General features: G+C 37.7%; 45 protein-coding genes (2 of these 45 cut by a window edge). 10 read left to right on the top strand and 35 right to left on the bottom strand.

Going from position 1 to position 57,671, the window contains the following annotated elements:
- From GVN22_RS02215 to GVN22_RS02200, 4 genes are all read right to left on the bottom strand, one after another.
- Window positions 1-845, bottom strand: the 5' portion of a protein-coding gene (locus GVN22_RS02215) for a PQQ-binding-like beta-propeller repeat protein (protein ID WP_166549442.1). The gene continues 1,057 nt to the left of window position 1, outside the view; 845 of the gene's 1,902 nt are visible here — the first part of the coding sequence; it begins with the start codon at window positions 843-845; its stop codon lies beyond the left edge, outside the window.
- Window positions 846-1,002: 157 nt separating this feature from the next.
- Window positions 1,003-1,482, bottom strand: a complete 480-nt coding sequence (locus GVN22_RS02210; RefSeq protein ID WP_166549441.1) for a DUF4199 domain-containing protein — start codon at window positions 1,480-1,482, stop codon at window positions 1,003-1,005.
- A gap of 289 nt (window positions 1,483-1,771) precedes the next feature.
- Window positions 1,772-2,656 (bottom strand): pirin family protein, encoded by an 885-nt coding sequence (locus GVN22_RS02205; protein WP_166549440.1) that lies wholly within the window; start codon window positions 2,654-2,656, stop codon window positions 1,772-1,774.
- Between the two features lie 89 nt (window positions 2,657-2,745).
- Entirely contained in the window at window positions 2,746-4,458 is a 1,713-nt protein-coding gene (locus GVN22_RS02200; protein WP_166549439.1) for a cellulase family glycosylhydrolase, read from the bottom strand.
- Between the two features lie 399 nt (window positions 4,459-4,857).
- On the opposite strand from GVN22_RS02200, the gene GVN22_RS02195 reads away from it, so the two are divergent.
- Window positions 4,858-7,749: a triple tyrosine motif-containing protein gene (locus GVN22_RS02195; RefSeq protein ID WP_166549438.1), complete on the top strand. Its 2,892-nt coding sequence runs from the start codon at window positions 4,858-4,860 to the stop codon at window positions 7,747-7,749.
- Window positions 7,750-7,923: 174 nt separating this feature from the next.
- On the opposite strand, the gene GVN22_RS02190 is transcribed toward GVN22_RS02195, so the two are convergent.
- The 11 genes from GVN22_RS02190 to groES all read right to left on the bottom strand — a co-directional run bounded on the left by GVN22_RS02190 (window position 7,924) and on the right by groES (window position 21,040).
- Window positions 7,924-8,796 (bottom strand): glycoside hydrolase family 16 protein, encoded by an 873-nt coding sequence (locus tag GVN22_RS02190; protein ID WP_166549437.1) that lies wholly within the window; start codon window positions 8,794-8,796, stop codon window positions 7,924-7,926.
- 339 nt (window positions 8,797-9,135) lie between these two features.
- The gene (locus GVN22_RS02185) at window positions 9,136-10,665 is read right to left on the bottom strand and encodes a RagB/SusD family nutrient uptake outer membrane protein (RefSeq protein WP_166549436.1); all 1,530 of its coding nucleotides are present in this window, start codon (window positions 10,663-10,665) and stop codon (window positions 9,136-9,138) included.
- Window positions 10,666-10,966: 301 nt separating this feature from the next.
- Window positions 10,967-14,080 (bottom strand): TonB-dependent receptor, encoded by a 3,114-nt coding sequence (locus GVN22_RS02180; RefSeq protein WP_166549435.1) that lies wholly within the window; start codon window positions 14,078-14,080, stop codon window positions 10,967-10,969.
- Window positions 14,081-14,392: 312 nt separating this feature from the next.
- Window positions 14,393-14,845, bottom strand: a complete 453-nt coding sequence (locus GVN22_RS02175; protein ID WP_166549434.1) for an SRPBCC domain-containing protein — start codon at window positions 14,843-14,845, stop codon at window positions 14,393-14,395.
- Window positions 14,846-15,232: 387 nt separating this feature from the next.
- Window positions 15,233-15,505, bottom strand: coding sequence for a hypothetical protein (locus GVN22_RS02170; protein ID WP_205690756.1), 273 nt, complete (start codon window positions 15,503-15,505; stop codon window positions 15,233-15,235).
- A 65-nt stretch (window positions 15,506-15,570) separates the two neighbouring features.
- Window positions 15,571-16,314 carry a helix-turn-helix domain-containing protein gene (locus GVN22_RS02165; protein WP_166549433.1) on the bottom strand — a complete coding sequence of 248 codons (744 nt, stop codon included), beginning with the start codon at window positions 16,312-16,314 and terminating at the stop codon, window positions 15,571-15,573.
- A 137-nt stretch (window positions 16,315-16,451) separates the two neighbouring features.
- Complete coding sequence (locus tag GVN22_RS02160; RefSeq protein WP_166549432.1) at window positions 16,452-17,162, bottom strand: hypothetical protein; 711 nt, start codon at window positions 17,160-17,162, stop codon at window positions 16,452-16,454.
- A 264-nt stretch (window positions 17,163-17,426) separates the two neighbouring features.
- Window positions 17,427-17,840: a hypothetical protein gene (locus GVN22_RS02155; RefSeq protein ID WP_166549431.1), complete on the bottom strand. Its 414-nt coding sequence runs from the start codon at window positions 17,838-17,840 to the stop codon at window positions 17,427-17,429.
- Between the two features lie 121 nt (window positions 17,841-17,961).
- Entirely contained in the window at window positions 17,962-18,711 is a 750-nt protein-coding gene (locus GVN22_RS02150; protein ID WP_166549430.1) for an FRG domain-containing protein, read from the bottom strand.
- A gap of 267 nt (window positions 18,712-18,978) precedes the next feature.
- Window positions 18,979-20,604, bottom strand: coding sequence for a chaperonin GroEL (gene groL, locus GVN22_RS02145; RefSeq protein WP_095164020.1), 1,626 nt, complete (start codon window positions 20,602-20,604; stop codon window positions 18,979-18,981).
- 157 nt (window positions 20,605-20,761) lie between these two features.
- Window positions 20,762-21,040 (bottom strand): co-chaperone GroES, encoded by a 279-nt coding sequence (gene groES, locus GVN22_RS02140; RefSeq protein WP_095164021.1) that lies wholly within the window; start codon window positions 21,038-21,040, stop codon window positions 20,762-20,764.
- A 145-nt stretch (window positions 21,041-21,185) separates the two neighbouring features.
- On the opposite strand from groES, the gene GVN22_RS02135 reads away from it, so the two are divergent.
- Together GVN22_RS02135 and GVN22_RS02130 are read left to right on the top strand one after the other, a co-directional pair.
- Window positions 21,186-21,404 (top strand): hypothetical protein, encoded by a 219-nt coding sequence (locus GVN22_RS02135; RefSeq protein ID WP_166549429.1) that lies wholly within the window; start codon window positions 21,186-21,188, stop codon window positions 21,402-21,404.
- Window positions 21,405-21,599: 195 nt separating this feature from the next.
- A complete protein-coding gene (locus tag GVN22_RS02130) occupies window positions 21,600-22,316 on the top strand; it encodes a hypothetical protein (protein WP_166549428.1) in 717 nt (238 codons plus the stop codon).
- A 223-nt stretch (window positions 22,317-22,539) separates the two neighbouring features.
- Here the strand turns inward: GVN22_RS02130 and secG are convergent, their stop codons facing one another.
- The 5 genes from secG to miaB all read right to left on the bottom strand — a co-directional run bounded on the left by secG (window position 22,540) and on the right by miaB (window position 27,507).
- Window positions 22,540-22,899 (bottom strand): preprotein translocase subunit SecG, encoded by a 360-nt coding sequence (gene secG, locus GVN22_RS02125; protein ID WP_095164023.1) that lies wholly within the window; start codon window positions 22,897-22,899, stop codon window positions 22,540-22,542.
- Window positions 22,900-23,089: 190 nt separating this feature from the next.
- Complete coding sequence (locus tag GVN22_RS02120) at window positions 23,090-23,776, bottom strand: hypothetical protein (RefSeq protein ID WP_166549427.1); 687 nt, start codon at window positions 23,774-23,776, stop codon at window positions 23,090-23,092.
- 260 nt (window positions 23,777-24,036) lie between these two features.
- Window positions 24,037-24,558, bottom strand: a complete 522-nt coding sequence (locus GVN22_RS02115) for an LptE family protein (protein ID WP_166549426.1) — start codon at window positions 24,556-24,558, stop codon at window positions 24,037-24,039.
- A complete protein-coding gene (locus GVN22_RS02110; protein ID WP_166549425.1) occupies window positions 24,539-25,912 on the bottom strand; it encodes a sigma 54-interacting transcriptional regulator in 1,374 nt (457 codons plus the stop codon). The genes GVN22_RS02115 and GVN22_RS02110 overlap by 20 nt, the downstream gene beginning before the upstream one ends.
- A 176-nt stretch (window positions 25,913-26,088) precedes the next feature.
- Window positions 26,089-27,507 (bottom strand): tRNA (N6-isopentenyl adenosine(37)-C2)-methylthiotransferase MiaB, encoded by a 1,419-nt coding sequence (gene miaB / locus GVN22_RS02105; protein ID WP_166549424.1) that lies wholly within the window; start codon window positions 27,505-27,507, stop codon window positions 26,089-26,091.
- A gap of 556 nt (window positions 27,508-28,063) precedes the next feature.
- On the opposite strand from miaB, the gene GVN22_RS02100 reads away from it, so the two are divergent.
- On the top strand, window positions 28,064-29,971 hold the full coding sequence (locus GVN22_RS02100; protein ID WP_166549423.1) for an AAA domain-containing protein: 1,908 nt from the start codon (window positions 28,064-28,066) through the stop codon (window positions 29,969-29,971).
- Between the two features lie 197 nt (window positions 29,972-30,168).
- On the opposite strand, the gene GVN22_RS02095 is transcribed toward GVN22_RS02100, so the two are convergent.
- The 10 genes from GVN22_RS02095 to GVN22_RS02050 form a co-directional block, all read right to left on the bottom strand.
- The gene (locus tag GVN22_RS02095) at window positions 30,169-30,597 is read right to left on the bottom strand and encodes a hypothetical protein (RefSeq protein ID WP_166549422.1); all 429 of its coding nucleotides are present in this window, start codon (window positions 30,595-30,597) and stop codon (window positions 30,169-30,171) included.
- 22 nt (window positions 30,598-30,619) lie between these two features.
- On the bottom strand, window positions 30,620-31,048 hold the full coding sequence (locus GVN22_RS02090) for a hypothetical protein (RefSeq protein ID WP_166549421.1): 429 nt from the start codon (window positions 31,046-31,048) through the stop codon (window positions 30,620-30,622).
- Between the two features lie 203 nt (window positions 31,049-31,251).
- Window positions 31,252-32,670 (bottom strand): DUF2231 domain-containing protein, encoded by a 1,419-nt coding sequence (locus GVN22_RS02085; protein ID WP_166549420.1) that lies wholly within the window; start codon window positions 32,668-32,670, stop codon window positions 31,252-31,254.
- Window positions 32,622-33,731, bottom strand: coding sequence for a 6-bladed beta-propeller (locus GVN22_RS02080; RefSeq protein ID WP_166549419.1), 1,110 nt, complete (start codon window positions 33,729-33,731; stop codon window positions 32,622-32,624). The genes GVN22_RS02085 and GVN22_RS02080 overlap by 49 nt, the downstream gene beginning before the upstream one ends.
- 26 nt (window positions 33,732-33,757) lie before the next feature.
- Window positions 33,758-35,116, bottom strand: a complete 1,359-nt coding sequence (locus tag GVN22_RS02075) for a DUF1501 domain-containing protein (protein WP_370520392.1) — start codon at window positions 35,114-35,116, stop codon at window positions 33,758-33,760.
- 282 nt (window positions 35,117-35,398) lie between these two features.
- Window positions 35,399-38,617 carry a DUF1553 domain-containing protein gene (locus GVN22_RS02070; RefSeq protein WP_166549417.1) on the bottom strand — a complete coding sequence of 1,073 codons (3,219 nt, stop codon included), beginning with the start codon at window positions 38,615-38,617 and terminating at the stop codon, window positions 35,399-35,401.
- A gap of 301 nt (window positions 38,618-38,918) precedes the next feature.
- Window positions 38,919-41,489: a phosphatidylglycerol lysyltransferase domain-containing protein gene (locus GVN22_RS02065; protein ID WP_166549416.1), complete on the bottom strand. Its 2,571-nt coding sequence runs from the start codon at window positions 41,487-41,489 to the stop codon at window positions 38,919-38,921.
- A gap of 92 nt (window positions 41,490-41,581) precedes the next feature.
- The gene (locus tag GVN22_RS02060) at window positions 41,582-43,021 is read right to left on the bottom strand and encodes an AcvB/VirJ family lysyl-phosphatidylglycerol hydrolase (protein ID WP_240915545.1); all 1,440 of its coding nucleotides are present in this window, start codon (window positions 43,019-43,021) and stop codon (window positions 41,582-41,584) included.
- Between the two features lie 487 nt (window positions 43,022-43,508).
- The gene (locus tag GVN22_RS02055) at window positions 43,509-43,997 is read right to left on the bottom strand and encodes a PH domain-containing protein (RefSeq protein WP_166549415.1); all 489 of its coding nucleotides are present in this window, start codon (window positions 43,995-43,997) and stop codon (window positions 43,509-43,511) included.
- 224 nt (window positions 43,998-44,221) lie between these two features.
- Window positions 44,222-46,657, bottom strand: coding sequence for a BamA/TamA family outer membrane protein (locus GVN22_RS02050; RefSeq protein ID WP_166549414.1), 2,436 nt, complete (start codon window positions 46,655-46,657; stop codon window positions 44,222-44,224).
- Between the two features lie 102 nt (window positions 46,658-46,759).
- On the opposite strand from GVN22_RS02050, the gene GVN22_RS02045 reads away from it, so the two are divergent.
- Window positions 46,760-47,497, top strand: a complete 738-nt coding sequence (locus GVN22_RS02045; RefSeq protein WP_166549413.1) for an RNA methyltransferase — start codon at window positions 46,760-46,762, stop codon at window positions 47,495-47,497.
- 57 nt (window positions 47,498-47,554) lie between these two features.
- Here GVN22_RS02045 and GVN22_RS02040 read toward each other — a convergent pair whose 3' ends face one another.
- Window positions 47,555-48,430 carry an aldo/keto reductase family oxidoreductase gene (locus GVN22_RS02040; RefSeq protein WP_166549412.1) on the bottom strand — a complete coding sequence of 292 codons (876 nt, stop codon included), beginning with the start codon at window positions 48,428-48,430 and terminating at the stop codon, window positions 47,555-47,557.
- 327 nt (window positions 48,431-48,757) lie between these two features.
- Window positions 48,758-49,798, bottom strand: a complete 1,041-nt coding sequence (locus tag GVN22_RS02035; protein ID WP_166549411.1) for a DNA/RNA non-specific endonuclease — start codon at window positions 49,796-49,798, stop codon at window positions 48,758-48,760.
- 240 nt (window positions 49,799-50,038) lie between these two features.
- Here GVN22_RS02035 and GVN22_RS02030 point away from each other — a divergent pair, with 240 nt between their 5' ends.
- The gene (locus tag GVN22_RS02030; protein ID WP_166549410.1) at window positions 50,039-51,265 is read left to right on the top strand and encodes an NAD(P)/FAD-dependent oxidoreductase; all 1,227 of its coding nucleotides are present in this window, start codon (window positions 50,039-50,041) and stop codon (window positions 51,263-51,265) included.
- Window positions 51,266-51,498: 233 nt separating this feature from the next.
- On the opposite strand, the gene GVN22_RS27710 is transcribed toward GVN22_RS02030, so the two are convergent.
- The 3 genes from GVN22_RS27710 to GVN22_RS02015 all read right to left on the bottom strand — a co-directional run bounded on the left by GVN22_RS27710 (window position 51,499) and on the right by GVN22_RS02015 (window position 53,807).
- A complete protein-coding gene (locus GVN22_RS27710) occupies window positions 51,499-52,767 on the bottom strand; it encodes a hypothetical protein (protein ID WP_205690755.1) in 1,269 nt (422 codons plus the stop codon).
- A 117-nt stretch (window positions 52,768-52,884) separates the two neighbouring features.
- Entirely contained in the window at window positions 52,885-53,262 is a 378-nt protein-coding gene (locus GVN22_RS02020; protein WP_166549409.1) for a hypothetical protein, read from the bottom strand.
- A 215-nt stretch (window positions 53,263-53,477) separates the two neighbouring features.
- Entirely contained in the window at window positions 53,478-53,807 is a 330-nt protein-coding gene (locus GVN22_RS02015) for a tetratricopeptide repeat protein (RefSeq protein WP_166549408.1), read from the bottom strand.
- A 182-nt stretch (window positions 53,808-53,989) separates the two neighbouring features.
- Between GVN22_RS02015 and GVN22_RS02010 the strand changes: the two genes are divergently transcribed.
- From GVN22_RS02010 to GVN22_RS01995, 4 genes are all read left to right on the top strand, one after another.
- Window positions 53,990-54,724, top strand: a complete 735-nt coding sequence (locus tag GVN22_RS02010; RefSeq protein ID WP_166549407.1) for an electron transfer flavoprotein subunit beta/FixA family protein — start codon at window positions 53,990-53,992, stop codon at window positions 54,722-54,724.
- A 155-nt stretch (window positions 54,725-54,879) separates the two neighbouring features.
- On the top strand, window positions 54,880-55,845 hold the full coding sequence (locus GVN22_RS02005; RefSeq protein WP_166549406.1) for an electron transfer flavoprotein subunit alpha/FixB family protein: 966 nt from the start codon (window positions 54,880-54,882) through the stop codon (window positions 55,843-55,845).
- A gap of 530 nt (window positions 55,846-56,375) precedes the next feature.
- Window positions 56,376-56,966 (top strand): bifunctional nuclease family protein, encoded by a 591-nt coding sequence (locus tag GVN22_RS02000; RefSeq protein WP_166549405.1) that lies wholly within the window; start codon window positions 56,376-56,378, stop codon window positions 56,964-56,966.
- A 169-nt stretch (window positions 56,967-57,135) separates the two neighbouring features.
- Window positions 57,136-57,671 carry the 5' portion of an ABC transporter permease gene (locus GVN22_RS01995; RefSeq protein ID WP_166549404.1) on the top strand. Its footprint extends 349 nt past the window's final position, so the window shows 536 of its 885 coding nt (coding positions 1-536); its start codon is at window positions 57,136-57,138; the stop codon falls past the right edge of the window.

Raw genomic sequence — 57,671 nt, 5'->3', positions numbered from 1 at the left:
TCGAGATATACAACTCTTTTAGTTTTGATTGACTCAGACCAGATACTTTTACCATTTTCTGTATTCAATACATTCAAATACTGTTTGGTCGACATCAATCCTTTACTATTTACGACTACGAGATTTTTATCGTTTTGCGTAGGAAAGAATTTAGTGTATTCTTCTTCCGCTGTCCAGTTTAGCTTACCTGAAGATTTGTCGAAAGAGTACAATTTGCCATAAAGCAAGTAGTAAATCGTATTTCCGTTGATTTTCGCAATATTGGTATTAGCAGATTCTTTTAATGAGAAGCTAAGCAATGATTTAGCTTTACTGACAGTGGTATTCCATTTTAGTCCTCCTGTTTGCATATCCAACAGGGCAATTGCCATATTTTCTCCAATTTTTAACGTAAGTAAGTATTCGTTACTTTCTGGAATAAAATCTGATTGAAATACCCAGAATGATTCTTTTGAAGAATTATATACGAGCTTTCCTGTTTCGGTATTAATAATTAAGTACTTTGAGTTGATATAAGCTTCTACATACGGGCTGTTGGGTACACTAGATAGGTCTCTTTTTTGTTTAAAGATTGTTCCAAAATCTGGGTCAGTTAAGATGTCAGTTGCGGAGGCTACTCCAAAGTCTTCTTTAGTTAATGTCCAAGCAATTTTTTTGGTGTCAGGATTGATACCTTTAATGGTTGAACCTTCTTTGAAAACTAAAACACCAGTAATTTCATTTTGAACAAGGTCTTGAATTTTGTTGTCTGTGGTGATGACTTCGTCGTAAGAGCGTTGAGCTATTAATGGTTGGGTTCCTGCAAGTAGAATGCTACAGGCAATTGTAAGAATTTTTTTTTTCATTATGTGTAAACGTTATATGTGAAGTATATTTAGTTTACACTCAATTAATTAGCAATTAGGTATATTAAAGATCGCTTATTTTTTGAAATGTAGAACTAAATACTGGTGCAAAATAGATTTTTTTTAAACAAAAATCCAAAAAAATAGTGTTATAAAATTATTTCGTCCCCTTCACAAAAAAACCTACAATAGCAGTCGTAATCATCCCCATGATAGGTGCACCAATAATACTTTGAACCATATAATTTTTCTCATTAAATTGATTGAGCGCTTCTTCTTTGGTCATCATATTGTGAGAAATTACATATCTAAGAGCATTCGGAAAAAACTCTGGTGTAATAATGTGGGTCGTAAGCCACTGTGTAAGTGGTGCTAATAATGTAACCACCAAAGTGATGTAAAATCCACTCAAGAGCGCTTGCTTGTAGGTCATATTGCCTCCCAAGTCTTTAAAACGTTTTTCTCTTAGGGCAAATACGTAAAGCGTTATGGCAGGAATAGCGATGAAGTTGGTATAAATCGGATGCTTGTCGATATAGACATCGTGCAAACCAGCAACTTTTTCGAGTACCATCCACAGGAGGGTCATTATCGAAAAATAAATGCCCCATTTGATTTCGGTAGAGATAGCTTTCATATCGAGATTTAGTTTTATTTCTCTTTAAGTTAAACTAAAATATGAAAGAATTCAAGCGATTGCGGATTTGGGATTGCTGATTTTGGATTTTAAGTTATAAACAACAGGAAAGATTAAATTAATAGTATATCTGAGGGGTAATTTTACTGTAATCTTTTGATTATGAGAGTATTCAAATAACAAGTATACGATTAACTAATAACGTCTTCTTATTTTTCAAACAGTTTGTAAACTGAAACAAAAGCTAGTCCGAGACTAAGGCTCGAACTAGCCAATTCGTAATAAAATCTTAAGAAACTTTTCCAATCACAGGTAAAGGGACAAAACCCGTTTCGCCTTCGATTTTGGGGAATAGTTGGTCTTGCCAACGTTGTTTCGCCTCTTCTAGCATTTCTTTATCGCTTGCTACAAAGTTCCAAAACATAAATCTTTCCTCTGGAAATGGCTCTCCTCCAAAGATATAGATGGTTGTATTTTCGCCGATAGTAAATTCACAAAGTGAAGCATCTTTGGCTACTAAGATTCTTTTGGGCTCATAAACATCTCCATCACTTTCTACACTTCCTTCCAAAATATACATGGCTGCTTCGCCAAAAAGAGAACTACCGATTTTGACCGTCTTTTTAGCTGTAGATTTGATTTCTAGTAAAAAAAGAGGACTATATACTGGCACAGGAGATTGATGCCCTAAGGCTTCGCCCGCAATGAGTTTGTATTGTACGCCATCTTCTTCCCATGCCGGTAAAGTATCGGCTTCGGCGTGGAAAAAACTAGGCTCCATTGTTTCCAGATGTTTCGGTAACGCAACCCAGATTTGTAAACCATGTAAAAATTTAGGAGAATGTCTTAAATGGTCTGGCGTACGTTCGGAGTGAACGATTCCTTTACCTGCGGTCATCCAGTTGACAGCCCCTGGTTGAATTTCCATCTGTGTTCCTAGACTATCTCGGTGCATAATACTGCCTTCAAAAAGATAGGTGAGGGTCGACAGCCCAATATGAGGATGTGGACCAACATCGAAGTTTTCATAGTCTTGGAGCTGCGTTGGCCCCATGTGGTCGATAAAAGTAAACGGACCTACCATTCGCTTGGTACGAAATGGAAGCAATCGACCTACCCAGAAGTTTCCAACTTCGTGAGGTCTTTCTTCGATAATATGGCTTAGATTTGACATATACAAAGATAAGTTTTTGCCTTATTTTACAAAAAATAAGCCAGTCCAAAAATGAACTGGCTCGACATTGAACGAAGGGGTATTAAGTATTAATTGAGTTGGATAGTTCTAAATAAAATATTTCCTTTCACAAATTTGATTCGAAGCTGCTGGGTACCTTTATTTAACGGGATATTACCAGCTTTCACCCATTTCCAATTTTTGTCATTGCCTGTAGGTTTGATTTTTGTAGTAGACAACAATTGATCATTGCTCCATATTTCTATTTGACCTTCGGCTTCTTTTGAGGCTACTTCGAGATTTATTTGATATTTTTTGGCTTTTTCTACCTCAATCGTATAGCCCAACCATTCATCATTTTCAATCGAAAAGACCTGATATTGCCCATCTTCTAATTGAATGTCTACACCATCGTTGCGATATACTTTTCCACGATTTCCTTGTGTATTGACGCCTGGGGTATAGTGATAACTTGCGGTATCTTTATCATAATACCCAATTCGTTGCCCTCCTAAGTCAAAATCAACCGCAGGAATCGTAACCGATGAGCCGATGCGATGTGTTTTGAAAGCCAAAGCTTTTTGCTCTTTTACTTGTCTAAACATCGCATCAATCACGTCGGCGTGGGGTCGGTTATTAGGAAGTTGAATGAGTGAAATAAGTTCGTCTAAAGAGGTTTGTGCTTCTTCCTTGCTAGGCTTAGGACCCTTGTTGTTCCAGTAGTCCAAAAGCTTTTGGTAAGAAGGCGTGATTTTGATTTCCCAAGGGTTATTAATACCCATTTTTTTGGACTGCCACCATGCCCAACCAATATCATGCGATTCGACCAAACGGATGGCTTCAGTAAACCAATTGTTAGAATTTTCACCTGATTCGCCTAACCAAAGAGGTACATTGTATTCGTCTCTGAGATTCAAGAAGTTTTGAATAGCGGCTTTGGTATTAAAATTTCCGTATTTATGAAAACTCAAAACCATGTTGTTATCCCAAGTAGGTAATAATCCACGATAATTATTTCCAAAACCATTACCTTCAATAATGATGATATGATTGTTGTCTACCTCACGGATGGCTTTCGTAATTTCTATCATCAGGTTTCTCAAAGGAAGGTTGAGTTTCTCTTCTGTACCTCTAAAATCCTTTGGATCTTGAAAGCCCCAATTGGGCTCATTGATAATGTCATAGCCTCCAATCCAAGGCTCGTTGGCGTATCTTTCTGCTAGCTTTTTCCAAAGTGCAATTACTTTTAATTGATTATCGCGACTGTCCCACAATGAAGGCAAACTAGGATTACGATCAGAAATAGCTAAGTCATTCCCTTGTCCGCCTGGAGCTGCATGCAAATCTAAAATCAAATACATTTTATTGGCTTTGCACCAAGCCAATAAGCTATCAGTCATGGCAAAGCCTTTTTCTAACCATGTATTTTTGCCTGCAATAGGTTCTTTTTCTACCGAAAGGGTATATAAATCATAGTGCATGGGCAGCCTGATAGAATTGAATCCCCATGCTGCCATTGAATCAATATCGGCTTTCTGTGTATGTTTTTCGAGCCATTGCTGATAAAATTTATCGGTAGCATCTTGTCCAACCAAGTCCTGAATTCGGGCTTTGATTTGGTATTGCTGACCAATATTTCCAACTTTAAACATATAGCCTTCTTGCAACATCCAGCCGCCTAGCCCCATGCCTCGCAAGATAACCTTGTTCCCGTTTGAATCGGTGATAATCTTTCCTTTTGCTTTCAAAAATCCCTGAGCCTGAGCGATTACCGAGATAATCGCTAGGGCAAGGGTTAACATACTTTTTTTCACTGTTACGTTCTGAAGGGTTAATAAATCCTATTGTTTTGGGTCTAGCCATGAATTTAAATCCCAATCTCCAACTAGAATTAACGCAAGAAGACCCAAATCATTAGGATAATGGATTTATAGTTTTTAAAGAAATTGGATATATAAAAAATTAGCAAAACTTATTTTCAAGATTTTAAATAGGAAGAAAGGTTAAAACTAACACAGATATATTTTAGGAATAGGTAGCGTAGTAATTGTTTGTCAAAAGTAGAAATACTCTATCAGGATTAATAAAATTACGCCCCTACATTACCCCAACATTAGGACAATAAGGATAGAAAACTATAATATTTCGGACTTTTTACTTGATATTTGTCTTAAAATATACACATCGCCTGTAATTGTTTTATGAACCGACTAATCCTATCAATCATATTACTTCTTTCCATATCTATCTCATTTGGGCAAAATACCATTGGTTTGCCAGAGATAAATAACTATACTAAAAATCAATATCTAGCTGGAACGCAAAACTGGGGTATTCAACAAGATGCTGCTGGACGGATGTATTTTGCTAATAATGAAGGTCTTTTGACTTTTGATGGTAACTATTGGCGAAAGTATCATTTGCCTTCCAAAACCAAAGTCCGTTCGTTGGCAATTGCGCCCGATGGCAAGGTCTACGTGGGTGGAGAGAATGAAATTGGCTATTTCAGTCCGAGCGAAAATGGGGTATTGGCGTATCATTCCCTAAAGCAACTCTTACCTGAAAAAGACCAAGCTTTTTATGATGTTTGGAATGTCTGTGTGTGGAAAGAATCGGTGTTTTTTCGTTCTAGTAGTCGTATTTTTGAATATAAAGCCAATAAAGTTTCGGTATATAGACCCTCGTCACATTGGCGCTTTTTGGGCAAAAGTTCCGATAAGTTAATTGCACAAGATTTTGATAAAGGATTATTGTATTTCGAAAATGGACAATGGATACCTTTTAATACAAATTTGCAATTGTTGGGCAAACAGCTTGTTACCGCCATTGTGCCTATTTCAAAGGAATTATCATTGATTTCGACTTTTGAGAATGGACTGTATTGGTTAAATACGCAGCGCGTTCAAGCATTTGTTACATCATTTATTACCGAAATTAGCAAATATCGTATCTATCACGCTGTTCAAATAAATGCTACTCAGATAGCGCTCTCGACGAGCCTGAATGGTTGTTATATCATCGATATTCACGGAAATTTTATTCAACACTTTTCAAAAACTGAAGGGCTAAATAACAATAATATTCTCAGTAGCTTTTTGGATAAACAAAAAAATCTTTGGTTGGGATTAGACAACGGAATTGCCTTTGTGGCGACTAACAATGCTATCAAAAGTATCTCGATTATGCAAGATGCAGATGCTGGAGGATACGCCTCAGCATTGTATCAAGGGAATCTGTATTTAGGAACGGCTAATGGTTTGTATGTAGCGCCCGTTAACGGACAGGGCGATTTGAGTTATGAGAAAAATGCCTTTCGAAAAGTCCCTAATTCGACTGGACAAGTATGGAATTTACAAGTCATTAATCGTCAGCTCTTGATGGGGCATCATGAGGGAGCATATATAGTAAATGCAAAAAGTGCTCAAAAAATAGATGATAATGGAGGTTATTGGACTTTTGTGCCTCTTTCTAGTTTAGAGCCTAGTGCTCGATTGGTCGCAGGAAATTACAATGGTCTGAAGTTTTGGAATTATAAAAATGGACAATTTTCGGTAGATAAAAGGGTAGATAATTTTCATATATCTTCTCGTTTTGTCTGTATTGATCCCAATAATGACAAAGCTATTTGGACAACCCATCCTTATAAGGGGGTGTTTAGGGTTTTGATAAAAGATTCTTTACGAACCGAAGTGAAGTTATATGGAGCGAAAGAAGGCTTGGCACTTTCGGAAAATAATAGTTTTGTGTATCGTCTTAAAAACAGAGTGATTATTGCTTCTGAAAACGGCATTTTTGAATATAATATTCATACCGATAAATTTGTCCCGTGCTCTTTATTGATGCCTTATTTTAAAGGAATGAAAATGTATTATCTGAAAGAAGACCAAGACGGCAATGTCTGGTTTATCGCAGATAATAGAATTGGGGTCCTGGACTTCTCTAGCCATAAGCCACAAGTGATCTATCTGCCAGAATTGAATAATCGCCTAGTTTCGGGTTTTGAGTTTATCAATCCCATGAATCTAGAAAATGTTATCGTAGGAGGGGAGAAAGGCTTTTTTCATATCAATTACAAAGCGTATCGACAAAAGCTGAGTAAGGTAAATGTGCTGATTAGCGAAATTAGTGCTTCGGGGAAAATAGATAGTGTCTTTTTCGGTGGAATCAAAAGTATGGAGAAGGCAAAAAATACCGAGATAGATAGCGATTTTGACCGATTAACGTTCGAATATTCCTCTACACTTTTTCATCAACTCCAAACAGTAGAATATGCTTGTCAGTTAGAAGGTTTTGATGCTACATGGTCGGCATGGACCAAAAAGACAAGTAAAGAATACACCCAATTACCAGCGGGAACCTATTTATTTAAGGTAAAAGCACGAAATAATTTGGGGCAAGAATCAGACATTGCCTCTTATCAAATCATCATTTTACCACCTTGGTATTTGACTATTTGGGCTTATATTTTCTATCTTTTGTTGCTGTCAGTTGTCTTTTGGAGATTGTTTCGTTGGCAACAACAGAAATTTATTGACCAGCAAGTCTCGTTTCAAAAAGAGCAAAAGCAATTGATGTATATGCACCAATTGGAGTTAGATAAAAATGAGAAAGAGATTGTCAGTCTGAAAAATGAAAAATTAGAAGCTGAAATCATTCATAAAAATGCTGAACTAGCATCCTCAGCGATGTATTTAGTCCAAAAAGCAGAGTTACTGACCAAGCTCAAACAAGATTTGGGTAAAATGTATAAGTCAGGCAATGTGGAGGAAATCAAGGAGGATATAAAACGTATGATGAAAACTGTTGATGATGAGAATACGGTCGAGACAGATTGGAACCAGTTTTCGATGCATTTTGATAGTGTTCACAGTAATTTTTTGATGGTTATCAAAGAAAGATTTCCCAATCTAAGTCCAAGTGAATTAAAGCTTTGTGCTTATTTGAGAATGAATCTTTCTACCAAAGAAATCGCCCAGCTCATGAATATCTCTGCTAGAAGTGTGGAAGTAAGCAGGTATCGTTTGCGCAAAAAATTACAACTCCCTTCGGAGGTCAATTTCTTTAGCTATTTCCTGAGTATTTACGAAGAATAGGTTACGATTGTAGATGTGGGATGGTTGATTTCGGATTTAAAAACCGTAGAGACGTTGCATGCAACGTCTCCAAACAAATCCTCAAATCGAAAAAAGGTTAGACCTATAACGTTACCTACAAATCGTATCAGATATTTCTTCGAGAAGCCGTTGCATGCAACGGCTCTACCTAGGTTATTTGTCAATCATCTTGTAAACACGTACATAATCAATATCCATTTGGCAAGGGAATATGGAATTGTCTACGCCTTTGGCACCGCCCCAATCACCTCCGACAGCAAGATTCAATAAAATGTGGAATCTTTTATCGAAAGGCCATTCGGCATAACTTTTGTTTTCATTCACAAATTCAAAAATCTTCTCATTGTCGATATACCCTCTAATAGCATAAGGAGTCCAATCTACCCGATACAAATGATAATCGGTGATAGCAGTGGGGATGGTTTTAACGGCTGTTTTTTGCGTATTGATTTTGAAATAATAAGCCAAAGAGTGAGTAGTAATATGAATGACATTAGGGTCATAACCTACGTGCTCCATAATATCAATTTCGCCAGAATTTGGCCAACCACCATACGCCCAATCAGTAGGGAGCATCCAAATAGCAGGCCATGTGCCTAAACCTTTCGGAAGCTTCGCTTTAATTTCGAAACGACCATAAAGGAAGTCTCCTTTTTGTCGAGATACCAATCTGGTCGAGGTATAATCTTTACCTCCCAATGATTCTTTTCTGGCAATGATACTGAGTTTACCATCTTTTACCAAGGCATTGTTGGTGCTGTTGGTATAATACTGAAGCTCGTTGTTACCCCATCCAGTACCACCAATATCATAGTCCCAGAGCTTTGGATTGGGTGCTCCCGCATAGTCAAATTCATCTGCCCAAGTAGGAGTTGTTTCAAAGTCCCAAGCTTTATCAACCAATGGCGGAATCGTTACTACAACAGGAGATGGTGTGGGTTTGGGTTGCCCTGAGCACGCATAGAGGGTGCTTATACCCAAGAAGCATAGAGCACCAATGGCTTTATGAAGAACTCTTTTTTTCATAGAAAAAGGGGTTATAATTTGATAATTTGAAAATTTGGAGACTTGAAGATGAGAAGAAAAAAAGCTAGTCCCGCGCTAGAGAGTACTAATGTAATAAATGTCTAGTTCAAGACTTTGTCTTGGACTTATTTTTTTATATAGTTTAAAACTGAAACAAAAGCTAGTCCGAGACTAAGTCTCGGACTAGGAGGTACTAATGCAATATATGCCTAGTTCAAGACTTTGTCTTGGACTTATTTTTTATACAGTTTATAAACTGAAACAAAAGCTAGTCCGAGACTAAGTCTCGAACTAGGGTGTAATTTCTTTTGTATTTTAAGCCAATGTTTATCAATTAATCTACTTTGTACCTCCCCATTCTTTGCTTTGTTGGATTTTGGTATTATCCATTTCTAACAAAGGAATAGGTAAAATCTCATGTTTCCCAGCTTGGAAACCACGACTACCCAATACTTGAGGTGCAATTTTCCAACGAACTAAGTCAAACCAACGGTGACCTTCACCAGCCAATTCCAAACGACGTTCTTTGATGATATTGTCAAGCGTAGCAGCTATATTACCAGTTGTACTTTTGTAGGCACGGTTACGAACGGCATTCAATAGCGTAGCAGCACGTTTTAAATCACCTCCACCTCTAATCAAGGCTTCAGCTTCGAGTAAATACGTATCTGCCAATCGAATTTCGTACATATTTTGTGGGAAATTCAACTCCATATTTCCTGCACCTGTCCATTTGAAAGAGTTACGACCTGCAAATTTTTCCAAGAAATAACCAGTATTCATATAACCTTTTTCATAACCAGCAATACCGTTTTTCTCCAAACTATCCAAGTTAGCAATTGTCGAATTTAAACGTGGGTCGTAGTGCATGGCATTAAATAAATCTGGGGTAACCACCAAAAAGCTCCAACCTGAAACATAGTCAGGAGCATCAGATTTTAATGAACGATAGCCACGTGGTCCTACCAAAATATTCAACAAGTTTCCTTCTGTACAAGCCACGCAGTTCCAGTTTCCTGCTGAAGTATTGGTGTAGGCAATCTCAAAAATTGATTCGCTATTGTATTTGTTGGTCACTTTCCATAAGTCAGAAAAGTTATTGAGTAACTTATACCCATATTGATTTGAACCACCAGGAGTTCCGTTAACTAGGGCAAATTCTGAAGCAGCATCAGTAAATTTCTCTTGTTGTAAATACACTTTACCCAAAAGAGCGTGAGCTGCACCTTGCGTAGCACGTCCGCCTTCAGTAGCCACAGGAATAGTAGCAGGAAGGTCTGTCAATGCCTCTTTCAAGTCTTTTTCAATCTGCGCATATACTTCTGTAGGAGCAGCCTGCATAACATTGTACATCTGGCTAGCCTCTACAGGTTTTGTAAATAGTGGAATATTTTTGAAAAGACGTACTAAATCAAAATAGAAATAAGCTCTCAAAAACTTCCCTTCAGCTGTATAGCGCTTCTTCAAGGTTTCGTCCATTGGAACACCAGGGAGCTTGGTAAGGATCGTATTGGCACGAAAGATACCCGAAAATCCTTTTCTCCATAATTCTCCCTGTGGACCACGGTCAGGAGTTAAAGTATAGTTAGAGATTACTTGAAAGTCTGAAATATCATTTGGTCCGCCACCACCAGCATAGTGGTCGTCAGAAGCAGCATTCATAGCACCCACTTTAGTGACATAACCACCTCCTTGCCAACCAACTACATCGTATGCTGCCACTAATCCGTTGAACGCTTCGGTTTGGTTACGGTAATAGTTGGCTTCGAGGTTGGTTCCTTTGGGAGTTACCTCCAAAAATTCAGTGGTACAAGCCGATAACAACTGGCTACCAATGAGTAATGTTGCGATATATTTTTTTATTGACATTTTGTTGAATTTTGAATTGTTAAGTACTAAGTATTAATGCAAAATAGAATTGCATTAATACGCTTTAAGCTGTAAGCATTAGGCAAAAGAGCTTAAATTATTTCATGAGAAATTCTTTTCAACTTTTAGCCTACAGCATAAAGCCTAGAGCTTAATGCAGGTAAAATTATTTTTATTTTACCCACTAACTTAAGTAGAAGGAAAGGTTATGTTAATGATATATCTGCCATGTAAATTTATGTTATCATATTGATTATGAATAAATTATAATAGCTGATATACTTTTAACTGATAACCTCTGTTAAAATCCTAAATTTAAACCTACCATCCATGAGCGTGCTTGTGGATAGATACCACGGTCGATACTCATAACACCACCACCGATTTCAGGATCATAGCCACTGTATTTAGTGATTGTCAAGAGGTTTTGACTCATCACATACAATCTTGCCTTGCTCAAGCCCATTTTGCTTGAAATAGCTTGTGGTAAAGTATAACCCAATTGAAGTGTTTTGATGCGGAAATAATCACCATCTTCAAGGTAGAAATTAGAAGGGTTACCAAAGTTCTTATTAGGGTCGCCATTTACGACTCTTGGCATGCTATTAGTAGAACCCTCGCCTGTCCAGCGTTCTAAGATTTTGGTTGACCAGTTGGCATTTGCAATGTCCAAACGACGCAAACCTTGGAAGATTTTGTTACCACCTGCACCTTGTCCAAACAATACAAAGTCAAAGTTTTTGTAGCCTAAATTAACCGTAAAACCATACGTTACTGTTGGCATTGGGTTGCCTAAGAATACACGGTCTTTTTCGGTAATGACACCATCACCATCTGTATCTTGCCATTTAAAATCGCCTGGTTTGGCATTTGGCTGAATCTTTTTACCATCTTTGGCATAAGCTTCAACTTCTCCTTGATTTTGGAAAACCCCCAATGTCTGGAAACCAAAGAATGAGTTGATTGGCTGACCAATTGCTGTACGAGTAATAGGATATGTACTTGCTTGGAATGACTGACCGCCTGACAAATAGGCAATTCCGTTTCCAAGGTTTGTAACTTCGTTTTTGATAAATGAAGCGTTACCATTTACGGAGAAGTTGATCTGACCGATTTTTTTACGATAACCTAATTCAATTTCAAAACCTGTATTTTGCATATCTGCTACGTTGGCTGCTGGGTTTGAAATAGCCCCAACATAACTTGGGATACGTGGGTTTTGAAGAATGTTTTTCGTTGTTTTCTGGAAAAACTCTAAAGTCAAAGATAGATTATTGAACAAAGTTGCATCGATACCAATGTTCGCTTGACTCGTTTGTTCCCATTTCAAATCTGGGTTGGCAGGCGCGTTTGGACTATAACCGATAATATAGCTTCCTGAGTTACCAATAGCGTAATTACGACCACTTCCGATCGTAGATAAGAAAGCAAAATCACCAATAGCATCGTTTCCTACAACACCATATCCACCACGAACTTTCATAAAGTTGACAAAGGTATTTGTTGGGAAAAAGGCCTCACGAGAGGTAACCCAACCTACTGAAACAGAAGGGAAAATACCATATTTGTTGTTAGCGCCAAAGCGTGAAGAACCATCGCGACGAACTAAACCTTGAATCAAATATTTTTCGTCAAAACTATAATTCAAACGGGCAAACAATGAAGATACGTTGTGTAACTGACCTTCGCCTGAATCAGAAGAACGTTGGTCATTTGGTACTTTGAAGTTCATCGACGCATCGTTGAAATTATCTACTGGAACATTATAGAATGTCACGCTAGTAGAATAAGTTCTATTTTCTGAATAAGCACCTTGACCCAACAACACGCTCATATTATGTTTTTGAATATCACGTGTATAAGAAACAGTGTTTTCTAAGTTCCAGTCAAAGCGAGAGTTTAAACCACGGTTATACGAAGTTTGCGACGTGATGTTTGAAGAGTTTAACCAAGAAATAGGCGTAAAGCTTTCATTGCCATAATACGCTACCTTTGAGCCAACAGTTGAGCGAATTTTTAATCCTTGAATAGGACTAATTTCTAAATAAGCATTACCAACAATGTTATCACTCCATCCGTAATTGCCCAAACGTGTAGAGATATACGCCAATGGGTTAATCATTTCTTGTCCTACAGCCGTCGAAATTCCATAAGGAAAGCCATTGGCATCACGACGAATGCCTGTATTTGTGTACGGTGGGGCATTGTAAATAGCAGGGTCTGTTACCACAGCAGCAGTAATAGGGTCGAGGTTGATAGCTGAACTTAAAGGACCTCCAAATTCAGAGTTTGTATTTCCCAAACCAACAGATTTGTCATGTGCATAGCCTAAGTTCTGACCAAAAGTTACATATTTTGAAATTTTGTGAGTGCTATTCAAACGGATATTGGCACGTGTGTATTTCGAAATATCTGTAGCTACAATACCTTCTTGGTCAAGGTAGCCAAAAGAAGCATAGTAAGTCGAACGCTCACTACCTCCACTCAAACTAAGCTCATGATTTTGACGACGAGCACTATTATTAAAAATCAATGCTTGCCAGTCTGTACCCGTACCATACGATTGAGGATTAGCATATACAGGTTGTGCACCAGCATTTACGGCAGACTCATTGCGGATTGTCGCATATTGCGTAGCATTCAGTAAATTGAGTTTTTTAGCAGGTGACGAAATACCATAAAAACCATTGTAGCTCACTTGTAACTTACCCGCTTTTCCTTTTTTCGTAGTAACCAAAATTACCCCAGCGGCAGCCCTAGCACCATAAATAGCCTGTGAAGCAGCATCTTTTAATACTTCAATCGATTCGATGTCTGATTGATTCAAATAACCAATACCACCATTGTCGATTACCACTCCATCTACTACCCAAAGAGGGTCGTTGTTATTGAGTGTTGTTACACCACGCACACGTACTGTTGCCCCAGAACCTGGCTGACCAGAACTAGAAGCAATTGTTAAACCCGAAGTACGACCTTGTAATGCTTCCTCCACACGGTTGATAGGCATAGTCTGTAAGTCAGAAGCCTTTACCGACGAGATAGCACCCGTTACCACACTTTTCTTTTGAGCGCCATAACCTACTACAACTACCTCATCGAGCTTGTTGATGGCTTCTTCCATCACAAAATTGATGACAGTAGTAGTAGCTTTGACACTCACACTTTGAGCTGATGCGCCCAAATAGTTGGCTACCAAAATAGCTCCTTGGTTTGCCGAAATACTGTAGCGTCCCAACGAGTCGGTAATTGTAGCCTTCGCTGTTCCCATAATAGATACACTGGCGCCAATCAATGGTTCTCCAGAGTTTTTAGAGGTAACTTTACCAGTAACTCTAATACCTTGAGCTAGGAGTGTATTCACGCTACCCAAGAGTAAAAGAATACTAAAAATTAGTAGATGTTTTTTGTGCATTTTGCAAAAGCATTTTGGAGTATAATGAAAAAGAATTGGATTAATCCGATAATGATAGGCTTATCGAACTGCTTTTCGCTTTTGCAAAAGTAGGAGGAAGAACTTCAAATAGTCCAATTAGGTGTTACTACATTACCACTACAAAACCTTTCATTTTGCTCTAAAAGGCATTTTTTGCCCCAACATTACCCCAACATGGTAAGTTAAAGTACAAAAAAGATTCATTTATAATAGAAAAACTTGTATTAAAAAGAGTGGAGGAAAATACAAAGTAAGGAGGAAGGAAAGGATGTATTTAAGCGTATTCAAATATCAGATTTCTGCTTGGTATTTTGCGATGGCAAGAGGAAGTTTTTGGGAGAGTAAGCGTTGCCAACTCTTTTGTAAAATAGCATACGGAATCAGGTTTTTAAAACCAATAAATCCTTCTTGTTTGAGTTTCAATAATGTTTGATTAGTGGATTGAGTTTGCAGAGTCCAAGTGATGGTGGTTGCGAGTTGGTGTTGTTCATGGGCGAGTATTCCCTGCCAAGTGTAGCTTATTTCGGAATACTGTTTTAGTTTGAGAATTTGGCAGGAGATCAACCCATCAAAACCAAGTTTTACCCGTGATTTAGTTTTAAATTGAAATGCCCTTCCTTTTTCAGGCATAATGTTGTTGGGCATGAGCCATTCGGACAAAAGACTTGGATTGGTCAAGAAGCTCCAGACGGTTTCAGGTGTTGCCGCCAATTGCGTTTCGATGGTGATAGTTTTGTTTATCATATCAAGGTGGATGCAATAAGTTAAAGGTAGTATGTGACATTTCCTCTAATATGAGAAATTATTCTATTCATGAATAATAATCCCCCTAGTTTTTAATGAATAAATTGATAAATGGTAAGATTTTAGCCCTAAAATTCCGCAATAAACTATTTTATTGGTTGTTGGTAGATTTCAATTTGGAAGGGGGGAGGAGGGTATGATAGAGGATAAAAGAGATTTTGGTATTGAAAAAAGAAGCGACAATGTAAAAAATGAGTCATCCCAAATTTTTGGGAAATAATAAAAAATGTCTCTTCAACCTTTTCCGAATAGGGTGCGACTTAAGTCGCACCCTATTCGGTTTTCTGTTAGACTTATGAAATAAGGTAAATAACCCAAAGCCTAAAATTAAAATTGCTTATCTACCCCTAGGTATTCAATTTTTGACATGTAAGGAAAGTAAGGCAGTATCTCTATCATTTCCTTACATTTAGCTTCGTCTATATCTTTAAATATAAGAACTGCCTCTTTTTTGGTTACAGAAATATAAAAACTTTCCAAAATACCTTCGGTCTTCCAAAGATTAACATATTCCATTTCCTTTTTAGGAAGTTCAGGCGTTGATTTGATGGTGTCGATTCCACTATCTGAAAGTGCGATGGATACAATGATTCTGTACATATTCTGGATTTTTAAAAAGTTATGACTTAGCTGAGTTACTAAACAAAATATTTTATGCCATAAAATTAGACAGTCTCAACCGCTAAAAATTGTATCAAATCACTTTTTTGCTTCAGTTTGGAAGGTGCAATACCAAACAATTGGTACATATATTTAGTCATTTGCGAAGAGTCGTAGAACCCACTTTCCAAAGCAATCGTTGTCAGATTTTTGTCTTTCTCAGTTAAAATCAAAAAAATGGCATTTCTCAATCTAGTCCACAAAAGGTATTTGCTGATACTGCTACCGATTTGTTGTTTGAACAAAGTGGCTAATCGAGAAGGAGACAAAAAAACATGATTGGCAACATCCTGAGTCGAGATATTTTCTACTTTAAAATGTTCATGAATAAACGCGATGGAGTCCTCGATTCTGATATCCAAAGGCTGAATCAATGAATTTTGACTACTATAATTAAGCAAGCTGTCTAATGAAAAAGCACCTTCCTGAATACCTAAAAAATGTTGTAATTCTGTTTTAGCATAGAAGACAAAAGCATTTTTATCACCTAATTGTTCCTCAATAAGCTTCCCCAAAATGGAATATGGTTCTATATTTAGAATAACCACATTGCTCTCGTTACACACACAAGCATGCGCAACTTGAGGTTTGATGATAAACCCAAAAATATCTCGATATTGCTGATTCTCAAGCGTAGTGGAGAAGGGATTATCCTCCGTGAATACGATTTGAAACGCCGCATGCCTATGTATTTCAACATTCGACTTTTTAGCTTTTAGCGCTAGTAGTAGTGGGTTGTGATTAAGCATTTTTGGGTGGGAGAGAAAGAACGATAAACGAATAGTGAAACTAATTAGAAAAAGAGTCGTCCCTGTCCTACTATATTCACAACAATTTTAAGGTAAAAAGAGATGAAACAGAGTTAAATACTATGCAGTAATGTATCTTATCGTTTTCGTTGGTTATTCCTATAAATTCCGTTTTTAAACTGGAATAAATTTTTATATTTTCTAATATGTTTCTTACCAATTTCACAATTATTATTTAAACCGTATTCTTCTGTTGTTACGCTTTCTATAATATTAAAGTGATTATTTACTTTATGTTTATCTATGATTAAAAAACTCGTTCTTAATTGTTCCTGAGTATTTTCACAATCTGTACTTCGATTTGAAATAAATTGTCTTGTTGCTAATTTTAGAAGGTTATTGAAGGAATTATTTACTTCCTCAAAAATATAAATCTCTTCAAATTCTCCATAATCTACACTCGAATTATTCGCCGAAAATATACGAATCCCAAAAGATTTAACATTTTCTTGTAGGAAGTAAGGAGTCGAATCAATCCACAGTTTTTTTATAGACACTGCATCGGAAGTCAACATATTTTTAAATCTTGATTTAGAAACTATTTGATTTGTGGTAGTATCAAATTTTACAAGGTATAAGTCTGCAACCCAGTAACTATCTTTAACGTTTTCCACTAGAACTGGAATAACATAAATTTTTTTCGATTGTAAAAGCTTCTTTGAATTGACAAATTCAAAAACTACGCTATCTTTTTCAATGTTAAGTTCATGTAGTATATTGTTAAGCTGTCCAACCGAAATAGAAATATTCCCAAATACAATTATCAAAATTAATACTATTGTTTTCATCTTCTAGGCATTTATTTACTTTACAAAATAGGCTTTTTAAACTTATTTTTTCCTTCTAAACATTCACGAATTTGTTGTTCTAATATGAACGTTACTTTTCTACATATACATAAAAGCTAATATTTTACCTTCTATTCTTAATCTTTATGGTGCTGTAATTGATATATTTGAAAAGCTTCACCTGTCATTTACCTGGATGATTTAAAATAAAAGATGTATGACACTTTTACTGATTGATGTTACGATTTTCTGTGTCTGAATAATTCACTCATCAATTTCTATTTTTGTAAGTTCAAATAAATCACCACAATTTGATTCATTCAAGCTAGGTGCCACTCTAATATCTCCGCTAAAAATTACTTTCAAATTACTTCTTTTGAAACACTTGGGTAAATTTATTGGTGTGAGACTATTTAAGCCATTGGGTTTTAAACAAAAAGTCGAATCATCCTCTTGCGTTATTACACCTTTGATATTTTCTAATCGTTCTTTGAACTTCATGGTAAGTGTATCACGACTATCATTACATTTTTTCCAACCATATTTCCCAATAATTTCACAATATGTCCAGTCTACCTTTTCGAGTACAATGTTTTCACAACCATATTCGTGGTCAATATTTTTACATGATGAGATGTAAAACGAGAAAAACAACAATATTTTGAATAGGCGTCTCATAATTCTCAAGTTTACGGCTTAATGTTACCCCAATCCATAATCAAAAGTTAAATCGAAAAACTAAAAATAAACATTTATTAGTTAGCCCACCGTAACACAAAACCTGTGTAAGTAGCAGTTTTTAGTGTGGTGTATGACAATCGCCAATAGCAAATCGAATTTTTATGTCGCCCGAAAAGCCGTCAAGGTCTGGATAAATACCACCTTTTCTAACACCTAAAAAATATAATGCTCGTTGAATTTGTTTCGCCACGTCTTTTGAAAAAACCAACTTGTCAATCCACCTTGGACCACCTTCAAAACCAATCTGAAACTCTTGTCTAGGGTCATGATGGATAGTAAACATTCCACCTTGTCCCGAAATCCTGTTTGTAACTACTGGTGCATATACGATTTTATGTCCTGATGTTTGAAATGGGTCATGCGGTGGATTATATGCGTCAAGATAGTTGCAGTCATGAAGAACATATATAGCACCACCATTTTCAGGAAGTTCTCCAATTGTCCTGTCATGCTTTAATTCTGGCTCTGTTGCAAAAAAAGCTGCCACTAATGGGCTGTACGTCCAATCTAAAAGTCTTGTCGGAAGCCCATGATGTTGTGCTAATGCCAACCAAATCCAGTCGTTTTGAGGAATTTTAGAAAGCTCTCCATACGAACGGTGGCGAAACAGACTAAGCATATGCCGTTCATGGTCAACTAAGTCGCTCAAACTTACACCATAATAATCTGTTAATCGTCCAACTGATGGAATAAGTTTGTGATGAACTTGGTCTTTTACACCTCTGAAAACTACGTGTCCACAACAATATTTTTTGTCTTGTAATGTGGTAATTAGATGCTCAAATGAATCTATAGTGATGGGCGTCATAAAATTGCTGCTAATGTGTATATAGTCATAATAATCGCTCAACAACATTCACGCACCGAACTAAGGTACAGGTGTATGAAATAGTTTAGATATTAGATAATAAGAATACAGAATTTTCTAAAAAAACTAAATAAAACCAATCAATTCTTATTATACGGCAACACCAAAACAGCTTATCAAAGCCAAAGACTATTACTCACTCAATAGAATAAAAAAAGGCCTCTTCCCGTAGAAAGAGGCCTTTGATTTATAAGCAGAAATTGATGATTACATCATTCCGCCCATTCCGCCACCGTGTGGAGCTGCTGGAAGGTCTGCTGCTGGTTTGTCAGCAATCACACATTCAGTAGTCAACAACAAGCCAGCGATTGAAGCTGCGTTTTCAAGAGCCAAACGAGTTACTTTAGTTGGGTCAATGATACCAGCAACTAACATGTTTTCGTATTTGTCTTCACGAGCGTTGTAACCAAAGTCACCTTCGCCAGCTTTCACTGCGTTGATTACTACAGAACCTTCACCACCTGCGTTAGAAACGATCGTTCTCAATGGAGCTTCGATAGCCTGACGGATGATGTTGATACCAGTAGTTTGGTCATCGTTTTCACCTTTCAAACCGTCTAATGAAGAGATAGCACGGATTAAAGCTACACCACCACCTGCTACGATACCTTCTTCTACAGCAGCGCGAGTTGCGTGTAAAGCATCGTCAACACGGTCTTTCTTCTCTTTCATTTCTACTTCAGTAGCAGCACCGATGTAAAGGATAGCAACACCACCTGACAATTTAGCCAAACGTTCTTGCAATTTCTCACGGTCATAATCAGAAGTAGTGTTCTCGATTTGAGCTTTGATTTGGTTTACACGAGCTTGGATACCATCTGAAGAACCAACACCGTTTACAACAGTTGTGTTGTCTTTGTCGATGATGATTTTTTCAGCTTGTCCTAAATATTCGATAGTAGCGTGCTCTAATTTGAAACCACGCTCTTCTGAAATTACAGTACCACCAGTTAAGATAGCGATGTCTTCCAACATAGCCTTACGACGGTCACCGAAACCTGGAGCTTTAACAGCAGCAACTTTCAATGCACCACGGATTTTGTTAACTACCAATGTAGCTAAAGCTTCTCCGTCAACATCTTCAGCGATGATCAACAATGGACGACCAGTTTGAGCAACACCTTCCAATACTGGTAACAATTCTTTCATTGAAGATACTTTCTTCTCAGAAATCAAGATGAACGGACGCTCTAATTCAGCTTCCATTTTCTCAGTGTTTGTTACGAAGTATGGAGACAAATAACCACGGTCAAACTGCATACCTTCTACAGTTTTAACTTCAGTTTCAGTACCACGAGCTTCTTCAACAGTGATTACACCTTCACGACCTACTTTGTCCATCGCGTTAGCAATCATGTTACCAATTTCAGCATCAGAGTTAGCAGAGATCGTAGCAACTTGAGCGATTTGGTTTGAAGTTTCGATAGCTTTAGATTGAGATTTCAATGAACCTACAACTGCACTAACAGCTTTGTCGATACCACGTTTCAAATCCATTGGATTTGCACCAGCAGCTACGTTTTTAGAACCGATTGTGTAGATAGCCTGCGCCAATACTGTTGCAGTAGTAGTACCATCACCAGCTTGGTCAGCCGTTTTAGAAGCTACTTCTTTCACCAATTGAGCACCCATGTTTTCAACTGCATCTTCCAATTCGATTTCTTTCGCTACCGAAACACCATCTTTAGTGATTGTTGGTGAACCGAATTTTTTGTCGATGATAACGTTACGACCTTTTGGTCCCAAAGTTACTTTTACTGCATTTGCTAAAGTGTCAACGCCTCTTTTCAATTTATCACGAGCGTCGGTGTCAAAAAATAATTCCTTTGCCATTGTTGAATTTTGTTATTAGTTATCAGTTGTCTGTTGTCAATAATAGTTAACTAAATGACGTACAGAGTAAACAACTTTTATTAGTTTTTTTGCAATTATTTTGAGTTAATGCGTTTTGTTAACAGATAACCGTTAACGCCTAACAGATAACTGAAAATTAAACGATTGCGAAAATATCGCTTTCACGCATGATTAAATAATCTTTTCCTTCAACCGCGATTTCAGTACCAGAGTATTTACCGTATAATACAGTGTCGCCTACTTTAACAGTCAACGGCTCATCTTTCTTGCCAGCACCTACTGCTACTACTGTTCCTTTTTGTGGTTTTTCTTTCGCTGTGTCAGGGATGATAATTCCGAATGCAGTTTTTTCTTCTGCTGCTGCTGGTTCAACTAGAACTCTGTCAGCTAATGGTTTGATACTAACTGTTGACATTTGTTTTTGTAAGAGTTATTTTTTGTTTATGTAAATTTTAGGTCAGAGCCAGCCGCAATTATTAGGTGGCTGACATGGCATCTTTGTACATTTTTTGTGCCATTGGGCATTTTGCTGAAATATTGTCAGGTTTTGGCTTCAAACTATGTCATACTCTACTTATTTGTCAATTCAACCTGAAATTTTGTCTCCTATTTTGTACTTATTTTATGACAAATTGACTTCAAACAGGTTTCTTCTTTATGCCAATTTCAAAAAGCTATCGGGATATTTGTTTTTTTCGACAAAGTTCTTAATTTCAGGTGTAGGTGAAATCGACAAGAAAATCTATGACTCTACAATAGTAGTGCGCCAAGGATTGTAAGAATCATCTATTTCGGATATCGGATGTTGGATTTCGGAAATATACTCTATTTTTTAAGCTATTTTTTCCTCATTCCCGAAATCAGAAATCCCAAATCCGCAATAGTTACAGTCCAGACTCTACCGCAAGAGTCACCTTTAACTTGATTCACTAATTCACACAATCACCACTTAATTTCAAGAAAGGAGGCCCAAGATGAGAAATTTAGAAAAAGATTGGCTCACCGCAGGTTTAATTGACTTCGAGTACAAAAAATATTTGTTACTCGCCTATCTACAATCTGTCAAAACTAACTTCAAAGAAAAGAAGCTTTACCCTGACTTGTCTGATTTGCAACGTCATTATGAGTACTCGATGTACTTTAAGGATGGTCTACAACAAATGGCGAAAAATTTTCCTAAAAGAATCAAAGGACTGGATTCGGATGCATTGCAAGTCAATTATGAAGAAGTAAAACAGCCTGAAAACGAAGTTATATCCGAAATGCAAAGTATTATGGAATATGCTTTGCCAAAATTTAAGTATTCGATTGAAGAGGGAAAGGAGCTTTTATCAAAGGTAGAAAAAGGTATTTCAATTGCACCCATTGGCGTTTTGCCTTTGTACAAAAATGAAGGTTATTTGTTTCTGTACGAGCCTTGTATTCAGGAGACTCGGATTTACCAATTCAATCTGACCATTTTCGAAAATAACCACGAAAAATGTAGAGGACTGAAAACCTTCTATGTGGATACCATTCGTCGTTCGATGGCGAATACTTTCGAAAACATGAAGATTGATTTAGTCAAAAAATATAGACACTTGCCAAACCCTGCCACATTTTTGGTGGAGTCTTCCAGTATTTTACCACTAGAAGAAACTTTTTTGCCAATAGCACAACGCAAGGTGGTCGAAATGGTATCGGCGGCGTAGAGGGAGTTTTGAGTGCGGAGTTGGGAGTTTTGCGCAAGCTATATTCTAAGAGGGAAAAGAGGCTTGTGTTGGGCTTAAGATGTATTTTGTTGAAGTCAATAATTCTACTTAGTGAGTGAATTTATTCACCCCTAACGAAAATGCTTTAATTGTTTTATATTAACAAAAAAAGTCGAACAAGATTTCTTGCTCGACTTTTTTGTTGTATCCGAACCTACGAAAATTATTTCGCTGGTGCAGGCGCTGGTGCTGGAGTTCCTGAAGCTGGAGCAGCAGGAGCTGGTGCAGGCACAGCCGCTGGAATAGTTTTAGTAGCTGCTTTTTCAACGTTCACTGAGTTGATTCCTTCAGAAGCTGTTGGAGTCAAAAACTTAGAACCCAATGTTAACAAAGCAATTAGAATCGCTCCACCCCAAGTAATTTGTTCAAGTAGGTCGCCAGTGCGTTGTACACCGAACATTTGGCTTGCGCCAGCCGAACCGAATTCACCCGATAAGCCACCTCCTTTAGGGTTTTGCACAAGTACTACGAACACTAACAATACCGCTACGATACAAATAATTACAATAACTGCTCCGAACATTTTTTACTTTTACTTTAAATGTGAATATTTTGTATTTGGAAATGAATTACTAACGCTGTAAGCAATAGCAGTAGGCATTAGGCCAAATTAAGACATTTTAGACGATAAGCTCAAATCGCAAGCTCATTGCTTTGAGAAGAACTTATTGAATGCTTGAAATGCTAAATTTAGTCAAGTAAATAAACTCTTCCTACTGTAAGGCCTTAATTTTATCCGCAAAGTACGCTTTTTTTTCTGGGAATTTCAAAATTAATTTTTCATACACCTCTATCGCTTTTTCTTTACGTCCTTGCATGGTCAAAATTTTGGCATAGCTTTCTGTGACAACGTCTTTTTCAGCTTTTGTACTTTTGGCAGATAAATCTATATGGTTCACAGGCGATTCTATCTGACTTTTAGAAGTACGAATCAAGCCTGGGTCTTTTTCAATAAACGAATTGATGATGTCTAGCTGTTTTTGTTGCTTATTCAAAATATCGTCCAACAAGGCATCTTCATAAGAGGCAGAAAAAGCCATTAAATCATGATTAGCAAAGTTTTGCGGTTGTTCTTCTGCCGTTGCTTGTTCTATGATTTTATCAACTTTATTGATGTATTCTACTGTGCTAGGAGAATTTTGAGGAACAAGATTTTCGTTCACAAAACTTCCATTGATAATCTTTCTTAAAGCATTACGATTGAGAGCATAAATGGCTGCCTTACGAATTTTTTCGTTAGCCAACTCTTCAGCATAATTTGCATGATAGCCTTTTGCCACTAAGGTATGTGCTAACTGAAAAAAAGGATATTCCTCCAAAATAGCTTCCAAAGATTCAACATCCTTTTTGGAAACTTCATTGGGATTGGTCACTAAATATGAAAAAGCTTCTTTAGTCATCGAGAAGTTATAGGTAAAAAGAGTGATGAGTTTTTTGAGTTGTGAGTTAGGAGTTTTGAATGGTGAGTGTGAATTAGGGTTGTGCGAAGTACTTCAAACAATTTCAGATTTGGGATTTTTGATTTCGGAAATAAAGTAAAATCCCTTTATTTATTGTGATATAAGAGAAGCTTACACTTCCGAAATCCAATATCTGATATCCGAAATAAACAGTTTTATTTAGCTCAACCCTAATTCACAACTCATCACTCAAAAAGCTCTTACCACTCACCAGCGGTTTTGTTGAAAATATCTAAAACAATTTGGTCAAATATCTTTGGGATTAATTCCTTTTCTACCGCTGCAACGGTTTGATTTTGAGGAAAATCCTGATAGAAGGAAAACTCTTGGTCAAAGTTTTTATTCTCGTCTTTTGCATTGGTAAACTTCACTTGAACCCTGATAGTGAGGCGGTTTAGTCCCCCTTTATCGGATGAACTGGTAGCTTTGGCCTCAACATCATACCCTGTAATACTTCCTTCAAACATCAAATCTGGATTGATATTCGCAATTTTCAATGAAGTATTTCTTTGAAAGTATTCTTTCATTTTTTCATTGAAAGTCAAGGTTAAGTTGGTTGGTCCACCCGCTGCTTGTGCCGTAAAGTTTTGAATTTGGATGGTTTTCAAATTAGGGTCTAAACTAGCCCCACGAAAAGTATAGCAAGCTTGAAGTAAGCTTGTGATTCCTACAAAAAGTAATATACCAGAAATTTTCCAGAGATTATTCTTCTTCGATGTCATATTGCTTGATTTTGCGATAAAGCGTTCTTTCAGAAATACCCAAATCCTGAGCGGCGTATTTACGTTTGTTTTTATTTTTCCGTAAGGCTCTGATAATCATATCTTTCTCTTGTTTTTCTAAAGATAAAGATACTTCCTCTGCCACATGAGTAATATCGTAAATATCGTTGGCTGTATTGTTATCGTCGAGCGAAATAATTTTTAATTCATTATCGCTTGGCGAAACATTAACATTTTGATAATTGGGTTGCTCGTAATTGGGCGTACTTGGTGGCAAAATACGGCTTGGATTCATTTCTGGCGCTTGATAACTATGCCCATAATTGCTAGGAATCGTTTCGCCTTCCAAACCTTGGAAAAGGGTTTCATGTCCTTTGAGAATGTCGCCAGTCATTTCACCATTATTTTTGAGCACCTCCAAAAACATCTTTTTGAGTTCGGTCACATCACGACGCATATCAAAGAGAATCTTATAGAGTAATTCTCGCTCATTAAAATTTTCTTTGTTCTGTGCTTCAAAATCCTTTCGAACAAGTCCGCTATTACCTATTTGTTGACCGCTATTCAGTTGTAAATAATGAGTCAATTTATTGGCATCAACGATACGCTCATCAACTTCCAAAATGGAGATTTGATCAGCCAAATTTTTCAACTGGCGGATATTGCCAGGAAATCTTTGTGACAACAAAATATTCTGAGCATCCTGTGTCAATTGAATTGGTTTTATACGATACTTTTCAGCAAAATCTGTAGTGAATTTTCTGAATAGTAATTCAATATCTAAACCTCTGTCACGCAATGGAGGCACAAAAATTGGAACGGTATTGAGACGGTAGTACAAGTCCTCACGGAATTTGCCACGCTCTACAGCCTGCATCAAATTGATGTTTGTGGCCGCTACAACTCTGACATTGGTACGCTGTACTTTGGATGAACCCACTTTAATAAATTCTCCATTTTCGAGTACACGTAACAAGCGAGCTTGAGTACCAAGAGGCATTTCGGCAATTTCGTCCAAGAAAATGGTACCGCCATCAGTCACTTCAAAGTAACCTTTACGAGCATCTACTGCACCAGTAAAAGCACCTTTTTCATGACCAAATAATTCTGAATCAATCGTTCCTTCGGGTATCGCACCGCAGTTTACCGCAATAAACTGACCGTGTTTTCGTGCCGAAACATTATGTATAATTTTAGAGAATGATTCCTTTCCCGAACCACTCTCGCCTGTAATCAGCACGGTCATGTCGGTAGGAGCAACCTGTGCAGCTACTTCGATGGCATGGTTCAAGGCGGGAGAATTGCCAATTATACCAAATCGGGCTTTGATGGATTGTAATTCGGAATTAGTCATATATTTATAAGATTTGGATAGGTTGATTGAGTTATCATTGAGAGATTGAGTGAGTGGTGATTGAGTGATTAGTTAACGATTATTGTTAATATGCTGAATGAAATATTAAACACATCCCGGAAAATATTTAATACAATATTCACTAAATCACCATTCCCTCAATCACTAACTAAACTCTAAACCACCGCTTCTCCAATGAGGGTTGCTGCGGTACATTCTTTGATAAGAACGTTTACGTAGTCACCTTTTTGGAAGTTTAATTTAGGGAACACCACCACCTTATTTTGGTCATTGCGTCCTTGTAAGAAATCGTCCGAACGTTTTGAGAAACCTTCTACCAATACTTTCTGAACCTTACCGATTGACATTTGGTTTCTTGCCAATGAGTGTTGTTGTTGAAGGGCAATGATTTCATTTAAACGGCGTTTTTTCACGTCTTCAGGAATATCATCTTCCAATTTTTTGGCAGCAGGCGTGCCTGGTCTTTCCGAATAAGCGAACATATAACCGTAGTCATATTTGACATATTCCATAAGGCTCAAGGTATCTTTATGCTCATCTTCTGTTTCGGTACAGAAACCTGCAATAAGATCATGCGAAATACCGCATTCTTCGCCCAAAATAGCACGAATCGCATCGATACGATTCAAATACCATTCACGGTCGTAAGTACGGTTCATGATTTTTAAGACTCTTGAGTTACCTGATTGCGCTGGCAAGTGAATATAGTTACAGATATTCTCATACTTTTTCATGGTATGCAATACTTCATCTGTAATATCTTTAGGGTGCGACGTAGAGAAACGAACACGTAGTTCTGGACTAATCAAAGCTACTCTTTCAAGCAATTGAGCAAAGTTGACTGTTTCAGCACCATCTTCAGACGACCATTTGTATGAGTCTACGTTTTGTCCTAAAAGCGTAACCTCCTTGAAGTTGTTGTCATGTAATTCTTGACATTCTTTTAAGATAGAATGTACATCACGTGAGCGCTCACGACCTCTTGTGAAAGGTACTACGCAGAATGAGCACATATTGTCGCAACCACGCATGATACTTACAAATGCCGTTACGCCATTCGAGTTTAGGCGTACAGGTGTAATGTCAGCGTAAGTTTCGTCACGAGAAAGGAATACATTGATGGCTTTTTGACCTTCGTCAACCTCACTGAAAAGGTTAGGTAAATCGCGATAAGAATCTGGACCAGCGACTACGTCAACGATTTTTTCTTCTTCCAAAAATTTCGTTTTCAAACGTTCCGCCATACAACCTAATACACCAACTACCACCTGAGGTTTTTTCTTTTTGAGTGGTGTAAAGTTTTTCAGACGATTTCTCACTTTTTGCTCCGCATTTTCACGAATGGCACAAGTGTTCAACAAGATTACATCAGCCTCTTCGTATTGGCTTGTAGTGGCATAGCCTTGTTCTTGCAAAATCGAAGTTACGATTTCACTATCCGAAAAGTTCATCTGACAGCCGTAACTCTCGATGTACAATTTCTTTTTACTTTCCTTGCCAGTTTCATCCACCGAAATGCGGGCTACTTCTAACGCTTCTTTGTCTTCGTCTTTGAGTATTTCTAAGCTTCTCATCTTTTGATTAAGAATAATATGAATCGAATAGGGTGTTGGGCGCAATCAGAATACTTTTGTTCCTAATTGACCGCCTCATTCGTTTTAATCTACAAATTTACTGATTTTTCTTGTCAATCCTGCCATTATGTCAGACTTTTGTGGAATTGTGCTATTTCTCGAGTTTATATCTTAGCATGTACCGATTTGACATGATAGTAAAATAGCCTTTTCATAGTTTTAGTTCAACCTTAAGGTTTCATTTAAGAAATTTTAGGAAAATTTAAGCTTTTCATCATTCAATGATGTTGTCACGAGGAGTAAGTGTTTTCTCGAAAATCAATTCTTGAGGAATCAATTATGGAATCTTAATACTCTGTGCTAGGGCTGTACGAATGATTTCAAACTATTGCAGATTTGGGATTTCTGATTTCGGAAATAAAGTAAAATACCTTTGTTTTTTGCAAAATATAGAAGATTATACTTCCGAAATCCAACATCCGATATCCGAAATAAACAGTTTTTATAATCCTTCGTACAGTACTAACTCTGTGCTCATCATTCATAACTTATACTAATGTCATATTTTGAAAATTTAACATCCTTATTACAAATAGAGCGGGAAGAAGACCGCACACAGTACAAACAACTGACCGAAAGCACTAGCGTAAGCGAGCGCCGAGCTAATGGACTTACGTGGTATCCTGTGGCGATTCGTGGCACAGAACTGACCAAGGGTGATTATATCAGTGTTGAGTTGGAGCGTACAACGCATCATGATTTGGCACATTTGTTTCGTTTTGGTGTTCCTGCAACTTTGTTTAGTAATCATAATCCTTCGGATGATAGGATAGAAGGGTTGGTGTCCTATCAAGGTGGTAATAGATTGAAGTTAACGCTTAAAACCGATGAGCTGCCCGATTGGAGTCGCGATGGGAAGTTGGGGATAGATGTCCTTTTTGATGAAAATAGCTACGATGAAATGTTTGCGGCCTTGAAAGTAGCACAAGTACATCTCAATGATAGTAATTCGCCCAAAGCAAACTTGATAAAGGTGTTGACAGGGCAAGCCAAACCAACATTTGATGAATATATTCAGGCTAAACCGAGCATAAAATTAAACGAGTTCCAGAATAAGGCTTTAGCAAAAATCCTTCAAGCGCAAGACTTGGCAATTGTTCATGGACCTCCTGGTACTGGGAAAACCACTACCTTGGTAGAAGCCATTCAACAATTAGCTCAAAAAGACCAAGCACCTATTTTGGTGGTTGCACCAAGTAATGCAGCAGTAGATTTATTGAGTGAAAAGTTGTCACTGGCAGGGCTCAATGTGTTGCGAGTGGGCAATCCTGCAAGAGTTTCGGATTCTTTGATGGCATTGACTTTGGATGCTAAAATGACTGATCATCCTGCCATCAAAGAAATCAAGCGCTTTAAGAAACAAGCGCAGGAGTTCAAAAATATGGCGCATAAATACAAGCGTAATTTTGGCAAAGCCGAGCGTGACCAACGTAAATTGCTATTTGAGGAAGCGCACAAAATCATGAAGGAAGTTGAGCGTACGGAGCAATATATGATTGATGATATCTTGACCAAAACGCAAATTGTCACCGCAACGATGGTGGGCGCAAATCATTATACAGTCAGAAAATTGCAGTACAAAACCGTGGTCATCGACGAGGCTGGACAGGCGCTGGAGCCTGCTTGTTGGATTGCCATTTTGAAGGCACAGCGAGTGATATTGGCGGGCGACTACTGTCAACTGGCGCCAACCATCAAATCAAATGAGGCTTCGCAAAAAGGATTGAGTAAAACATTATTAGAAAAATCTGCCGAGATACATCCCGAATCTGTGGTGTTGTTACAAGAGCAATACCGTATGAATGAGTTGATTATGGGGTATTCGTCGCAAGTATTTTACCAAAATTTATTGAAAGCGCATGAGTCGGTCGCACAAAGAACCTTGTTTGATGGAGAAATTGCCTTGAACTTTGTAGATACTGCGGGTTGTGGTTTTGAGGAAAAACTAATTGGAACCTCAACCATAAATCCAGAGGAGGCACAATTGTTGGTAAAGCATCTTACTCAATTAATAGACAGCTATAAAACTGAAAAACCAGATAGCGCTGCACCAAGTATTGCGGTGATTTCACCGTACAAGCAACAAGTATTAGAGTTACAACAATTGGTACAACATTCGGGGATTGAAGAACAGTTTTTGAAGAAAATCTCAGTCAATACTATAGATAGTTTTCAAGGGCAGGAGCGAGATATTGTGTATATCAGTATGGTGCGAAATAATGCAGAAGGAGAAATAGGATTCCTTGCGGACATTCGTAGAATGAATGTCGCTATGACTAGAGCCAAGAAAAAACTTGTGGTAATTGGCGATAGTGCCACCTTAGCACAATTTGATTTTTATGCTAAGTTTATCGAATATGCAGAAAATGCAGGGTCATATCTAAGTGCGTGGGAGTTTATGTGATTTTTTGACTACTTTCTGAAATTTTGTAAACGAAAACTCAACATTTTTTGGATTAAATGTTGTAAGCCAAAATAGCAAGATTGCTGGCAAGAAATAAGAAACAAGCGTGGTAATCATATTAAGTGAGTCAGTGATAGCAATTTATATTCAAACTTACAAAAATAAGGCTTTACTTGTGCGCAAGTAAAGCCTTATTTTTATTTACCTCTTATATAACGATACGTAACATTAGGGCATTGCTTAAGTTCTAGGGTGTCGGAAGCTAATCTCTTGATTATCCAATCTTTACAATTAGAGCTAAGACACAATGCATCGGGGCAAGGAGTATTAAATTCTGAAAATATAATCGTTTTTCCAGAAACACCATATTTATTTCCTAGGCTTCCACAACAATCACCTTCTGCTGCTGGTCGATTATTTATCAAAAAACTACCATTAGAAGTAAATTCAATTTTAGGCAAAAGCATGTAAACTTTCAAGGTCTCCCACTGCTGAGTACTTTCATTAAAAACCTGATAGGTAGGCTCCCATTTTCCAACAAGTTCTTTAGGTTCAATATTCGTTTCTTTGTTGCATGAAATGACTAACAATGCCAGTAAAACGATAAAATAAAGAGAATTTTTCATGAGTCTACTTTTGGATAAAAAATTACTTAACTTTTTTATACCTCATGATTCCACCTGGGCATTGAGCCACTTCCATGATATCACCTTCTAGTTTTCTGACTGTCCAGCCATCACAATGTAAAGCATAGCAGCTTACGTTTGGACATATCTTAAAGTCTGAAAAGGTTATTTTACCTGATTTGTACGAATACTTATTGCCAATAAATCCACAACAGTCTTGATCGCCAGCTGGTTTGTCGTTTTGAAGTACTTTTCCATCTGCTGTAAATTCGTAGGTTGGTAATGCGACCAGCGTTTGGATAGAATTCCACTTTTGGGTAGACTCGTCAAATAGTTCGTAAGTCGGTACCCATTTGCCTACTAAATTTTCCTGAACGCCGATAGACTGACTATCTTGTTTGCAACTTACTACCGCTAATGCCATCAAAATGGCTACAAATAATGTTCTCATAGTTTTAGAATGAATTTTGAATTGAATTTTAGATAAAGGAGGTTTATTTAAGTTGATAAATGTTGTGTTGTTAATTTGGACTTTACGAAAGTTTTCAAGCTATTTCCATATAAAAGAGTAATAGTACAGATAAAAGGTTGGAATGAGCAAAAAAAATACCCCGATAGCGCTAAACCATCGGAGTATCTATATAATGTCGGACTTTATTTACTGATAATTTTTAAGGCATGAGTGTTAGTATCATTACGCTGAGTCTCTAAAACTTTGGTTCTCCAAACATAGATATGTTGTAAAGATTTTAACTTTTTCAATTCATTGACTGTCAGATTACTTACCTGTGTTTCGTTGAGATTGAGGGAATTTAAGTGTTGTAGTCCAGTCAAATCTGCGGCAATACCATCGCTAATATTGTTTTTTTCTAAACGAAGCTTTTCAAGGTTTGACATAGACGCAATGCTCGAACCAATGGCGTTACTCAGATGAAGTTTGTTAAGGTTTAACCAAACAATATTTTTGGCAATAGGAGCGAGTAATGCCAAGTTGGGCGTTTCTTTTTTATTGATAAAACTTACATCCAACATCACTGGGGTATGATTCATGAAGCGGATATTAAAACCTCCATTAATGGCGTTTTGAACAGCTTTTTCATCTACCTTCTTTGGAATATCAGGATTGACAAAGGTTTGTATTTGGGTATTTTCTTGTGGTAAAATAGCTCCTGCAATACCCAATATCCCAGATGCCGTTGCGGTCATTTTCTCATGATTAGGTACTGCCATAAAGCTCACGTTTTCTGCTCCTTTGCCTTCGTCGAGCCACCATTTCAACAAAGCAATTTCGTCGGACGTTAAGGCCGGTTTGCCATCGGTAGGCATAAATTCCTTATGGTCAGAAGGCAAGGTTACTCGTCTGAATAGCTCACTTTTCGCCGAAGAACCTAGCACGATAGAAGGACCATTTTTGCCCCCTTTCAATAAATCTTGATAACTTATGAGCAATAAATCGCCTTTCTTTTTGCCATGTTGATGGCATTGCTGGCATTTATTTTCTAGTACAGGTAAAATCAAATCTTCAAATACTTTAGCTTCTTTTAAACTATTAGGTTTTACCTTTTGCGTAGCGGTCAATTGTTCTAAACTCAAATAATCAGCCCCATGCGTAAGGTTTCCGCCTTGATGACCAGCATAGCTCAATAGGCACATTTGTGCCAATAATAAGCCCGAAAAAGTTTTATCTGAAAGTTTAAAAATGCGTTGAGCAAATAGGCTTTTTAACCCATAAAAGATAAAGGAAACTACCGCCACACTAATACCTGTATATTTGTGATTTCGTAATGTTAGATAGTCATAATCACCAGTTTGTGACAAAAACCATCCCATCGTGCAAGCCACAACAGCCGATAGCCCACCCAACAAAAGAATTAAAGATACAGCAGGTTTGAGGAAAACATATTTTGGTTTGTACGACAACACATCGAAGAGCGTTGCAAGTACTAAAAAACCAATCGGCAAATGCACCACCAATGGGTGCATTCGTCCGAGGTAAGAAAAAATATCTATCAAAATCATTTGTATTAGACCGTTCGGGTTAATTTGATTGGTGCGGTATGATTGGCGTTCCATTGACAAACGTAGAGGTTTTCGTCTTCGTCGATGCAAACGTCATGCCCGTGGTTGAAAATAGGGTTGCTTGTTGCAAGCGTTGGCAGTAGCACACCATTTTGATACACAGGAGCATTTCCGCCAGGATTACTCACCACTTTATTGTTTTTGTCTAATATCGTGACAAAGCCAGAATCGCCCCAATTTTGTTTTCCCTCTTTATCTTTACTCCAGCAAACGCCTGCATAAAGGTTTTCTTGATGAAATACCGCACGGCAAACATACATTCCTGGCAAATCTACTTTATACAAATATTTGCCCTCAAGTGTAAAGAATTTAAAGCAATTTTCTTCTCTCGAAGAACAAACCACTTTCGGATTTTTAGGGTCACGGAGGTCGATTGAAACGCCATGTGCATTGACTAAATTATGTTCGGGATTGGCGTTGTGTTTGCCTCCAAAATGACGAATATATTTTCCTTTGCTATCGTATTGAATAATATAATCGCTGCCATAGCCATCGGCTACATAAATATCGCCATTGGGAGCTACGGCGGTTTCGGTAGGCATAAAAGGCTCGTCGTTTTTGTATATGCCAATAGTGCGAGGATGCCCAATGGCAAACATCAGCCTTCCGTTGGTATCGGTTTTGATAACTTGCCCTGCTTGGCGATTCCATTGACCGCTACGGTCTTGGTACCAACCACAGTCTGTAATAATCAAAAAATCTTCTGAACCTTCTTTACTCAAACTCAACCCATGTGCCCCTGGAAATGCTAAAGTCCAACTATCCAACAATTTGCCAGATTTGTCAAAAATCAAAATATTATTTGCCACGTGGTCGCCAACCATAATCAAGCGACCTTTTTGGTCTTGTACCATTTCATGACAATTGAACAAGGGTGTACGATTGACCGTAAGTTTGGCCCATCCTTTGTCAACTTTATATCTAAAATTGTTGTGCCCAATAGTCAAATCGTCGGGTTTGGTATGAGCTAAAGCAGGCTGTTTCGCTGTAGCTAATACACCTATGGCAGTTGTTAAACCTGTATTTTTGAGAAAATTTCTTCTATTGTAATTCATAGTCTATAAAAAGGTTAAGCTTAGTTTTAGGCTAAAATATCTTTTACTACTTTGCCACTCAGGTCGGTTAATCTATACCTACGTCCTTGTGTTTTGAAGGTAAATCTTTCGTGGTCTATCCCTAACAAGTGCATCAAAGTAGCCTGAAAATCGTGTACATGCACAGGGTCTTTGACGATATTATAACTAAAATCATCGGTTTCTCCGTAGCTGATTCCAGCTTTTACGCCTGCTCCGGCCATCCACATACTAAAGGCTCTGGGGTGATGGTCACGGCCATAATTTTCAGGCGAAAGTTTTCCTTGCGAGTAAACCGTCCTTCCAAATTCTCCTCCCCAAATCACTAGCGTATCTTCTAATAAGCCCCTGCGTTTGAGGTCGGTAATGAGGGCGGCACAGCCTTGGTCAACCTTTTGGCATTGGGTTTGAATCCCATTAGGCAAAGCAGCATGATGGTCCCAATCTTGGTGATAGAGTTGTACAAACTTGACATCTTTTTCTAGCAATTTTCTCGCCATGAGGCAGTTAGCTGCAAACGTACCTGCTTCTCGTGAATCTTTTCCATACAATTCAAATACTTCGTCTGGTTCGTCGCTCATGTCCATTACTTCGGGAATAGACGTTTGCATACGGAACGCCATTTCATATTGAGCCAATTTGGCATTTACTTCTGGGTCGCCATAATAATCAGCTTGAAGACTATTGAGTTTGTTGAGGTAATTAAGCATCTCACGACGGTCGGCACCGTCGTAATTTTCGGGATTGTTGAGGTACAAAACGGGGTCTTTGCCATTTCTAAATTGTACGCCTTGGTGCTTAGTTGGCAAAAAACCATTCCCCCAAAGACGAGAGTACAAGGGTTGTCCACCGCCATTTTTCGTAACCAATACAATGAATGAAGGTAAATTTTGGTTATCAGAACCTAGTCCGTAGCTCACCCAAGAGCCAATAGAAGGACGGCCTGGCAATTGGTGTCCTGTTTGAAAAAACGTAATCGCTGGGTCGTGGTTGATATGCTCGGTGTACATTGATTTGATGATACACAGTTCATCTACAACTTTGGCTGTATGAGGCAACAATTCCGAAATCATGGTGTTGCTTTGCCCATGTGCATTGAATTTGTACAAAGAAGGAGCAATAGGAAAGCGGCTTTGGCTGGCACTCATGCCCGTCAAGCGTTGGCTACCTCGCACCGAATCGGGCAGGTCTTGCCCAAGCATATTGTATAATTTGGGTTTGTAATCAAATGTTTCAAACTGAGAAGGGCCACCACTCATAAACAAATATACAACACGTTTGGCCTTTGGAGCAAAATGAGGTAAGGCTGCCAGTACATCTTCTTCGATGCTCTGTGTGCCTGATTTTTTGGTAGAATTTGCCAACATACTAGAGCCAGCCCATAGTCCACCAAGTGCCAAAGCACCAAGTCCTAACGATGTTTTGGTTAAAAAACGTCGTCTATCGTACTTCCGATTGAGTTCATCAAACTCGCCTCCCTGTAGGCGAAATTCCTCATCATGCTGATGTGCCATCTGTTTAATTGTGAATTGGTGAATGAGTGATTTTTGGTATATCGGATTGAGGATTTTTGATTTCGGATATATGATTTTATTTCATTGATGAATAAATTTTATTCCGAAATCCTCAATCCCAAATCCGCAATCGAATTACCTTTTAGTAATAGATGCGTCAGAGTTTAGAATGGTATTGGCTACAATGGTATTAGCCGCAATCCAATCTTGGTCTAAGCTACGGTCTATTCGATAAAGTCCTGTATTGAGCCAACTGTCTTTCTTTTTCGGGTTTGCTTTAAACTTTTGATACAAAGCTTTTTGCTGTTGTAAAAGCAAGGTTAATTCTGCTGGAATTGGTTTACGACCCGTAATTTTTCTAAAAACATGTACTAATGCCGCAGGCGTATTGCCTTCTTTTACCATGTTTTGTCCCATCACTTTACACGCTTCAATAAAAGTAGGGTCGTTCATTAGGGTTAATGCCTGCAATGGTGTGCTCGTTTTTTGTCGTCTTACGGTACAAGAAGCCCTCGCAGTGGCATCGAATGTCGCTAAAGTAGGATGTGGTACAGAACGCTTGATAAGCATATACAAACTTCTTTTGTAAATATCGTTTGTCGAGTCGGGTAAATACGTATCTCCATTGATAGCCCAAAGTCCTTCGGGCTGATAGGGTTTGATACTTTTTCCTCCTATTTCATTTTTAAATAAACCACTTGCTACCAGTGCATTATCTCTTATCATTTCGGCGGTAAGGCGGTTGGCTGGGCCACGTGCCATCAGTCGATTGTCGGGGTCGGTGGTGAGGAGTTCCTTACTGGCTTTTGAGCTTTGTCGATACGTTGCCGAAAGCACAATTTTACGTAAAAGAGCTTTTACATTCCATTGATTTTCTCTAAAATCAACCGCCAAATAATCGAGTAAATCTTTATTGACGGGCAATTCTCCTTGGTTGCCAAAGTCTTCGGTGGTTTTAACAATACCAATGCCAAAAAGCATTTGCCAATAGCGATTTACCGCTACACGTGCCGTAAGTGGATGGTCTTCATCAACCAACCAATCGGCTAACCCAATGCGGTTTTTAACAAATTTTTCTTTAAATGGTAAAATGCTCTCAGGTGTATTCGGAAAAACTTTTTCGCCATGACTATCGTACAAGCCTCTTTCCAAAATATAGGCTTGTCGGGGTTTAGGCATTTCTTTCATAACCATAAATTCCCGAATTTTTTCAGCACTATCATTTTGGGCTTTACGATACGCTGTCATTTCTTTGAGCCATTGTTTGGCTGTAGGCGATTTTGCTGCTATAAAATAGCTTTTAAGTGCATTTTTTTCTACCTCATTCAAGGTATTGAATGGCTTTGAAAGCAGGGGATTCCATGTGGTTTTTTCAGCTAAAATACTGATTTCATGGGATGCTATCAGACGATTGTATATTTTCAGTTCGTCCACTTTCCCATTTTTAAACCCTAAACCTCTACCCCAAGCACCCACTTGCAAGGTAGGTTGTACTTTGTAGGTATGCTCAAAAAACACAATATCCCTTGTCAGGTTATCATTGATAACATTGAGCGGAGTAGCTTGCCCATTAACATAAATTTTCGCTCCTTTTGCCAAAGATGAACCATCATAACTAATCGCCAAATGAATCCATTGGTTTTTGGGAACGTCGTTTTTGGTATGTACTATAATGGCATTGTCTGGGGCGGTACGAGCCAAATTAAATTCGAGTTTGTTGTTTTTTACCTGCAAATGATAGCCTCTAAAACCATACAAAAGCCCCGAAACACCCCGATGTAGAATGACTCCTTCTTTCAACTCCTTCGGAATATTTACCCAAATAGATACCGTAAAAGGCTCGTAGCGATGAAAAGCCCCAACGCCTTGCGTATCAAACCAAAGGTCGCCTTCCATCCAAAGTCCTTTACCGTATTTTCCTGCCACAAAAGTAGGTTTATCTTTATCGGTACCCCCTACATCTCTTGCCATTTTGGGCTGATGTTTTTTGTTGCGTAGGTTAACTAATGCGTCGTCGAAAGTATAATGTCCTTGCAAGGCAATGGTATCAGGTTGTTTTAAATCTTGTCGGTATTGTCCGCTGCTAATCCATTGGTTAAACTCTGCATTGATTTTAGCTGGATAGCTTTGGTTCTGTTCTACAGCCTTTAGTTTTGTTTGAATGTATTTGATTATTTGCTGTTGTTTGGCGGTAGGTAATTGCAAGGTTGGTACAGGCAAGGCATCATCCCAAGAAATTTGTCCAGCTTCGTTTACGTTATTGAAGAAGCTGAATAATTGGTAGTAGTTTTTCTGTGAAAGAGGGTCATATTTATGGTCGTGGCATTTAGAACATTCGAGGGTCATGCCCAAAAAAGCCGTTCCAAGCGTATTGGTTCTGTCCACGACGTATTCCACTCGAAACTCTTCTTCAACAATCCCTCCTTCCATATTTTGCTGGTGATTGCGTAAAAATCCTGTAGCAATTTTTTGGTCTAAAGTAGCATTGGGCAACAAATCTCCTGCCAATTGATATTTGATAAACTGGTCATAAGGCAAATTTTGGTTAAATGCCTTAATCACCCAATCCCGAAACGGACTCATATCTCGCACCCTATCAACCGTATAGCCATGTGAGTCGGCAAAACGAGAAACGTCCATCCAGTCGGTTGCTAGTTTTTCACCGTAATGCTGAGAAGCAAGCAATTTATCAACTACTTTTTCGTAGGCCTTGGGCGATTTATCTGCTAAAAAGGCATCAATATCGGCGAGGCTCGGCGGCAAGCCCGTCAAGTCTAAATAAACCCTACGAATAAGGGTTTCTTTATCGGCTTCTGGTTGTGGTTTGATTTTCTTGGCTTCGAGTTTGGCTAAAACAAAATTGTCGATTTCATTTTTCACCCAATCACTTCCTTCAACCGAAGGTACACGGGGTTTTTCGGGTTTTTCAAATGCCCAATGTGCTTTGTATTCAGCCCCATCTTTAATCCATTTGATTAAAACGGCTTTTTCTTTGTTGCTCAAAGAAAGGTGAGATTCGGGCGTGGGCATGATTTCTTTGGGGTTCGACGTAAGGATACGACGCACCAATTCGCTATCGTCGAGGTCGCCTGGGTCGATGGCTACTTTGCCCGGATTTTCGGGTAAATCTCCGTAGGCAGCTTCGGCGAGGTCGAGGCGTAAACCTGCCTTTTGTTTCTTTTTATCAGGGCCATGACAGGCAAAGCACTTATCCGAAAGGATAGGCTTTACATCCATGTTGTAATCAAGTTCATCAGGTAATTGAGCGATTTCCTCCTTTAACTCTTCTGGCACGTTGTTACGACAAGAGGAAAGGACAAATAGCGGAATAAATAAAAGAAGAAGTTTCTTCATCTGACACTAGGTTTATTCATAAGTATAGTACAATTACTTGTACCTTGTCGATAAAAAGTTGGATGAAATCAATTATACTCAATGTCGAGGGATGATAGGATAAAATGCTACAGGCATTGGCTAATTTTCCACAAAAAGATGGGGGAGGAGGTATTTAAAAATGGGATATTTAGGAAGAGATATTACTAGTTCAAGATTTAGTCTTGGAATATTTTTTATACAGTTTCTAAACTGTGGCAAAAACTAGTCCGAGACAAAGTCTCGAACTAGGTAATAATAACTCATAGCCGAAAGCCAAAACCTATGCTTTCATAACTTTACCTAAAGCCATAGGGAGACTAATCAAATCATAATGGTTTTCGTAGACCAAATACTTATTGACCCAAGTTGGATTAAACTTATCTTTAAAATCTCTCAATCCATGATAATGACGAAACTGCTGAAGTTTTTCGTAGGCAAATTTTACTGTCCATTCTGGAAAATCCTTGGGCTGGTCAATGCCCGACATAGGAGCTACACCCATATTAAGGGCGCTTAACCCTTGTTCCTTTAACTGGGAGATAAGAGCAATAATCAGCGCATCCATCGAACCAGAGGGTGCATCTTCGGTTTTTCTAACCAAGTCATACGTTCCTTCATTGGGAGTGTAATCGGGAATGATATTCAAGAATGAAACAATTTTTTCATCACTATTTTCAATCGTAATGATAGTTTGATTTTTCAATTCATCCCAATTAAACATGCCTTGGGAAAAAACCATTTCTTTTCGGTCTAAAGAACGTAGCCAGTCATCTGAAACGTGTTTGAGTTTTTGTAAAAGCCCGTCTTTGATGGGCGCTTGGTGGATGACCGTTTTAAAACCCTTTTTTTCCAAAGCATTCAACGCATTTCTTAACGACTTTTTGTCTTTTCCTTCCAACGTGAAAGCCTGTAAGTTTACAATCGCTTCCTGACCTATTGGTAATGATTTTTTACCAAAAGATTCAAAAAGAGGCAGTTTGCTTTCATCTATTTTATAATAAGCCGTTTTTAGGCTATTTCTTTTACAAAAAACTTCAAATTCATGAATCAACTTTCGTATGCTTTCAGTTGAATTTTCGCATACGGGCTCGCCCAAAGCAATTGCAAAACCAGAGGCGATTTTGTAAGCAATAAATCCTTCGATTTTAGTACCGAAAAAGAACGTTTTATCAGCATCCACCTTGAAATGATCGTCGGCTGTGTGACCATACTTAGCTAATAACTCAAGTGCTTTCGCCTGTTCTTCCTCATCAGAAGAATAGCGAAAAATATAAGGTTTGACAAAAGCATAAATCAACAAACCCAACGACAAACTGCCCAATAAATTGATAGAATGAATAAAACCTTTGGCAAAACGAGTGAGAGGAGCAACTGTAGTTTCGAGTAGAAAAAAGCTTCTTACACTATTTTCAATAGAATTACTCAAAGAAAAGTCGATACCAAATTCTTTTTTATCCAAAAAGTAAAAGCCAATTACCCCATACACCAATACCATGGCTAAAACTGAGCTTGCTAATAAAATGCCAAAGTTTTGAAGTTTTCGGTCACTTTTAACATAATATTGTTTGCGAGTAATCACTAAAACAATCATTGTAAAAAGCGCTAGGATAGCTTCTTCGTAATCGATAGCTTTGGTTAAATGTCCGACAAAAGAAATAAGGCTCAAGGTTAGTGCTAAAAACCATGCATTTCGCAATCCCCTTATCAAAAATGCTGCACATACCAATAGGGATATACCTGACATGAGTACGGCCAGATTGGATAAATGCACGGTGGCAATGGGGATAAAATCTTCCAATAATTTGAGGCGCTCGACTAGGGGAGGAGTCAAAACAGATATGATATTGACTAAACCTAACAGCGCCAAAAGTATGGCTGGAAGCAACCGAAGTAGTATGTTGCCTCGATTGAATAAAAAACTACCAATCCCTGCAATGAGAGGTGTCCAAAACTCAAACACACGGTAAAGGATGGTGATAGAAATAGCTTGTGTTTCACTGAATCCATAAGAAGTTATCAATAAAATCATGGAAACTTCAACGGCTCCCAAACCTCTTAAAAATGGTGAAATAACATAAAAAAGGGTAGCTATCACGTAGCCCGCAATACAACTTTCGAGGCTGGCAGACAAGCCAAGGGCTTTCATGGCGATACCAAGATGGAGCATTCCTGTGATTTCTACACCTATCGAAAATAGTAAAACTAAGAGTATTTCTTTTACCGAAAAATTCCCCACATTGATTTCTTCTGCCAACATTTCAAACTGTGGGTTGATCTTAATTAACTGTTTGAAAACCCATCCTTTTTCAAGAAAAGACCATGTAGCCCATACCAATAATACCACTATTCCAACAATCCCCGCAAAGGCTATCCACGAACTAGCCGAGGAACTACGGACTATTGCTAGATATACCAAAACGGGAAATGCCACGAATGCAAGCGAGGCGATTCCTATAACTGCATAGATATAGGAAGCAAAATTAATTCGAGTTTTACTAATTCCTTTTCTTTCAATTTCTTGGTTGAAAAAAGCTAAAGAAGTAACACCTCCTCCAGGCAAAAACACACTGATAAGGTTGCGTTTAAGAAATAGTTTTACCCCATCTTTTATAGATATAGTGCTATGTACTGCTCGAAAAGCATATACATACATTAAACCGTTGAGAAGAATGTAGAAACCAGTTACTAATAAGCCTATAAGGAAGTAATTTGGGTCAGCATTTTTTAATACAGCAATAGACTGCACAATGTCTGATTGTTGTTGTCTGAAGAAATAGATTGCCAGTAATAAAAACAAAAAGGCAAGAATTTCTTTTAAATAGTAGTTTCGAGATTTAAGGAGGTTTTTCATATAGTTATTAGATTTTTTGACGGACTAAGAAATATATTTTTTAGGATAAAATGCTTGATTTTAAACTATTTGCAACTTTTATATCTTCGCTCCTAATTTTCCAGAACTTTATTCACAATACTTGTATAAGCATTGTCAAAATGATGTCCACCTGGGAGAATTTCGACTTTTGCTCCTGTTTTTCTAAATAAGTTGGTGATGTCAGTATCTTCATCACTTCCAAATAGACAAAGTCGTTTTAAAGAGTGGGATAATTCCATTTCTTTTAGTACATCGTAAGGGTCATTATTGCCTCCTAAACTGAGCATATCGGCTACATGGATTTCAAAATCTCCTTTAGTATCTGGCGAAAGAAGGGTGATGCCAGACAGTTTTTCTCGGAGAGATTCGGGTAGTTTGTTTGCAATAAAAGGTGCTACACAAGCTCCGAAAGAGTACCCCATAATATGGAATGATTTGATTTCTTTATATTGCAAATAATATTGCGCTATCTCCGCAATTTTTCTAGCTGTTTCTTCAGGGGTACGAGCATTCCAGAAATATTTCTGAGAATCTAATCCTACGACTGAAACGCCTTTATCTGCAAAAGCATTGGCAATACCTTGGTCAAAGCTCGTCCAGCCACCATCCCCCGAAATAAAGAAAAGAAGTTCTTTATTAGCCGCAATTTTGGGTTCGACAACATCGATGGGAAGGTCTGTTTTAAGGCTTGCAGGAAGTACTTTAGTAGGATTGACAGATAATTTGTTATAGGCTTGCTTGAACTGAGGCAACCAGTTACCAGTGTACGAAAATCCATGTCCAACTTTGGGCAACGTAATAAGTTCTACATTTTTGATACCTTTCAAAAATGTAGCAGTAGCATCGTAAGGACAAGTTTGGTCTTTTACACCGTTTAAAACAATAAAGAGAGCAGGAAGTTTTTCGACACGGTCAAAGTAATACGATTTGCCTTCTTTGAGCACATGATACAAAAGACCATTGCCTTTGCAAAACGGTTTTTTGAGGTCTATATCTGGGCAAAATCCAAGTGAAATTCCGCCTTTGAAAGTACCAGCAGGTGCCTGAGCGATAAGTCCATAAATGAATACTGCGCCATAAGAGTATCCTACAAGAATGGGTTTTTGATAAGTGGCAAAATGATATTTGCGTTGTAGCATCATACTTAATTGCTCAAAATCAGCAGCAGGATAAGAACACGCACCCTTGTCTTTTGCCATTGAAGCAGCAAAAGATTTGGCGTCAATTCCTGCGACCAAGGCTCCTTGATAGGCCAAATAACGAGCCATACTTAGTACCCCAGACTGCCAGCCTCCGTCACCCGAAACGAAGAGCACCAAAGAGTTGGGTGTACCATTGGGATGATACATGGTTAGTTTTCCAAATTTTCCATAGCGTAAACTGTCAACGCTAATGGGTTTTGGATCGGAGAATGAATAAGTTTTTACTTGAATGAAAAGAGAACAAGCGGTAAAGAATAGCACTTTTTTCAAAAGCGAAATTCTTTTGAGAGTTGAAGCAATCATAGTCATGACTAAATTTAGTTTTAGCGATTTTTGACCCAGTTTAAAGAAATATGTATGCTCGTTTAGGAGCTTAAATATTCAGTAAATTATTGCTTCATAAGGTGATTGTTGGAATGGGAATATATAAGGCTTTGATAGATTATAGACAGAAATGTTTAATGGAGTAGGCGTTTTTTTTTCTAAAGAAGCTACTTGAATTTTATTGTTTTGATAGAAAATGTGTTTACGTTGAAGCTGAATTTTGTAATAGGAACAGTTCTCAACCCATGATTTCACTTAGCGAGTGAATGTATAAACCCGCTAACTATCAATATTAATAACTAGGACTGAGCGAAGGAATGTGATACAATTTCGGATATCGGATGTTGGATTTCGGAATTGTAACCTTCAGAATTTGGTACAAACAAAGAGGTTTTTCTTTATTTCCGAAATCAGAAATCCCAAATCCCAAATCTGCAATAGTTGGAAGTCACAACTCACAATCCTAAAATAACTAAAGTGTTAAATCTGAGACAAAGCCAATGGGATCGTCGGGAGTAAGGACGATTTTTTTGTTTCCTTCAAGGTGAATCATTACAAACTTTTCGCGTTGAGTCGCATACCACAACATCGAACCTTGATTTTTGCTAGCGAAATAACCAAAATATCCGAATAGCCCACCAACACCAAATGTACGAATCGCAAGTCCCATTTGCTCGTTGCTTAGCATTTCAACTTTTTCGATTTTTCGTCTTTCATAATTGGCATTATAAAAAAGTCGATTGATTGAAAGAGTGTCTTCTGTAATTTGATAGGCTCGTGGACTGTAGCCTAAACTAATCACATAAGTAGAGATTAACAATACAATCACCAGAACCGAGACCCAATAACTTTCGTTTTTTAGCACAGGGAATAGGGAAAATGCTATAAATACAAATAACACCGTAACACCTATCGAGGTGAATTTTGCTAGCTTGTCTAATGAGGCTTTGTAGATCATCATGGCAATTATAATTTTGAGGTCAAGAATATATTTTTGCCTATAGACTTTATCTTGGTTTTGATGCCAAACTCTGAGTCTTGATAATGCCTAATAGTAGATTTAAGGTAAAGAAAAATCTTGTTTTAATCAACTGTCATTAGTTAATATTTGTCAGCAAAAAGCGTCATAGAATTCATCGATTTTCTGAAAAAAGTACTTATGTATAATTCACAAAATTGCTATTGTTAGAAAGGATACCCAATACCAAAATTAAGTGTCAAAGGATTTGAATAGGGTTGTTCGGGATAGAGCGGACTTTTGAGGTTATCTCTCAAAAATACCCAGTTGTCACCTTTAAAGGCAGGGTCGAGGACGCGTACAGCCCAGTCGAATCGAATCACGAAAAATGACAAGTCATAGCGCAAACCAAAACCAATATCCATTGCGATTTCTTTGTAAAAACGATTCAATTGAAAGTCTGAGCCTGTCAAACCCGCCGTGTTTTGATTTGGAAATCTCCAAACATTACCAGCATCGGCAAAAAGCGCTCCGTTCAAATCTCCATAAAAACGAATAATCTTGAAACGTAATTCGGCACTAGTTTCCAAAATAATACTCCCAGGGTTATCAAACGAACCCGTAAATGAACCTGGCCCTAAGCCCCTCGGACGCCATGCTCGTAAGCTGTTTGGACCACCGATAAAGAAGTTTTTTTCATAAGGTAAATCCTTGTCAGCACCATACGCAAAGGCTGCTCCCGTATTGATTCGATACGCCAAAAGCGTTTTATCACTACGCCCAATAGGAATATATTTTCGGTAATCGGCACTGGCTTTGATGAAGCGATAAAATTGTAAAGAATCTTGTAAAAGATTTGTCAAGAAACCAAACTTGCTCCCTTTGATTAGGTTCAAGGTAGTACCGCCAGATTCAAAAAACAACTTTAAATATTTTCCCTGTTTGAGTTGTCCATACGGGTTATCGGTATAAGTGTATGTGGCACTCATACTGGAGATAAATGATTGTTGGAAACTTCGTTTGAGGTTATTCCCGAGACGTAACAAACTATCTAAAAAGTTACGGAAAGCAGGTGCTTGATTGCTGGTATTGACAAGGTTGACATCAAAAAGGGATACTTGCCAATATTTGTTGGGCGAAGGACGCCAATTGAATGTACTGGCAACCTTAAAGCCAAAACGGTTATACTCTTGGCGACCTATAAACTCTCCACCCACACTAATACGCGTTTGTGGAGAGTAGTTCTCGAAACGTTGGGCAAGACCCTCAGGTAATAATATTTTTGGAATAATAAACGAGGTATTTAATCCTAACTCAAGATTTCGGTTTACCGAGTCGGGTCTTAAAAAGCCTGCTTGAGCCTCAAATCCAAAACGAAAGGTAGTTTCTAAAGAGTTGACGCTGTTATTGATATTTCTAGCTTTGAAAGAAGTATTCAAAAACGGTCCGGGTACCAAGTTGTTAAGACTTCCACCTGCAAACACACTTCCACCTGTTTCGACCGAAAATTCGTATTTATCTAAAGGTTTGGCATAAATTGAAGCGTTTATGACGCCTTTGGTGGTATCCAGATTGATACGAGTAAACTGGAACTGCTCCAAACCATAGAGTTTCTTTTGGGTTTGGTTGATTTTTTCTTGACTAAATACTTGATGCTTTCTTAAATCAATTTTGGTATCCAACACACTTGGTGAAAACTTTTTATTCACAAAAATGTATTGAATATTAGGACTATACACCGTATCGACCGTAGTACGATAAGCATTGGCATAGGTACCATCGGCAATAAATTGAATATTTCCAATATTATATGCCGTTGAGTAATTGTTGCTACGAGGAGTACGATCAGGACTTGGAATGTAGGTGATTACCTGTAGTTTTCCAGTTTTGGCGGTATCCAAAGCATTTATTTTTAGGCTTAAAAAGTCTTTGGAAAAAGCATAGTAACCATTATTCTTCAATAGACTTTCAATACGGTCTTTTTCTGCGTTGTAATTTTCAAGGGTGAGTCGTTCGCCTGATTTAAGAAAACTTTGCTTTTTGTTTTTTTCTAATAATTGCAAAATTTTGTAATCTTTCACCACCAGCGAATCGTTGCTTCCAATAGGATAACTCACACCTTCATTGATAACGTAGGTAACCGCTACACTTCCTTTTTTGATAAACAAAGAGTCGACTTTATAAGAAACTTGGGTTAAGAAAAAGCCATGATTTTTGTAGTAAGTTTTGATTTTCTCAACGTTTTTCTCAGACTCATCCTTGTAAAAATAAGAAGGAGGTTCACCAAATGTACGCATGGCCCAGTTGCCCTCTGCAATGGCTCGGGTAAGTTTTTGTGCCTTTTTTTCCTTCTTTTGAAGAAGTTTGTTGTATTCGTTCGAATTAATATCAAGCCCTTTTATTTGTTCCTCAAAATCCTCATTTAACTTTGTAAGTTCATATTCCCATTGAAGTTTCTTTTTAGGAAAATCTTTAGAAAAAAGCTGATAAAAATACAAACCAGGGGTAATGGGTGTTCGCAGAATTTTTTTGTTGGGTTTTTGTGGCAACAGCGGTTCTAAATTCTCAGTAGTAATTTTTCGGTTGCCACGAAAGTTTTGAGAATACAGCAAAGGGTCAGAAAATATGTTTGAAGTAGTACAGCCCGAAAGCCAACTACCCATACCAATCAATGTGAGATATATGCAAAAATGTCTCAAAGTCATACTTAATATATGTAACAAGGGTGCTGATATACAGCGACTAACCTTTTAAAATATTGCTTTATGTTGTCAAAAAACCAGATTAAATACATTAATTCTCTTCAGCAAAAAAAGTTTCGTCAAGAATACCAATCTTTTGTGGTGGAAGGTGCCAAAAGCGTGGTTGAACTACTTTCATCTGATTTTGAGCTGGAGTCGTTGTATGTCACTGAGGATTTTTACAAAGAAACTAAACCTCTATTAGACAAACAACCTTTGAGAGCCGAAATTGTAGGACAGGCAGAATTAGAAAAGGCTGGTACATTTAGTTCGAACAACGCGGCGCTTGCGGTGGCCAAGATAAAATCTAATCAAGAGCTGCTGTTGAATGACACCGAATATGCTTTGGTTTTGGATGAAATTCGTGACCCCGGTAATTTGGGAACTATTATTCGTATCGCAGACTGGTATGGTATTCAAAAGATTATTTGTTCGGAGGGTACTGTAGATTTGTATAATCCCAAGGTTATATCTTCAACGATGGGTTCTTTTACGAGAGTTTCTTTGTTTTATACCGATTTAGTGAAGTATTTAAAAGGTCAAGAAAAACCGATATATGGGGCATTTTTGGACTCAGAAAATGTACACACGCTCAATTTTGCGCCGAGTGGGTATATCATCATAGGTAACGAAGCGAATGGAATTTCTGAAGCAGTAGAGGAAGTCGTTACGCATAAAATTACAATTCCAAGATTCGGTGGTGCAGAGTCACTAAATGCTGGTATTGCGACTGCCGTAATATGCGATAATTTAAGAAGATAGTTCTTTAGAATTTTTGCTGTTGTTGGAGCTCTTTCCAACAACAGCAAAAAAATCAATCTATTTCATCAAGGCTACGTTGTAAATCTCGTACCAGTCTTCGTGGTTCAATTTAATTTCGGTAGCGCTCACAGCATTACGAATACGTTGTTCGGACAAAGATCCAATAATTGGCAAAGTACCTAGTTGAATCAACCATGCTACCGCAGTTTGCTCGATGTTAGCACCATATTTTTGACCAACCTCAGCTAATTTTTCTTTCAAAATTGCCGATTTGAAATCTGTGCCATCAAGGATTTTTCCACCTGCCAACGGCGCCCAAGCCAATGGTTTGCTAAAGCGTTGTTTGATAAAGTCTAAACGACCATCCTCAATAGCAGAGGTATTGGCTAAGTTTAGTTCAATATGATTGGTAACGATGGGTTTGCGCAAATATGATTCTAACAATTGGTGTTGGAATACCGAAAAGTTACTTACACCAATATGTTTGATTTTGCCAATGTTTACCAACTCACGAAGCGTTTGTGCCGTTTCTTCAGGATTGCTAATCATATCTAATTGATTCAACAAAAAGATATCTAAGTAATCTGTGCCAAGGCGCTTCAAAGAGTTATCTACACTTTCTAAAATGTATTTTTCAGAATTGTCAAAATACGTATATCCTTTGTTTGATTTACGAACGCCACACTTACTGAACAAAACAATATCTTCTCTTTTGACCCCTTTACTTTTGATTAATTTACCAAAATATTCTTCAATAGAAGAATTGCCATAAATGTCTGCGTGGTCAAAAGTATTTACTCCTAATTCGAGGCAAAGATTTACGATTTTTTCCATCTGGTTAATGGTCTGTTCGCCATTGTTAGTCCATCTCCAAAATCCATAAACCGCTTCTGAAACTTTAGGACCCGAATCACTCAAATAAACTTTGTTCATAAAACAGGGGGTTAAAACACTTAGTACTTGTTGGTTTTTCAACCGTTTGTTGGTTAGTATAAAATTAAATTGAACCAGAAATGCTAGAAATCATATTCAGCAGTTTTCTTCAATTTGCTTTTTTGACAAAGATTCAAAAAATCTCTTTAACCCAAAAATATAGCGTCGATAATTTATTGAAATGATAAAATATGCTACGAATTTTAATGTAAATGAGCCTCATGAACTGTGGCTAAATTCGTGTTGACATAGCTTTAAACGCATCATATTGCATATTTACAACTGAAATAATCGCAAAATCTACGAATCACCATTCACTCAATTTGTCTAGAACCAGTCATCCACGTTCACCCCAGATTCTATTTGTTTTTGTAGAGATTCTGGAAATTTAGCAAAAAAATCAATTCCTGTTTTCTTCTCGATACTATCGATACTCACGGCAAAAGAGCGAACCGTTTCATAAGAAGCTTGATTTGGCATCAAGAAAGCAATAGCCTGTTTGTCTCTTGGGTCGTATACAATTTTGTAATAATATTCGGGTACTGCTATTTGATTGCGTTTTCCGATAAATTCTAATCCTTGGCGTAAAATAGGTCCTGTTACAACAATCAAATCCCCTCTATCTTGCGCCCATTTTCTGACTCTACTTTCCAAATCACTCCAAATACCTCTGTTAAAATCGGGAGCTTGTGGACTCATATTGGACATGTAAAAGGTCTCATTTTGCAATTCATGATCATATTTAAAATCACCAGCAGGGCAAAGGTGACCTCTGTCATAACCCGATCGGGAGTAATCCTGAGTAACTGCCGAACCCGTAGATACTTCAGGGTCAGCCATAAATTCATTCGAGCGGGGTTCATTCCCCTTTGCTGCTTCTGACTTTAATAAATGTAGCACCCAAGATGCTTGTTCATAGTCCTCCTGATAGCTTAACATATAGCCTGTATGACGTACAATCTCGTTGTCTTTTGAAGAATAAGGTTTGTATTTGTCAAGATCTTTGAAAACTACATTTGAAGAGCTATTATCCTTGAAGACTTCATCTTTAATATTGGGTAACGTTTTGGTACCTTCCTCCACAGCATCTTTCAGAATATCTACGATAGAGTTATCTTTCTTGGAGGAACTTTTAGTGTCACTGGCTTCATTGTCAGAGGCTTCGGTGTCATTTTCTTTTGTGTCGCTAGCTACATTGTCTTCGCGTCCTTCACGAGTCCAAGGCTCTTTTTTCTTTTCATTTTTACCGTTAAAAATGTTAGAAACATCGTGTTTAAATTGCTGAAAAGGATGAGGTTGACCCCAATAATATAAAACGATTCCGAGTACAGCTAGAAAAAATAAAAACTTAATTTTACTGGTTTTCATAATACAATTTTACTGGGTTTTCTAGACCCATTCTGGTATGAATATCTTCGATTGAGGCGGTATGTCCCAAAGCGGTTTTTTGAAAGTAATTTCAGATTAGGCTTTTGGGATTAAGCTAAAAGACTACAATTTTACTAATTTCGTACTAATAAACGTAAGAGTCTGGGGCTTTTTGACTAAAAAAACGAGAAATAAGCTCGAACAGTATCAGAATTAAAAAGTCTTAGATAAAAAAATCAAATGAGTCGAAAAAAAATAGTCGTAATAGGAGGAGGAGCTGCTGGGTTTTTTGGTGCTATCAGAGCTGCCGAGCAAAATCCTGCAGCAGAAGTTTTGTTATTGGAAAAAAATAGAACGGTTCTCAATAAAGTGCGAATCTCGGGTGGAGGGCGTTGTAATGTGACACACGCTTGTTTTGATGATAAAAAATTGTCAAAGTTCTATCCAAGAGGAGGAAGTTTTCTGAAACCACTTTTCAAAACCTTTAATCCTCAAAGTACTATTGATTGGTTTCAACAAAAAGGAGTAGCGTTAAAGATTGAATTGGATGGACGTATGTTTCCAACCACAGATAGCTCTGAAACCATCGCCTTATGCTTAGAAAATGAAGCTATTAGAAAAGGCGTTCAAGTAAAAACTTCGACAGGTGTATCCAAAATCCACCCGAAAGAAGAGACTGGATTTGTCCTTGATCTATTAGATGGAACAAATCTTGAAGTAGAAGCCGTGTTGGTCACTACAGGTGGGAACCCCAACGTAGAAGGCTATCGTTGGCTAGCAGATTTGGGCTTGAATATTCTTTCTCCATTACCGTCTTTATTTACTTTTAATACTCCAGAGGGAGTTTTTAAAGATCTCTCAGGCGTGAGTGTGCCCAATGCTAACGTCAAAATTGCAGGGAAAAAACTCAAACAGGATGGTCCTCTATTAGTAACGCACTGGGGTTTTTCGGGTCCAGCTATTTTAAAGTTATCAGCTTGGGGCGCCAAAGAATTGGCTGAGGTGGAGTATAAATTCTCTACATTAATCAATTGGTGTGGCGAAACAACTGAAAATGAAGTAAGAGAGCAATGGGTTTCTCAAAAAAAGCTTCATCCTAAAAAAGTGATTCAGTCAAACCAATTATTGGGTGTACCGTCTCGTTTATGGAAACGTTTATGTGAATTAGCCGAAATAGATGAACAACTGCGCTGGATTGATGTTTCAAACAAACAACTTAATAAGCTTACCGAAAACTTGATCAATTGTAATCAGACAGTTGCTGGAAAAACTACCTTTAAAGAAGAGTTTGTGACCTGCGGTGGCGTAGACTTGAACGAAATCAACCCCAATACGATGGAGTCTAAAAAAATTAAAGGATTGTTTTTTGCAGGAGAGGTACTAGATATTGATGCTGTAACAGGCGGATTTAATTTTCAAGCCGCTTGGACAACTAGTTATGTGGCTGGATCGAATATAAGTATTTAAGAGAATCAAGATTTCTTGTATTTTGTTAAACAAAAAATAGGAGTCATCTCGAATTTAGTGATTATGTGAAAATTTGTATTCTGTCAGTAGAGACACAATGATTGCGTCTTAAGCTAAGTCATATTTAGCATAGTAGCATTAAAAAAGCGGTCGAAAAACAATTTTCGACCGCTTTTGATTTTTAATATAATCACTCAACCCCAACTCACTAAATTGAGAATAACTTTTATCTATTAACGATGTCTACCGCCGCCGCCAAAACTTCTACCGCCCCCTGAAAAACCTCCTGAGCGGAATCCTCCTCCATAGTTTCCTCCATAACTTGGACGATTACCTCCGTTGAAACTATTACCTCTAGAAGCAGTAAAGTGGTTATTCATTGTACCACTAAAGGTATTTCCTCGATAATAATTAGGTCTGCTAGCCACTACGTTACGGTAATAATTTCCGTAATGACGATACAAATTTGGGTAATTCATATAATAACCGCCATTAAAGAACCAGTTTGAGAATCCGTAGGCAGGAAACATGCCTAAACCCCAGCCTCCAAAACCATAACTCATCCCAAAACTGCCCCAATATGCTCCAGGATACCACAAAGCTGAGCCATACCAATATGGATAACCAAACCAATATGAGTATGGATTTGCATACCCGTAACCATATCCATTACCATAAGCGATTTGACCATTGGGTAGGATATATCCATTGCTTTTGGCGAAATCCTTAGCTGCTTGGTTCAACTCTTGTTTGGCTTGTGGATTTTTATCCAATTCACGTTTGTAGGCTGCTAATTGTGCTTGGTTTTGAACGACCAAACTATCATGTTGTGCAGCCAACTCAGTTTTCAAACCGCTTTGATCTGAAATATACTTTTTACCTAATTGTTGCGTAATGTCCAAATTGTCATTCAAGAATAACATTACATCTGGATATTTTGCCAATGTAGTAAAAGCAGTTTGCGCTGTGGCATCAAGTGGCTGAATGGTTTTTTTGAACCCATCCTCCGCTTGTTGATACAATTGATCTACTTTGTCTAAATCATCTTCGTGATGACGATAGAGTTTCCAAGCCGCAGTTGCCAAATTTTCATCTTTATTGGGTAACATTGCTTCAATCTCATCACGACTTTTACCGCTTGGAGTGGTAGCCAAGGTGTGTAACAAATCTGGATAACGTGTTAGCTCGTAAAACCAGCCTTGTTTTTTCTGATTAAAGTCTTTAATAACGTTTTGAAATGAGTTTTGAGCCTGACTACGCAAATTTTGAATCGTTGCCAACGCCACAGGATATTGACTGGTGGTCAATATAGACTCACGTACATCTGCATCGTACGACGCAATACTTTGTTGCATCCCTTTTAGGGTTTCTATCTGATTAGCTTGTCCAAAGATTTGACTTTGGAACAATGTCATGATAAGAGCTGTAAAAGCAACAACTGTTTGACGGAAGCTAATTCCTCCCAATGCTTCCATTCCTCCGAAAAGCTTGTTAGTTTTCATGGCTTTAAATACTATAATGATTAGAAAACGAATAGATAATACTGTGGAAACCGAAAAGTCAGTATCCAAAAGGCTGTTGCAACCGAAAATGAGTTTACAACGTATTAAAACAAGCAATTAGAAAGGTAAATATTTCCATTCATGGAAAAGCACGTAGAGATGATTGATGTGATAAGGAAAAGTGGTGCCAGTAGATTTCCATATTACCAAATTTTTAGGTAATACGAAGGCATCAAAAAAAGCACTAAAATCTGGAAGAAAACCAACAACTGATACAAAGTCTGAGGTATGCTCTGGTTCTGTTTCGTTGTCATCTGCCAAAACAAATGATGGAGTTGTGTTTTTTACTACTCCATATACACCAGAAATACTTGAAGTTGCAATAAACGCTTTTCTTCCTGAGTTGACGAGTGAAGTAGATTTCATTCCCCAAGCCAAGCATCCATAACTTAAGATTAGGATGAAGAAAAGCAATATGTGTTTTTTGCAGTTCATGACTTTCGTTGTGATTTTACTAGTAAACGCTCCGAGTAGGAGTTTGTTATATTTCTTAGAACGTTTGAAAATGGAAAGGTTTAATTGGATTTCGGATTTGAGATATTGGATTTCAGATTTTTTTAATTTGAATTAGATAAACTTTGGATAACCAAAAAAACAAATTGACCATTTTACGAAAAATCCAAAATCAGCTATCCCAAATCCGAAACGGTTTACCATTCTTCTCTCTCATCCAAAAACATTTGATAGGCTCCTTTAAGTTCTTTCAAAGCCTTTTCATTTTGGAGATTTGCTGTAATCTCAATTCCTTTTTGGTAAGTCTGTTCAGCCAAATCAAATTCTTCTAAAGTAGTATAAAGTGCCGCAGCATGATAATAGGTCGCCCAATAATTAGGGTGATTTGTTATCAATTCTTCAAATAGTTGTCTTGCTGACTGTAGGTCAAATTTTAATAGCTCTGTTGCCAATGCATACGCATTAAATGGGTCATTTGGCTCTTCTTCATAAAATTTACGCAATTGTTCAAGGCGAAATTGGTTCATCTTGCTCTAAATAAAAGGGTTTGTAAAAAACTTTGAAAAAATTATTATGCTTGCATACTATTTTTAAAACTTTTCGTTAATATTGCATCAGGATATTGTTCGAAAAGTTAAAAATATCCTCGGTATAGTGAAATATTCAAGCTGTACGATTAATCTACTGTAAACATAATATTTTAATTGTTATGAAAATCTTAGTATGTATTACCAATGTCCCTGATACCACCGCTAAAATCTCTTTTACCGATGGTGATACCAAGTTTAACAAAACGGGCGTACAATATATTTGCGGACCTTACGACGATTATGCCTTGTCTCGTGCAGTCGAACTCAAAGAACAGCACGGCGGTACCGTAACAGTTTTGAACGTGGGTGAGGCTGAGTCTGAACAAGTAATCCGTAAATGTTTGGCAATTGGTGCCGACGATGCTATTCGTGTCAACACCGAACCGACAGATTCGTATTTTGTTGCAGAACAAATTGCACATATTGCTTCTCAAGAAAACTACGATTTGATTTTGATGGGTCGTGAATCTATTGATTTCAACAGTGGTGTGATACATGGTTTAGTAGGAGAGATGTTGGGAATTCCGTCGCTTTCGCCAGTCATGAAATTAGAAATTGATGGAGGTGTTGCTAAAATGACTCGTGAAATTGAAGGAGGAAAAGAAGATATTGAAGCTTCATTGCCATTGGTATTAGGTTGCCAAGAACCAATTGCTGAGTGGAAAATCCCGAATATGCGTGGTATCATGTCGGCTAGAACAAAACCTCTAAAAGTTGTAGAGCCAGTTGGGGTAGGGTTGACTATTACAGAGAAATATGCGCTTCCTGCGCCAAAAGGAGCCGTAAAAATGATTCCTGCTGAAGAGGCAGAAAAATTAATTGATTTGTTGAAAAACGAAGCTAAGGTTTTGTAAGATTCTCAATCAAATTTTTATTCAAAGCATTTAACCGTGTTAATTAAAAAGTGTTTAAAATCAGATAGTTATTTAGAGAATCATGAAATCCCTAATAACAGATATACGATTAACTGATAACAGTTTTTATTGATTAGCACACAAACGATATTATTATGAGCGTTTTAGTTTTTGCCGAATTAGATAACGGCTCAATCAAAAAATCTTCATTAGAAGCAATATATTATGGCTCAGAAGTTGCCAAAGCAAAAGGTAGTTCAGTGACAGTTCTTGCCATTGGCGAGTCTAGCAATGAAGCTTTGGCCATCGCTGGCAAGTATGGAGCATCCAAAGTATTGTGGGCATCTGATGCTCGTTTGAATGTTGCCTCGATTCAGGCTTATTCAAGTGTATTAGCGGAGGCTGTAAATGCGACTTCAGCAGAGTTTGTCATTTTATCGAAATCTTCATTGGGAGATGCCGTATCGGCACGAGTATCTGCCAAGTTGAAAGCTTCTATTGTGTCAAACGTGGTGGATTTACCCGATTTTTCTAGCGGTGTCACGGTGAAAAGAAGTATTTACACAGGGAAAGCCTTTGCGACTGTAGCGTTGACTGCTGACAAGAAAGTGATTGCGATAAAGAAAAATGCAGTAAATGTAGTTGAGGGCGATGGTAGTGCATCTGTCGAAAATTTTGCACCATCCTTGAACGATGCTGATTTTGCCGTAAAGGTGACAGGTACACATAAAGCATCTGGACAAGTATCGTTACCAGAGGCAGACTTGGTAGTATCGGCAGGTCGTGGATTGAAGGGACCAGAAAATTGGGGAATTGTGGAAGACCTTGCCAATGCGCTAGGAGCGGCTACGGCTTGTTCTAAACCTGTTTCTGATTTGGATTGGAGACCTCACCACGAGCACGTAGGTCAAACAGGTATTAAAGTTTCTCCTAATTTATATATCGCTTGCGGTATTTCAGGAGCCATTCAACATTTGGCGGGTGTCAACTCTTCTAAGGTGATTGTGGTAATTAATAAAGATCCAGAAGCGCCATTCTTCAAAGCTGCTGATTATGGTATTGTTGGTGATGTATTTGATGTATTGCCTCGTTTGACAAAAGCCATTCAAGCAGCGAAGTAAAGGTTAATCCTGACTTATTCAGAGATTTTATAACAAGACATATTGATAAACCGAAATTTCTTGCTGTTGCAAATTAGACCTATTCTCGCAAAGAGGTAGGTCTTTTTTATGAATAGTCAGTTGGTATTGCACAACGGTTTTAAACAATTTTTGATTTGGGATTTCTGATTTCGGAATTATTGCAAATACCTTCATTTTTTACAAAATAGGGTTTTATAAAGTAGATTATACTTCCGCAATCCAACATCCAATATCCGAAATGGATGATTCTTAAAATCCTTTGTACAGCCTTAATAATCAGTATGAAATACAATTAGGGATACGTATATTTCTAAAACAACAAATATTCCTACTTTTAATTTAGCAAAACAAACAGGACGAAAACTTTTTTAAAATTAATCAGGTTTATATCTTTGTTATCAGCATAAATCCTACTGGTTATGACAAATTGGCATAGTGAGACTGTTTGGCAAGGTTGTAGACAATGTTGGTAGGAATTCAACCGTTTATTCATTATAAGCTCTTACAAAGTGGAGAAAATAAGACTAGAAATATTGGGATTGTCGCCAAGCTCATCACAAACAGGTTCTTTTGCGCTTGTTTTGGGAGAGGAGCACGGACCTCGTCGTTTACCTATTATTATCGGAACTTTTGAGGCTCAGGCAATAGCCATTGAAATTGAAAAAATCGAACCTAACCGCCCAATGACACATGATTTGTTTAAGACATTTGCAAAATCATTTGGCTACACAGTCAACGAAATAACCATTACAGATATCAGAGAAGGCGTATTTTTTGCCAAAATCCAATGTTCGGATGGCTTACGAGATGTTGCTATAGATGCTCGTCCTTCCGATGCCATAGCGATTGGTCTACGCTTTAATGTGCCAATTTATACAACCGAGCACGTTTTGTCTGAAGCAGGTATTTCTGTAAATGAGACTTCTCAGCACGACGACGATGAGGAGGCAATTGAAACGCCAAGTCCTAAAAAATCATTTGGTGAAATGCTCAGAGATAATCCAGTAGAAGTACTCAACAAAATGCTTGAGGAAGCTATCGAAAGTGAGGATTATGAAAGAGCAGCCAAAATTAGAGACGAAATCGAACGTAGAAATTAATTCAACTGATAGCAAAAGCCGTTTGAGTTTATCAGACGGCTTTTTTGTTAAAAAGCGTTAAATGTATATTATTGCAATGAAAAACAAGTAATTTTGTTTGTATAACAATCGAACCTACGAATTACTTGCGCAGCATTGAAGATTACGCTCCAAATCGCACTGTAAAATCATGCCAAAAGTTAAAAAACTAGGAAATACCCCTAACCTGATGGTAGTTGTGAGTTTAACAATTGCCTTGTTCTTAATTGGTCTATGTGGACTCTTGACGCTCAACGCTCGCAAATTGGCAGAGGTCGTTCGTCAAAATGTAGAAGTGCAGGCTTATCTTGACAATGATTTGTCCAATGCCAAACTGGATTCGATTTACAAGCAAATTGCAAAATATCCATTTGTTCTTTTTAAGGATAATTCTGCTCAGATTAACTTTATTTCAAAAGATGCTGCCGCAAAGCAGTTTATTGAAGACTCAGGGGAGGATTTTCATAAGTTATTAGGCAAAAACAACAACCCTTTACTGAATTCTTATTCAATTAAAATCAAAGAAGAATATTTCAGCGAAAGTAGATTGAAAGAAATCAAAAAGTCGCTGGAACGTATCCAAGGAATCAAAGAAGTGGGTTATGTAGAAAACTTTGTAGACGAAGTCAACAAAAATATCTCTAAGATATATCTCATTTTATCAGGTTTTGTTTTGTTGTTGCTGGT

It is taken from the genome of Cellulophaga sp. BC115SP, assembly GCF_009905545.1.
Classification (GTDB): Bacteria; Bacteroidota; Bacteroidia; order Cytophagales; family Spirosomataceae; genus Flectobacillus; species Flectobacillus rivi.
Note: the sequence above shows the minus strand (reverse complement) of the source record. Positions and strands in the feature narration are given on the sequence as shown.

Excerpts from the sequence above, each read along its gene's own strand:
- GVN22_RS02100 (WP_166549423.1), top strand. The coding sequence starts at position 28,064 with ATGTCATATTTTGAAAATTTAACATCCTTATTACAAATAGAGCGGGAA.
- GVN22_RS02175 (WP_166549434.1), bottom strand. The coding sequence starts at position 14,845 with ATGATAAACAAAACTATCACCATCGAAACGCAATTGGCGGCAACACCT.
- GVN22_RS02065 (WP_166549416.1), bottom strand. The coding sequence starts at position 41,489 with ATGAAAAACCTCCTTAAATCTCGAAACTACTATTTAAAAGAAATTCTT.
- GVN22_RS02165 (WP_166549433.1), bottom strand. The coding sequence starts at position 16,314 with ATGCTTAATCACAACCCACTACTACTAGCGCTAAAAGCTAAAAAGTCG.
- GVN22_RS02020 (WP_166549409.1), bottom strand. The coding sequence starts at position 53,262 with ATGAACTGCAAAAAACACATATTGCTTTTCTTCATCCTAATCTTAAGT.
- GVN22_RS02150 (WP_166549430.1), bottom strand. The coding sequence starts at position 18,711 with ATGACGCCCATCACTATAGATTCATTTGAGCATCTAATTACCACATTA.
- GVN22_RS02090 (WP_166549421.1), bottom strand. The coding sequence starts at position 31,048 with ATGAGAACATTATTTGTAGCCATTTTGATGGCATTAGCGGTAGTAAGT.
- GVN22_RS02170 (WP_205690756.1), bottom strand. The coding sequence starts at position 15,505 with ATGTACAGAATCATTGTATCCATCGCACTTTCAGATAGTGGAATCGAC.
- GVN22_RS02110 (WP_166549425.1), bottom strand. The coding sequence starts at position 25,912 with ATGACTAATTCCGAATTACAATCCATCAAAGCCCGATTTGGTATAATT.
- GVN22_RS02055 (WP_166549415.1), bottom strand. The coding sequence starts at position 43,997 with ATGATGATCTACAAAGCCTCATTAGACAAGCTAGCAAAATTCACCTCG.
- GVN22_RS02060 (WP_240915545.1), bottom strand. The coding sequence starts at position 43,021 with ATGACTATGATTGCTTCAACTCTCAAAAGAATTTCGCTTTTGAAAAAA.
- GVN22_RS02015 (WP_166549408.1), bottom strand. The coding sequence starts at position 53,807 with ATGAACCAATTTCGCCTTGAACAATTGCGTAAATTTTATGAAGAAGAG.
- GVN22_RS02210 (WP_166549441.1), bottom strand. The coding sequence starts at position 1,482 with ATGAAAGCTATCTCTACCGAAATCAAATGGGGCATTTATTTTTCGATA.
- GVN22_RS02115 (WP_166549426.1), bottom strand. The coding sequence starts at position 24,558 with ATGACATCGAAGAAGAATAATCTCTGGAAAATTTCTGGTATATTACTT.
- GVN22_RS02085 (WP_166549420.1), bottom strand. The coding sequence starts at position 32,670 with ATGGAACGCCAATCATACCGCACCAATCAAATTAACCCGAACGGTCTA.
- GVN22_RS02190 (WP_166549437.1), bottom strand. The coding sequence starts at position 8,796 with ATGAAAAAAAGAGTTCTTCATAAAGCCATTGGTGCTCTATGCTTCTTG.
- GVN22_RS02135 (WP_166549429.1), top strand. The coding sequence starts at position 21,186 with ATGTCATACTCTACTTATTTGTCAATTCAACCTGAAATTTTGTCTCCT.
- GVN22_RS02075 (WP_370520392.1), bottom strand. The coding sequence starts at position 35,116 with ATGTTGGCAAATTCTACCAAAAAATCAGGCACACAGAGCATCGAAGAA.
- GVN22_RS02035 (WP_166549411.1), bottom strand. The coding sequence starts at position 49,798 with ATGAAAACCAGTAAAATTAAGTTTTTATTTTTTCTAGCTGTACTCGGA.
- groES (WP_095164021.1), bottom strand. The coding sequence starts at position 21,040 with ATGTCAACAGTTAGTATCAAACCATTAGCTGACAGAGTTCTAGTTGAA.
- GVN22_RS02070 (WP_166549417.1), bottom strand. The coding sequence starts at position 38,617 with ATGAAGAAACTTCTTCTTTTATTTATTCCGCTATTTGTCCTTTCCTCT.
- GVN22_RS02195 (WP_166549438.1), top strand. The coding sequence starts at position 4,858 with ATGAACCGACTAATCCTATCAATCATATTACTTCTTTCCATATCTATC.
- GVN22_RS02130 (WP_166549428.1), top strand. The coding sequence starts at position 21,600 with ATGAGAAATTTAGAAAAAGATTGGCTCACCGCAGGTTTAATTGACTTC.
- GVN22_RS02080 (WP_166549419.1), bottom strand. The coding sequence starts at position 33,731 with ATGAATTACAATAGAAGAAATTTTCTCAAAAATACAGGTTTAACAACT.
- GVN22_RS02155 (WP_166549431.1), bottom strand. The coding sequence starts at position 17,840 with ATGAGACGCCTATTCAAAATATTGTTGTTTTTCTCGTTTTACATCTCA.
- groL (WP_095164020.1), bottom strand. The coding sequence starts at position 20,604 with ATGGCAAAGGAATTATTTTTTGACACCGACGCTCGTGATAAATTGAAA.
- GVN22_RS02040 (WP_166549412.1), bottom strand. The coding sequence starts at position 48,430 with ATGAACAAAGTTTATTTGAGTGATTCGGGTCCTAAAGTTTCAGAAGCG.
- miaB (WP_166549424.1), bottom strand. The coding sequence starts at position 27,507 with ATGAGAAGCTTAGAAATACTCAAAGACGAAGACAAAGAAGCGTTAGAA.
- GVN22_RS02030 (WP_166549410.1), top strand. The coding sequence starts at position 50,039 with ATGAGTCGAAAAAAAATAGTCGTAATAGGAGGAGGAGCTGCTGGGTTT.
- GVN22_RS02120 (WP_166549427.1), bottom strand. The coding sequence starts at position 23,776 with ATGACTAAAGAAGCTTTTTCATATTTAGTGACCAATCCCAATGAAGTT.
- GVN22_RS02160 (WP_166549432.1), bottom strand. The coding sequence starts at position 17,162 with ATGAAAACAATAGTATTAATTTTGATAATTGTATTTGGGAATATTTCT.
- GVN22_RS02200 (WP_166549439.1), bottom strand. The coding sequence starts at position 4,458 with ATGTTAACCCTTGCCCTAGCGATTATCTCGGTAATCGCTCAGGCTCAG.
- GVN22_RS02205 (WP_166549440.1), bottom strand. The coding sequence starts at position 2,656 with ATGTCAAATCTAAGCCATATTATCGAAGAAAGACCTCACGAAGTTGGA.
- GVN22_RS02050 (WP_166549414.1), bottom strand. The coding sequence starts at position 46,657 with ATGGGTAGTTGGCTTTCGGGCTGTACTACTTCAAACATATTTTCTGAC.
- secG (WP_095164023.1), bottom strand. The coding sequence starts at position 22,899 with ATGTTCGGAGCAGTTATTGTAATTATTTGTATCGTAGCGGTATTGTTA.
- GVN22_RS02045 (WP_166549413.1), top strand. The coding sequence starts at position 46,760 with ATGTTGTCAAAAAACCAGATTAAATACATTAATTCTCTTCAGCAAAAA.
- GVN22_RS27710 (WP_205690755.1), bottom strand. The coding sequence starts at position 52,767 with ATGAAAACTAACAAGCTTTTCGGAGGAATGGAAGCATTGGGAGGAATT.
- GVN22_RS02010 (WP_166549407.1), top strand. The coding sequence starts at position 53,990 with ATGAAAATCTTAGTATGTATTACCAATGTCCCTGATACCACCGCTAAA.
- GVN22_RS02180 (WP_166549435.1), bottom strand. The coding sequence starts at position 14,080 with ATGCACAAAAAACATCTACTAATTTTTAGTATTCTTTTACTCTTGGGT.
- GVN22_RS02005 (WP_166549406.1), top strand. The coding sequence starts at position 54,880 with ATGAGCGTTTTAGTTTTTGCCGAATTAGATAACGGCTCAATCAAAAAA.
- GVN22_RS02185 (WP_166549436.1), bottom strand. The coding sequence starts at position 10,665 with ATGTCAATAAAAAAATATATCGCAACATTACTCATTGGTAGCCAGTTG.
- GVN22_RS02095 (WP_166549422.1), bottom strand. The coding sequence starts at position 30,597 with ATGAAAAATTCTCTTTATTTTATCGTTTTACTGGCATTGTTAGTCATT.